This is a genomic window from Pseudonocardia sp. 73-21, from assembly GCF_001899645.1.
In the GTDB taxonomy this organism is placed as follows: domain Bacteria; phylum Actinomycetota; class Actinomycetes; order Mycobacteriales; family Pseudonocardiaceae; genus Pseudonocardia.
This window is the reverse complement of record NZ_MKVV01000029.1, coordinates 57,043-110,435: the sequence shown is the minus strand read 5'-3', so window position 1 is coordinate 110,435 and position 53,393 is coordinate 57,043. Positions and strand designations below refer to the sequence as shown.

The window sequence follows — 53,393 nt, the reverse complement described above, 5'->3', positions numbered from 1 at the left end:
GCGGCGGCGGGAACAACGGTGGCGGCAACGGCGGCGGCAACAACGGCGGTGGCGGCGGCAACGGTGGGGGCGGCGGCAACGGTGGCGGCGGCAACGCAGGTGGCGGCGGTGGGTACACCGGCGGGGGCACGTCCACGAGCAGCGGTTCGGCCACGACGACCACCGAGGAGCAGGCGGCCACGGGTGGCTCGGGTGGCTCGGGTGGCACCGGCGGAACGGGTGGCGCGGGCAGCTCCGGCGGCTCCGGCGGCTACAGCGGCGTGACGGTCATCCCGCTCGGTCACCCCGAGACCGGTGCGGGCGGCGCGTCGCACGCGGTCGACGAGGGAGCGCTCGGGCTCGGTGTCCTCGCGCTCGCCGCCGCCGCCACGACCGCGGGAGTCGGGTTCCGGCGACGCCGCTCGGCCACCGGCGTCACGCCGACCAGCGAGGACACGGCCGCGTGACGTGGACGGCGCCCGTCCGACGACCCACGTCGGGCCCGCGACGGTGGTGGATCGCCACCGCGGTGCTCCTGCTGGTCGCGGCCGGCCTGGTGGTGATCGGGGTGCGCGGCAACGACAACGCGCTGGTCGACGCGCCGGCGGCCCCGGCCGTGCCGTCGACCGGCGTCGCGAACCCCGGGGCCGCGCCGGTGGCCCCGGTCGCGGTGCGGTCGGCGCCGGTGGAGCTCCGCATCCCGGCGATCGGGCTGACGGTGCCGCTCTCCACCCTGGGTCTCAACGCCGACCGGACGGTGGAGGTCCCCACGGACTTCCAGCGCCCGGGCTGGTTCCGCCTCGGGCCGGCCCCCGGCCAGACAGGATCCGCGGTGATCCTCGGGCACGTCGACAGCTACCAGGGACCGGCGGTGTTCTTCCGCCTGCGCGCCCTGAAGAACGGCGACGCCATCGAGGTGGCGCTGGCCGACGGCGTGGTCACGCACTTCCAGGTCACCGAGGTCGCGACCTACCCCAAGACGGCGTTCCCGGCCCAGCGGGTCTACGGCTCGCACGGCTCCAGCGCCCTGCAGCTGGTCACCTGCGGCGGGGAGTTCGACCGGGTGGCCCGCAGCTACCGCTCCAACGTGGTCGTCTACACCTCCCTCGTCTCCACCACGCCCGCACCCGCCGGCGCGGGGTGACGGCCCCGGTGAACGGCTGGAGAGGCGCACCGAACGTGCGCACCATCGTGCCCCTGCAACGAGACGGGTCGACCCCCATGACCGCATCGCCGATCGCCCGCCCCCTCGCCGCCGCCGGTACCCGGCCGGTGACACCGGACGGCCCGACCACGGAGCTGCGACGGCTGCTCCTGGCGCACCTCGCGCTCGACGTCCGCCCGAGCCAGCTGGCCACCGTCGTCGTCACGCTGTGCGCGGCGATCGGGCCGATGCTCTCCCGGTCGGCCGTGTCGGTCGGGACCCGGGAGCCGCTCTCGGACCGCGAGGTGCAGGTTCTCGTGGGCATGGCCGGCGGGTCGAGCAACGCGCAGATCGGCCGGGCCCTGCACATCAGCGAGGACACGGTCAAGACCTACGCCCGCCGCCTCTACACCAACCTCGGTGTGCGGGACCGCGCCCACGCCGTCTCCCGGGGCTACCAGTGCGGGATCCTCGTCGTCGGCGACACCGGGGTGCACGGCGACGGGCCGCGGCCGCTCCACGACGTGCACGACGGGCTGACCCCGTCGTGATCGCGGTGTGGATCGGCGCGGGACTCGTCGCCTGGGTGGTGCTGGCCGTTCCCGTCGGCGCGCTGGTCGGCGCCTCGATCCGGGTCGCCGACTCCGACCGGGAGCACCGGACGGCGTCGCTCGACCCGGGTCCCGTGGAGCCCGGCCGGGTCAGCGCCCGATCGTCCGCCGCACCGACACCGCCGCCAGCTTGTCGGGATTGCGCATGGCGTAGAAGTTGGTGATCCGGCCGTCGTTGATCTCGACGGTGATGACGCCCTCCAGGTGGTCGTCGTCGTACAGCACCAGGGCCGGGGCGCTGTTGTAGACGGCCGGCTCGAAACGGCCGCGCGTGCCGGCGCCCCGCATCATCCCCGCGATCAGCCGGGCGACCTTCTCCGCACCCAGCACCGGGCGGCGGGCGGCGCTGGCCTTGCCGTTGCTGTCGGCGGTCCACGCCACGTCCGGGGCGAGGGTCGCCATCAGCTTCTCGACGTCGCCGGTGGCCGCGGCGGCGAGGAACTCGCCGGTGATCTGCGCCGACAGCACCTCGTCGACCGGTTCGAAGCGCCGGCGCCGGGCGCGGACGTGTTCGCGGGCCCGGTGGGCGATCTGGCGCACCGTCGGTGCGGGCCGGCCGACGGCGGAGGCGATGTCGTCGTAGTCGAACCCGAACACCTCGCGCAGGACGAACACCGCCCGCTCGTCGGGGCTCAACGTCTCCAGCACCACCAGCATCGCGGTGGACACCGACTCGGCGAGCACGACGTCCGACACCGGGTCGTGCTCGTCGAGCAGCAGGGGCTCGGGCAGCCACGGTCCGATGTAGTCCTCGCGCCGCCGGGCGTTGGCGCGCAGCACGTTCAGCGCCTGCCGGGTGACGACCTTGGCGAGGTAGGACTTCGGCTCGCGCACGGTCTCGAGGTCGACGTCGGCCCAGCGCAGGTAGCTGTCCTGCAGCACGTCGTCGGCCTCGGTCGCCGAGCCGAGGATCTCGTAGGCGATCGTGAACAGCAGCGGCCGCAGCGGCGTGAAGCGTTCGGCGTGGCCGGTCATGGGACCGGAACCGTAGCCGCCGAGAGCCGCTGCTGTCGCCCGCCGCCCTTGAGCCAGAAGTAGGAGCCGGGCTTGCGGGCCTCCTGCGCGAGCTGCCAGACGGTGCCCCGGCAGACGCCCTCCTTGATCGCGGCGGCCGCCCGGCCGCCGACGTAGAGCGGGAGCGCGGTGTCGTCGGTGCGGGCCAGCTGGATGGTGCCCCCGTGACGACCCAGGCTGACGCACTGCCCGACGAACGCCTGGCGGAGCGCCGCGGGCTCGGTGCCCGCGATACGGCTCAGCACCGTGTTGGCGGCCTGGGCACCCAGCGGGATCGCGGCCTGGCAGCTCATCCGGAGCGGCCGGCCCGAGGGCGCCGCGGCATCCCCGGCCGCGACGATGCGCGGGTCGTCGACGCTGGTCAGCGTCTCGTCGGTGAGCAGCCGGCCCATCGCGTCGGTGCGCAGGCCGCTGCGGGTGGCCAGGTCCGGCGTGGCGAAGCCCGCGGTCCAGACGGTGACGGCGCTGGGCAGCTCGCGTCCGTCGGCGAGCACGACCGCGTCCTCCCGGACGGCCGCGACGGCGGTGTGGAGCACGGTGACGCCCAGCGCGGCGAGCCGGCGGGCGACCGAACGGCGGCCCGGCGCGCTGAGGTAGGGCCCGAGGCCGCCGCCGCACACCAGGGTGACCGCGCGGCCCTGCTCGGCGAGCTCGGCGGCCGTCTCGATGCCGGTGGGGCCGCCGCCGACCACCGTCAGCGGCGCGCCGCGGCCCAGCTCACCCACGGCCACGCGCAGGCGCTCGGCGTGCTCGATCTCGCCGACGGTGTGGACGAACTCGGCCGCCCCCGGCACCGTCGGTGCGGCGGTGCGGCTGCCCACCGCGTAGACGAGGTAGTCGTAACCGAGCGCGTCGCCCGAGGCCAGCGCCACCGTGCGGTGCGCCGTGTCGATGGCCGTCACCTCGTCGACGACGAGCCGGACGCCCGCCCCCAGCACCGTCGCGTAGCCGACCACCGCGTCGTCGGATCCGGTGACGAGCTGGTGCAGCCGGATCCGCTCGACGAACGACGGTCGGGGGTTGATCAGCGTGATGTCCACGTCGTCGCGGGTCCGCAGGTGGTTCGCGGCGATCACGCCGGCGTATCCGCCGCCGACGACGACAACCTGGGTGTTCGCGGTCATGTCCGCTCCTCTGCTCGGTCGGTGTCCGGCCTCGGGACACCGACCGGCCCCCGGGGCGTGACAGCGCGACGGCGGGTGTGCGCCACGTCACGTCCTCGGCGGGCCCCCCGCACGGGCAGGATCGCGGCGGCCCCGGTGCCGGCGCGGACCCGGCGACCGCGTACAGCACCGGCCACGGGTCTCCTCCTCCGGCCCGTCGTCGAGGCGCACCCTCCGCGGGCCGGGAGCGGGGGCGGACACGAGCGTCGGCGCGGACTCCGTCCCGGGGTCCAGGGCCGCGCACGGTGGCCTCGGAGGGTTGGCGACCACCCGTGTCACAGGTCGACGGCGTCCACGGAGATCAGGGTGAGGCCCATGTCGCGGACCTTCGCGAGCAGCCCGTGCAGCGCCGCCTGGTCCTGGACGGCGCCGCTGAGGCTCGTGGTGCCGTCGAGGTCCCGGGTCAGGGCGAGGTCGCCGAACCACGCCGACCAGTGGTCGTCGAGGTGCCCGTCGACCCGGAGCCGGTAGGCGCGGGTCACCGGACCCGGACCCGTCGGATCACGTACTCGGCGGCCGCGAGGTTGACGACCCAACCCGCGCCCAGCATGAGGTCGATGCCGAACGCCGCGGTCCCGAGAGCCAGCGTGAACACCTGGGTGCCGGCACCCAGCGCCAGGGCGTAGGCGCGGACCATCCAGGCCCGGTGCCGGGTGACGTCACCGCGGCGGATCGCGCTCACGCCCAGGACGAGGCAGGCCGCCATGCCCGAGCCGAACCCGAGCCGCAGCAGGTACGCGAGCTCGCCGGTGCCGGGCTGGCGCGTGTAGAACAGCGTCATCCACAGCCCCGAGAACGCCACGGCCAGGCCCAGCACCACCACGACGCGCCCGGCCGACCGGTGCCAGGCCGGCCGGCGGCGGCGCAGCGCCGACGAGAACTGGAACGCGCCGAGCACCGCGTAGCCGACCGCGCCGACGATGTGCACCACCACCGGCAGCGGCGACGCGCTGATCCGGGCGTTCGCGGGCATGAGGTGCGGTCCGCCGAACACCTCGACCAGCCGCAGGGACCCGCTGACGGCCGGGACGAGGACGAGGGCGATCAGCGCGAACGGCACCCACCGGCCCGCGCGCGCCCGGACCTGGCTCGTCACGCGACGACGGTCGCGTCGAGCCGCGGGGCGGCCGGGGTGCGCTGCAGGCGCCACAGCGAGTACCCGAGGCCGATGAGGGCGACGCCCGTCGGGACGGCGAACAACCGGAAGTTCAGCTGCGGCAGCAGCGGGATCGCGAGGGAGGCGACGGTGCCGGCGGCGAGCACCACGCAGGCCCACCGGGCCAGGACACGGGCGCGGAACAGGGCGATGCCGAACAGGAGCCCGCCGCCGATGTAGCTGACGCCGGCGACCATGTTGACGGTCTGCAGCAGGCCGATGTCGCCGGTCGCGTGGCCACCGGTGGCCACGGCGAGGACGTCGGCGACGTAGCCGGGCTCGCTGCGGGCGAGCACCGGGAGGACGCCCAGCCCGACGATCTGGATGCTCAGGACGATGAGGAAGTTGACGCCGAACAGGAGGTAGCCCAGCAGGCCGAGGACGCCGGTCTGCTTCACCTGGCTCAGGTACATGCCGGTGGTCCCGGCGAGAGCGAGGGCCGCGAACACCAGCTTCATCGTCTCGCGGACCGCGTACCCGGTGGTGGTGACGAAGGTGGGATCGAGATGGGGGTGGTTGATCTGGACGGCGACGAACAGCAGGCCCGCCACGACCGCGGCCAGGCCGGCCGCGCGGGTGAGGGTGGTGGTCGAGACGGTCATGTCCGGCTCCCGGCGTCGGGGTGTCCGCCGCGGTCGCAGCGGGACGACCCGACGCTAGGGAGCAGAGGAGCGACCGGGCGTCACCACATGATGTGAGGGATCGGGGTAGAGCAGGCCGAGCTCGTGGGCGCGGCGCACCGCCGCCCGGCGGTCGGTGACGGCGAGCTTGGTGAAGATGTGCTTGGTGTGGGTGCGCAGCGTGTTCTGCGTGACGTAGAGCTCGCGCGCGATCTGCGGGCCGCTCCCTTCGCCGGCGAGCAGCCGCAGCACCTGCTGCTCCCGGTCGGTCAGGTCCGGAACCGGCGTCGGTGACCGCCCTTCCCGCGCGAGGGCGAGCAACCTCCGGATCTCGACGGCGCTCCCGGCGCGTCCGGAGCTCTCGGCGGCGTCGAGCAGCCGCTCCAGCAGCGGGACGGCCTGCGCGGCCCGGCGTTGCGCGAGGAGCAGCCGCACCAGGGTGAGATGGTCGTACTCGCGGAGGTGGCGGGCCTCGTCGGCGACGGTCACGCCGCGTTCGCGGGCCCAGTCCGCGGCGTCGGCCAGCCGGCCCTGCGTGATCCGGACCCGCGCCCGCATCGCCGGGACGGGACGCACCTCGGGGAGGTGACCCGGCAGGTGGTGCGCCTCGGCCTCGTCCAGGAGCCGGACGGCCTCGTCGGCCTCGGCGAGCAGGCTGGCGGCCACGAACCACCGGGACCGGCCCGCCGCGGTCCGCACCCGCTCGTCGAGCACCACGGCGGTGTCGAGGTGGCGCCGGGCGCTGTCGTGATCACCGGTCGCGTGGTCGAGCTCGCTCAGGGCGACGTGCAGGTCGGCGGCATCGGACGGCGCCCCGGCCACCGCCCGTTCGAGGAGCCCACGGGCTGTGTCGGGCCGTCCCGCCGCGCGCCACATGTCGGCGAGCAGGACCGTGCCGCTGAGCGCGTCGACCAGGTTGCCGCCCGTGTACAGGCTGGTCACCGACCTCCCGAACGTCTCCAGTGCCGTGGTCACGTCGCCCTCGGCCCACGCGGCGAGGCCGAGGAAGCCGTACCCACCGCCCCGGGCGAGGTGGTCGTCCGGCCCGGCCAGGGCGAGTGCGCGCCGGGCGTGCTCCGCCGTGCCGGCCAGGTCGCCCCGGGCCTGCGCGATCGATGCCCGGTAGACCGCGATCGTCGCCGGCAACCGGCGGAGCTCCGCGGAGTCCGCCGCCGGGGGAGCGGCCCGTTCCGCGTCGTCGAGCCGGCGCTCGAACGCGTCCAGGTCGCCGGTCAGCATGAACATCCACCCGCGGAAGACGCTCAGCACCGGGCTGCGGCGCACGACGTCGTCGGGCAGCGCACCGAGCCAGCCCAGGAACAGCGTGTCCTGCCGGGTGCGCCGGATCTCCGGCACGGCCAGCTCCATCAGCCGGGCGGCGCGGTCGACGTCGCCGGCGGCCAGGGCATGGCGGACGGCGTCCTCGGGCTGGTCGTGCCGCTCGTGCCACACGCTCGCGCGCCCGTGCAGCAACGGGGCCTGCCCGCCGGGCAACCGGGCGCGCAGGACGTCGGCGAAGAGGTGGTGGTAGCGGTACCACTCGCGGTGGTCGTCCAGCGGGACGAGGAACAGGTTGGCGCGCTCCAGCTCCACGAGCATCCGGGTGCCGTCGTCGCGGCCGGTGACGGCGTCGCACAGCGGGCCCGTGAGCCGGTCGAGCACCGCGGTCCGCAGCAGGAAGTCCCGCACCGCGTCGGGCTGGTGGGCCAGCACCTCCTCCACCAGGTAGTCGACGACGTAGCGGTCGGTTCCGGCGAACCGGGCGACGACGCCGCTGATGTCGGATCGGCCCCGCAGCGACAGCGCGGCGAGCTGGAGCGCGGCGATCCAGCCCTCCGTCCGTTCCTCCAGCGCCGCGACGTCGGCCGGGGCGAGGTCCGGTCCCACCGCGTCGCCGAGGTACGCGGCGGCCTCGTCGGGCGTGAAGCGCAGGTCGGCGGCGCGGATCTCGACGAGCTCGCCGCTCGCCCGCATCCGGGCGAGCGGGAACGGCGGGTCCGCGCGGCCGGCGATCACCACGTGGGCCCGCGGGGGGAGGTGCTCCAGCAGGAAGGCCATCCCGTCGTGGATCTCGGTGGCGTCGATGACGTGGTAGTCGTCGAGCACGAGTACGACGTCGGTGGTGCGGACGGCCAGGTCGTTGAGCAGGGCGGTGAGGGAGGACTCCGGCGGCCGGGACAGCGCCGTGGCCACGTAGGTCCAGAACCGCGCGGGATCGTTGTCGTCGCGGTCGAGCGAGAGCCAGGCCACGGGCCGCCCGGCCGCCGCCAGCGCGTCGGCCAGCAGCGTCGTCTTGCCGAACCCGGCGGGTGCCGAGACGAGCGTCAGGGTCACCGTCGTGCCGTCGCCCAGGAGTGCCGCCAGCCGTGGCCGCGGCACCAGTGGGCCCCGGTTCACGGGCATGTGGAGCTTGGACTCGAGCGTGACCGTCATCGGCACCAGCATGGACCTGCGGGGGCCCGCTCGTCACCCGCCGGAGCGGCCCAGGCCCGCGTGCAGGTCCGGAACGGAGTCCGCGTGAACGGACGCCACATCCCTGATGTGACGGGCCGTGTCCCTCTTTGCCAGGATCCTCGTCGTGGCCGATGCCGAGGACGTCCGGCGGATCGCCCTCTCGCTCGACGGCGTCCGGGAGATCGAGAGCGACGGCTTCGATTTCCGCGTCGGCGGCCAGGGGTTCGTCTGGTCCTACCCCGAGCGGGAGCCGGGCCGGCGACGGGTGATCCGCACGGACATCGCCGTGCTGTACGTCGGGGACGAGGCGGAGAAGCAGGCGCTGGTGCTCGGCGAGCCGGAGCTGTTCTTCAGCACGCCTTCCTACGACAGCTTCCCGCTCGTGATGGTGCGGCTGGAGCGGGTCACCGTGGAGCGGCTCGAGGAGCTCGTCACCGACGCCTGGCGGATGCGCTGCGAACGGTGAGGCGTCCGACCTGATGTCCGTAACGTCCGTGTTGCCTTCAGCCCCCGTACGACGGCGGCATGGGTGCCACGGGCCCGCCGCGACGCGCTCCTGGCCGTTGCCGACCATCTGCCCGTCCTGCGCCCCGGTGACCTGGACACGGTCACTGCGGAGTTCGCGGCCGTGGCACGGGCGTTCTCGAGGCGGAACGTGCGGTGGGGTCGGATCGCCGTCGCGTCCGCGGCAGGTCTGGCGCTCGGTGTGGCGACGATGGGCGTGGCGGCGCCCTTGATCGGCGCCGCAGTCGGCAGCGCATTGGGCCTCAGCGGCGCGGCCGCGACGTCGGCGGGATTGGCCGCGTTGGGCGGCGGATCCATGGCCGCCGGTGGTTTCGGGATGGCCGGAGGTACGGCACTGCTGACGGGACTCGGCGCGATCGGCGGTGCAGGTGCCGCCGCTGCCGGATCCCGCGTGTCAGGGTGGAGCGTCGCGCAGGTGGTCGCGCGAGCGGCCCGCAGTCGACGAGCTGCGCGCCACCCGTGCGCGGAAATCAGCGCCGGAGCACTGATATCCGCGCACGACCTTCGCGATACTGCCCGCGTGACGTACGACGCCGACATGGCCGACCGCCTGCGCGAGATCCTCGCCGTCGAGCCCGACGTGCGGGAGAAGGCGATGTTCGGCGGCCTGGCGTTCATGGTGGCCGGGCACATGGCCGTCAGCGCGAGCGGTCGGGGCGGGTTGCTGCTGCGCGTCGACCCGGCCGAGACCGACGCGCTGATCACCGATCCCCGCGCGAGCCGGTTCGTCATGCGCGGGCGGGAGATGGACGGCTGGCTGCACGTCGACATCGAGGCGGACGCGACCGACGAGGAGCTGCGCAGGTGGGTCAGGCTCGGCGTCGCCCACGTCCGGTCGCTGCCGCCGAAGTAGTGGCCGACGCCCGGCGGCGCCGCAGCTCGGCCCGGTCGTGGACGGTGAGCGCCCGCGGGTCGGTCTGACCGACGGCGTGGGCCTCGCACACGAACAGGCGCACGGTCTTCGGGCGTGGGTGCTCGAGGCGCTGCACGACCGTCAGCACCGGCTGGGCCAGGCACAGGCCGGGGGTGCCGCCGACGCGGTGCCGGACCCCGGCGCAGCCCGCGTTGTCGGGGAAGGCCAGGTCACCCGACAGCGCTTGTTCCGACATGACCTCACCGTGCAACGACGGCGCCCGGGACGCAACGTGGTTGCGTCCCGGGCGCCGTCGGCTATCCGGTCACTGCGTGAGGCGGACGTAGTCCACGAGCATCGTCTGGGGCAACGTGCTGCTCTTGATGGTGCCGCCGCCCCTGCCGCCCAGGGCGGTGTTGATGATCATGAACATCGGCGTGGTCGGCACGGCCTTCGTCTGCGTGCAGGTCGTCACGCCGTCCACCTTCCACACGAGCGACCCGGGCTTCCGGACGAGCTGGTAGACGTGCCAGTTGGTGTTGGCGTTGGACACCGTCGGCTTGCAGGTCCGAAAGTCGCTGTTGCCCGAGATGACGTTCTGCCAGTCGACGGTGGTGCTGCCCTTGAACTCGCTGACGTCGATCTCGTCGGAGCCGACCTGCGGCCGGTTTCAGCCGCCCGTGTCCTCGGCCGTGGTCTTGAACGCGGCCTGGCAGTTGGCCCCGAGCAGCCACTGCGCGGGCCAGGTGCCCGTGCCGACCGGCTGCTTGGCCCGGTACTCGAGCGTGCCGTAGGTGGAGGAGCGGTGGGGCTCGTGGGTGCGGTGGTGTCGGCCACCACGAGCGATGCCTGGTTCGACGACGCGCTCACGTTGCCCGCGGCGTCCCGCGCCTTGACGACGTCATGGTAGGTGCCCAGCGAGCCCGGTGTCGGTGCCCGGTGGCGGTGTCGGTGTCGGTGTAGGTGGTGACGGCGCCGAGGCTCTTCACGAGGGTGGCCGTCGACGGGGTGAAGGCCGCCGTCGTCGAGCGGTAGACGTCGTAGGCGGTGACACCGACGGTGTCGGTGGCCGCGGTCCAGCTCAGCGCCTGACCGGCGCCGGGGCTGCTCGCCGACAGGCCGGACGGCGCGGTGGGCGCGGTGGTGTCGGTGTTCACGGGCAGGATCTCGACGGTACCGAGGTTCCAGCGGTCGGCGGTGGCGCCGTGTCGTTGATCGTCACCGGCGTGCCGGGCGCGGCCGTGCCGGGGCTGTTCTGCCGCTGCACCCAGAACATGCCACCTGCGGTCGCGAGGTACTCGTCCACATGAGACAACTGCCGTGCCTGCTGGCCGGCGTTCGCTCACTGCGACGGTCTGTTACGAAACGTCATCACTATTGAGGAAGAACCTGGCGAACCGCTCCACGAACGGGGCGGCGGCGCCCATGATCGCGTTGTGGTCGGCCTTCGGGACGACGACGTGCCTGGCCCGCGGGAGCACCCGCGCGATCGCCGCCGAGGCCGGGGCGAAGTAGGCGGGACTGCGCCCACCGGTGGCCAGCAGGACGTCGGTGGTGACGCCGGCGTAGGCGTTCGCCGGAGCGTCGTGGGCCCGCACCTCGCGCGCCTCGGCCACCGCGCTCGGGATCATGAGCCGCCACGCGCGTCCCATCGCGGTGGCGGCGAATCCGTGGGCCAGCACCGTCAGCACGGGGACGGGCAGCCGCGACAGCGCCCCCACGGACCCGAGGCCGTGGCCCAGCACCGCCATCGCCCGTGGGAAGTCGTCGGCCGCGGCGGCGCGGGCGAACGGTTCGACGTAGGCCGACGGGAACCCGCCGTCGATCGACACCGCGGCGTCGTAGACGGCCATCCGGTCGATCGGCAGCGTCGGCGCGCCGGTCAGGGCGACCAGGCCGCCGTAGCTGTGGGCGAGCACCGTGCGGGCACCGGTGTGCCGCAGCACCGCCCGCAGGTCCTCGACGTCGGACGCGACGCCGTGCGTGGGCTCGACGGGGCCGCGGGAGCCCCGCCCGCGCCGGTCGTAGAGGTGCACGGTGAACCGGGGGGCCAGCGCGTCGGCGAGCCGGCGGTAGTCCGCCGCCGACACCGCGCTGCCGTGCACGACGACGACCCCGGGCCCGTCGCCGACGGAGTGCAGATCCATGTGACGGCCGTCGGCCGCGGCTACCTGGTCCGGGACCACGGGAGAAGTCTGCGCCCCCCGCGACGCCACCGCGACACCGCGACACCGCGACACCGCGACACCGCGACACCGCGACACCGCGACACCGCGACACCGCGCGGGAGGGTGGGCCGATGACCGGTCTCCGCGTCGACGACCACCTGCACCTCGCGCTGCCGCTGGACCGGCACGCCGAACCCCTGTCCGCGCCGGTTCGGGCGGCGGCTACGTCGACGAGGTCATGTTCGCGATGCCGGCGACCGGGTGGCCTGCGCGATGAGCTCCGCCGCGTTCCGGCCGCCGGGTGCCTCGCCCGCGCGGGCCATCTCCTCCACCACCGCGAGCAGGAGGGCGTTCACGGGCGTGGCGACGCCGTGGCGGCGGCCCAGCGCGACGATCTCGCCGTTGAGGTGGGCGGCCTCCACCGAGCCCGTGCCGCGCTGCAGGCTCTGCCAGGTGGAGCCGCCGTGGCGCACGTGCGGACCGACGGCCCGCCGCACGACGAAGCCGGCGCGGCGCTGCTTCTCCTCCGGCGCCGGGACGACGTCGATGCCGGCGGCGGCGAGGCACTCCCGGCCCTCGGCCCGCGCCGCCGCGGAGAGCTCGCGCAGGTCGGGATCGTCCGGGCCGCAGGCCGCCTCGGCGGCGTTGCCGAGGTTGACCAGCAGCTTGCCGTACTTCCACCGCATGATGGCCGGATCCGCCCGCGAGCTGAAACCGGCGGCGGTCAGGTCGGCAGCGATCGCGGTGGCCAGCTCGTCGGGTCCTCCCGGGTAGCGCCCGATGTCGAGCACGCCGGGGACCGGCCCCGAGAACGTGACGACGAGGCCGGGCTCCAGGTGCTCGCAGGGGATGATCACGCAGATCCCGAGGACGTGGGCGAACCGGGCCGCGGCCATCCGCTCGTTGGCGACGCCGTTCTGGGCGCACACGACCGGCACGTCGGGCGCCGCGTCGGCCACGGCGTCGAGCAGGTCGGCGCTGGCCTGGGTCTTGGTCGCCATGACCACGACGTCGTCGGGGCTCCAGTCGACCTCGCCCGGCGTAGCGGTGGCCGGGATGCGCAGCACGCGGGACCGCCCGGGCTCGTCGAGCTGCAGCCCCCGTGTGCGCAGAGCCTGCAGATGGGCGCCCCGCGCGACGAGCACGACGTCCCGCCCCGCCTCGTGCAGCCGTCCCCCGATGGTGCCGCCCACGGCACCTGCCCCGATCATCACGTAGCGCACGGGCCCAGCATCACCGCGCGGTCCAGCCGCCGTCCATCGAGAGTGACGCACCCGTGATCGACGCCCCCGCGGGCCCGTAGAGCACCGCCGCCAGCTCCGCGACCTCCGACGGTTCGACGAGCCGTTTCACGGCCTGCTGCACCAGCAGCACCTGCTCCAGCACCGCGTCGCGGGAGATGCCGTGGGCGCGGGCCTGGTCGTCGATCTGCTTCTCCACCAGCGGCGTGCGGACGTAGCCGGGGGAGAGGCAGTTGCTGGTGACGCCGTGCGCGGCGCCCTCCAGCGCCACGACCTTGGACATCCCCTCCAGCCCGTGCTTCGCGCTGACGTAGGCCACCTTGAACGGGCTGGCGCGGTGCCCGTGCGCGCTGGACACGTTGACCACCCGGCCCCAGCCCCGCTCGTACATGTGCGGCAGCACGCGGCGGACCAGGCGGAACGGCGTTTCCAGCATGAGGCGCAGGATCAGCGCGAACCGGTCGGGGTCGAAGTCCTGGATCGGGGCCACGTGCTGGATCCCCGCGTTGTTCACCAGCACGTCGACCTCGGCGGGCAGGGCGTCCACGGCGGCGGGGTCCGACAGGTCGCAGACGATCTGCTCGATGCCGGGCACCGTGTCCGCGAGGGCCTTGAGACCGGCCTCGTCGCGGTCGACGGCGAGCACGGTGGCCCCGTCGGCGGACAGTCGCGCGACGATCGCCGCGCCGATCCCCGACGCGGCTCCGGTGACGAGGGCGGTGCGGTCGTTCAGAAGGGGCATCACCCCACGTTAGGCGAACGGGGCCGTTCCCGGCACGAGCGTGACGGTCCCGAGACCGCCGTCGGCGTCGGCGTAGGCCAGGGCCAGGGCCAGGTCGGCCACGCCGTTGCTGTGGTTGCGGTCGAGGAACTCGGTGCTCAGCACGCCGACCGCGCGGCCGTCGGCGTCGAGGAAGCCGCTGCCGGAGTCGCCGGGCACGCCGGGCGGGGTGATCACGACCTGGTGGGAGCGGCCGCTCCCGTCGTCCGCGACGCTGCGCCCGGTCTTGACGCCGCTGCCACCGTTGTTGGGCTGGAAGCTGTAGACGGTCTCACCGGGCGTCAGGCCGTCGGTGTCCAGTCCGGTGGGCCCGCCGAGCAGCGGCACGCTCGGGTCGACGAGCCCCGCGTCGGCCGGGTCCACGGCCACCAGGGCGAAGTCGTTGTAGCGGCACAGGGCGGGGTCGTCCTCGCCGCGCTCCTGCATCGTCACCCACGAGCTGTAGGCGAGCCGGCCGGTGCTCTCCGGCCCGCCGCGGCCGCTGATCGTCACCTCGGTGCCCAGCGGCAGCGTCGGCGCGGTGCAGCCGCTCGGGTCCTCGGACCGGCCCGTCCCGGCGCAGTGGGCCGACATGCCGATGTAGAGCGCGTTCGGCCCGCGGAACACGAAGTCGGCCGTGCACAGCGACGCCGTCCTCGCGTCGATCTGCGTGCTCATCACGGCACCCGGGCCGATACCGAAGGAGGACGGTGCACGGAGCGTGACACCGGCGGCCGAGGCCGACGGCGCGAGTACCCCGCCGATCACGACCCCGACGGCCGCGACCGCCGCGATGGTGACGGCACGTGAGCTTCTCTCCACGAACGACCTCCCGACGAGTGGGTGTCGACCGTAAGGTGGTGGCCGCGGCCCGGCGGGGGATCCCACCCGACGGGGTCGCGCACGGCATCCGATCGGGCGGTCGTAACGCCTCCGGGAGGGCGGCCGAGGCCGCCTGTAGGTTCTGTTGCCGGACGACCGAGAGGACCGCCGTGCCGGACCTGCTGTCCTTCTGCGAGGCCGTCCTGCACAGCGTCTGGCTGCTCCCGTCGCTCACCGTCATGATCGGTGCCGACGGCCCGTTCCCGGTGCTGCCGAGCGAGACGCTGCTGATGTCGGCGTCGGCGTCGGCGTTCGGGCGTCACGACGGGCTCGCCGTCGTCGGGCTGTTCCTGGCCGCGCTCGTCGGCTCGGTGCTCGGTGACCTGCTCGTGTTCGGCCTCGGGCGGTCGTCGCACGGGCTGCTCGCCCGCACCGTCGACGCCGAGTGCGGGCTGTCGCTGTGGGTGCGTCGCCACCTCGTGCTGCGGCCCGGGGTCGCGCTCGTCGGGGCACGTTTCGTGCCCGGTGGGAGGCTGCTGAGCACCGCCGCGGCCGGCCGGTTCGGTCTCAGTCTGAGACGGTTCCTGCCCTGGTCGATCGTGAGCTCGGCCGCGTGGAGCGGCTACATGCTGGCCGTCGGCATGGCGCTCGGGCCGTTGACCGGCGGGAATCCGCTGCTCAGCCTGCTCGCCGGCGTCGTCATGGCGGTGGTCACGGCCGGCGCGTTCGCGATCGTGGCCCGCACCCGGCGTCGCCGGACGCCGTGGTCGGTGCACGTTCGCGCCCCGGAGCCCTTGCTCGTGGGCTGATACTGCCGGGATGGCTGAGCACCGGTGGATAGCAGATGTCGGCGAGGACAACGCGGTCTTCCTGGCCACGGAGAGCCGCACCGCGCGGCTCGCCCGGGAGTACCGCCCCGTGAACCTCGGTGACGGGAAGATCGAGTTCAACAGGCTCGCGCTGGGGGCGACGCGCGAGATGGGCGAGGAGGAGGACGGCTACGTCACCGAGGACGGTGACGGCCTGCGGATCTGGATCGGCGACGACGCGTTCGAGTTGGAGCTGCACGAGAACTGAGATGCCCAGAATCGAGAGCACTGCTCTTGACTCCGTCCATCCGGTAGGTGTTCACTGTTCTCAGACGAGAGCACTGCTCTCACCCAGTCGAGGAGAATCCCGTGACCACCCCCCGCTACATCCGCCCGGACCGCAGCACCGCGATCTTCAACTCCGTCGTCGCCGGGCTGACCCGCCTCGGCGTCAGCGTCTGGGGCAGCCGCGTGCTGGCCGTCCGCGGGCGCACCAGCGGGGAGTGGCGCACCACGCCGGTCAACCTGCTCACCGTCGACGGCGAGCGCTACCTCGTCGCTCCGCGGGGCGTCACGCAGTGGGTGCGCAACGTGCGCGCCGCCGGCGGTGGCGAGCTCCGGGTGGGGCGGCGGACGGAGGCGTTCACCGTCGTCGAGCTGGCCGACGACGAGAAGCCCGCGATCCTGCGGCCGTACCTCGAGCGCTGGAAGTTCGAGGTCGGCGTGTTCTTCGACGGCGTCGACGCGTCGGCGTCGGATGCCACGCTGCGCGAGATCGCACCCGGGTACCCGGTCTTCCGCCTGGTCTGACGAGCGGGGGTTCAACCGAAGCCGGCGGAGGCTCCCCTGTTCCGCCGGCCCCGGTCACTCCCTCAACGCGCCGGGGTTCGGTGGGTTTCGGCCGATTTCGGCCCTCCGTCGAACGGGCGGACACGGGCGGTGGCCGGTAGGGAGTCCGTTGCACGGTCAACGGTCACCATCGAGCGACCGGCGGCGACCAACCGGCGCCATGGGCGAGTCGCCCGCTCGGCGTGTCACGCGTCGAGACGGCCCGCGAAGTCGAGGATCGCCTGGTTGACCTCGGCGGGCCGTTCCTGCTGGGTCCAGTGCCCGCAGCCGGGCAGCGACACCGCCGTCCGCAGGTCGGTGACGCTGCGCCGCAGCGTCGACACCAGCCCGTCGAACGACACTCCCGCCACCACCACGTCCTGGTCGCCCGCCATGTAGAGCGCCGACGGGGTGATCGCGGCGCCGCTCCAGGCCGCCGTCAGGGCCCAGTTGCGGTCGAGGTTGCGGTACCAGTTCAGGCCGCCGGTGAAGCCGTGGCGCGCGTACTCGGCCTCGTAGGCGTCGAGGTCGGCCTCGGTGAGCCAGTCCGGCAGGCGCTCGGGCTCGGGCAGCGTGTCGAGGAACCCGCCGCCGTCCTCCACCGCGAGCGCGGGCGGGCGGTCGCCGCCCGAGGTGGCCGAGAGCAGCCGGCGGTGCGTGGCCCGCGGATCGGCCGCGAGCTCGGCGTCGGCGACGCCCGGCGTCTGGAAGTAGAGCTGGTAGTAGCCGGGCCCGAACCGCTTCTCCAGGCCGGCGGTCGGGCGTACGGCCGACCGGGGCAGGAACGGCACCGACAGCCCGACGACGCCGCGCACCCGGTCCGGTCGCAGCAGCGCGGTGTGCCAGGCCACCGGCGCACCCCAGTCGTGCCCGACCACCACGGCGCGCTGCGCCCCGACCGCGTCGAGCACGCCGACCGCGTCGCCCACCAGGTGCAGGATCGTGTAGTCGTCGACGGCGGCCGGCGCGTCGCTGCGGCCGTATCCGCGCTGGTCGGGGGCCACGACGTGGAAGCCCGCCCCGCCGAGCGCGGCGAGCTGGTGGCGCCAGGAGTACCAGCACTCGGGGAAGCCGTGCAGCAGCAGCACGACCGGCCCGTCGGCGGGACCGGACTCGGCGAGGTGCAGCGTGAGGCCGTTGACGTCGGCGGTGCGGTGCGAGATCACAGTTCGGACCGTAACCTCCACCCGTGACAGACGAGAGCGGACAGGGGGAGAGCACCCTCACCGTGCTCGTCGCGCTGGGGGCCAACGCGCTCGTCGGGGTGCTGAAGCTGGTGGCCGGGATCATCACCGGGTCGGCCGCGATGCTGGCCGAGGCCGCGCACTCCGTGGCCGACACCGCCACCGAGGGGCTGCTGCTCACGGCGTTGCGTCGTTCGGAGAAGCCGGCCGACCGCCGCCATCCGTTCGGCTACGGCAAGGAGCGGTTCTTCTGGGCGCTCATCGCCGCGGTCAGTATCTTCGTCTCCGGTGCGGTGTTCGCGATCTACGAGGGCATCTCGACGATGCTCGGCGCGTCCGAGGAGCAGACCCTGATCTGGGTCGCCTACGCCGTGCTCGGCGGGTCGTTCGTGCTCGAGGGCATCTCGTGGCTGCAGGCGTTCAAACAGGCGCGCCGGGAGGCCGCCGCCCACCACCAGACGTTCGCGGCGTTCCTGCGCACCACCGACGACCCCACCGTCAAGACGGTGTTCTTCGAAGACAGCGCCGCGCTGATCGGGCTCGTGCTGGCGCTGGCGGGCGTCGGGCTGCACCAGCTCACCGGGGCCAGCTTCTGGGACGGGCTCGCGTCGCTGCTGATCGGCCTGCTGCTCTCGGGCGTGGCCTACATCCTCGGGCGCACCAACAAGGGCCTGCTGATCGGACGCCAGGCCGACGCGCGGCTGGTGTTCGCGGTGCGCGACCGGCTCGCCGAGCGGCCCGAGGTGGAGAAGGTGGTGGACCTGCTGACGATGATGCTGGGCACCGACCGCGTCCTCGTGTGCGCCCGCCTCGACTTCGACGACGCGCTCGGCGCCGCGGACGTCGAACGGGCGTGCGTCGCCATCGACACGGTCCTGCGCGAGGAGTTCCCGGACCTCGACGAGATCTTCATGGAGCCCGTGCCGCGCACGGACGAGGGCATGCGGGCGCGGGTGCTGGAGCGCTACGGGTCCAATGCATCGACATCTAACGAATAGACGTCTACTCTTCAGGCATGACCCGTCCCTTCCGCTTCGGTGTCGTCGCCACGCCCGACGGCGACTGGACCACCACCGCCCGCCGCGTCGAGGAGCTGGGGTACTCGTCGCTGCTCGTGCCCGACGGCATCCACCTGCTGGCCCCGTTCCCGTCGCTGGCGACGGCCGCGGCCGTCACCACCACGCTGCGCGTCGGCACGTTCGTGCTGGCCTCGCCGCTGCGGACGCCCCGCGCCGCGGCCTGGGAGGCGCACAGCCTCTCGGTGCTGTCGGGCGGGCGCTTCGACCTGGGCATCGGCACCGGCCACGGCGGCGTCCCGCACGCCGCCGCGGAGCTCGGCATGCCCTACGGCTCCGCCGCCGAACGCCGCCGGCAGGTGGCCGAGACGATCGCCCACGTGCGTGCGCTCGATTCCTCGATCCCGGTCCTGGTCGCGGCGTCCGGACCGAAGATGCTCGCGCTCGCCGCCGAACTGGCCGACGTCGTCACGCTCGCGACCGACCCGCTCGCCACCCGCGACGAGGTGGCCGCGCTGGCCGCCGGCCTGCCGGACCGCGTCGAGATCGCGATGAACCTCTTCGTCGTCGGTGACGAGGTGCCGGAGTGGACGCGCGGGTTCATCGGCGCCGACGCCGCCACCCTCGTCGCCCACGACTCGCTGGTGATGCTGCGCGGCTCCGTCGCCGAGATGGCCGACGAGCTGCAGCGCCGCCGCGACGCCATCGGCGCGTCCGCGATCACGGTCAACGGGCGGTTCCTGGAGCAGTTCGCGCCCGTCGTCGAGCGGCTCGACGGGGAGTAGCCGCGGCCGAACCCCACTCGGGTCGGCGGCCGGCAGGGTCCGCAGGGGCATCGAGGGCAGGCCGGCGGTCACGATCGTCGGGGCGCGCTTCCGGCCCGGCGGACGCCGGGTGAGCGCGGTGGCGGCCGGCCGCTCCGGGCTCACCCGGGCTCGTGTCCTGGTCGCTGGTGAGCTCGGCGTCTGCACGTTCGCGCTCGTCCGATGCCTCCACCGCCCTGATCACCACCGCCCGCACGCTGCTGCCCCGGCCGGGGCGGCGGAACCGTGCGACGCACAACGATCATGACCCGCGGCCGCGGACGATGATCGCGTTCGGTCGCACGGTTGCGCCCTCCGGAGGGCGGCGAGGTGCGGTGGAGCGCGATCATGCCGCGCTGGGCCGGCGGATCGGACCGGGATCCGTCCGTGGTCCCGGGGGGGACGGGGCTGAGATGCGGTGGAGCGCGATCATGGGGAGTCCGTCGTGGGCGCAGGCCGTGATCGCGGCCGGCCGCACACTGGTGTCCCGCGGAGGGCGCTGAGGTGCGGTGGGCCGCGATCTCCGAAGCGGGTGGAACCTGGCGGGGGCGGGATCCGTCTGGTACGGGCGTGAACCTTCGCCGACCCTTCCGGGGTACCGAGGCCGTGGCGCGTGGGGTGCTGGAGGCGGTGGTGACGGTCGACGCGCTCGCGTTCCGGTTCCGGGTTCGCACCCCACGATGTGGTGCGGTTCGGCTACCGGTGTCTCGGCGCGGCCGGGAGCGCGCGGTTGCGGGAGGTGGCGGGGCTCGCGAATACCTGACCCAGGAACGGGCCACGCGCGACCTCGACCGGCAGGCCCACATCACCGCAGCGGGGTGGACGAAGATCCTCCGCCTCGGCAGGGGCCCGGTGCTGCACCGGCCGTGGGAGGTGGCGGCCGGTGTCCGCAGGGAGCTGACGGCCCGCGGTCTCCTCCGATGATCGCGACGAACCGCACCGGATCGCCCGGCCGGGGACCTCGGTGTGCGGCGCGCCGCAGTCATGACCGAGCAGGTACGGGAGCAGCGGCACCGGTCGCGTGCAACCCCGGCCGCCCGTGCGGAACCCACACAGCGATCAGAGAGCCGAACGGCCTTGTGATCGCCGCCCGCCGAACCTCACCGCCCCCGACCAGGGCGCTGTCGTCCGGCGGACGGCGATCATCGACGCTGCGTCACTCAGACCAGGGGGCGGTCCGTGGGGTTGATCGGGCGGGGGAGGACGTCGCGGCCGGTGAGGAACGCGTCCACCCCGGCCGCCGCGGCCCGACCCTCGGCGATGGCCCACACGATCAGGCTCTGGCCGCGGCCCATGTCGCCGGCCGAGAACACGCCCTCGACACTGGTCATGAAGCTCTGGTCGCGCGCGACGTTGCCGCGCTCGTCCAGCTCCACGCCCAGGTCGTCGAGCAGCTTGCCCTTCTCCGGCCCGACGAAGCCCATGGCCAGCAGCACGAGCTGGGCCGGGAGCGTCCGCTCGGTGCCCTCGACCGGGTCGAAGCCCTTCTCGCCGCGCCTGACCTCGACGATCTTGATGCCGGCGAGCTTGCCGTCGGCGTCGCCCACGAACTCGGTGGTGTTCACCGAGAACAGGCGGTCGCCGCCCTCCTCGTGTGCGGAGGAGACCCGGTAGACCATCGGGTAGGTCGGCCACGGCATGCCCTCGGTGCGCTTCTCCGGGGGCGTCGGCATGATCTCCAGCTGGGTGACCGAGCGGGCACCCTGCCGGTGCGACGTGCCGAGGCAGTCGGCGCCGGTGTCACCACCACCGATGATGATGACGTCCTTGCCCTCGGCGCTGATCTTCGGGGCGTCGATGTCGCCCTGCTGCACGTGGTTGGCCCACGGCAGGAACTCCATCGCCTGGTACACGCCCTCGAGCTCGCGGCCCTGGGCAGGCAGATCGCGCCACGCGGTGGCCCCGCCCGCGAGCACCACGGCGTCGAAGTCGGCGCGCAGCTGGTCGACGGTGACGTCGGTGCCGACGTCGACCGAGGCCCGGAACAGCGTGCCCTCGGCCTTCATCTGCTCCAGACGCCGGTCGAGGCGGGCCTTCTCCATCTTGAACTCGGGGATGCCGTAGCGCAGCAGCCCGCCGATGCGGTCGGCCCGCTCGAACACCACCACGTCGTGCCCCACGCGCGTGAGCTGCTGCGCGGCGGCCAGCCCGGCCGGGCCGGAGCCGACGACGGCCACCTTCTTGCCGGACTTCACGGTGGGCAGCTGCGGCCGGATCCAGCCCTCGTCCCAGGCGCGGTCGACGATCTCGATCTCGACCTGTTTGATCGTGACGGCGTCGGAGTTGATGGCCAGCACGCACGCCGCCTCGCACGGGGCGGGGCACAGCGTCCCGGTGAACTCCGGGAAGTTGTTGGTGGCGTGCAGCCGCTCGGTGGCCTCGCGCCAGTCGTGGCGGTAGACCAGGTCGTTCCACTCCGGGATGAGGTTGCCCAGCGGACAGCCCTGGTGGCAGAACGGGATGCCGCAGTTCATGCAGCGCCCGGCCTGCTTCTCCAGGTTGGCCCGTGGGAAGTCCTCGTAGACCTCGCGCCAGTCCATCAGGCGCAGGTCCACCGGACGGCGCTTCGGGGCCTCACGCGGGGTGGTGAGGAAACCCTTCGGGTCACCCATGTGCCGCCTCCCCCTGTGTCATCGTCGCCGCGTTCACGTCCGCCCTCATCCGTGCGCCGCTTCCATGATCGCCTCGTTCACGTCACGCCCCTCACGTTCTGCCGCCTCGCGGGCCTGCAGCACCCGCTTGAAGTCCTTCGGCATGACCTTGCCGAAGCGGCCGACCTGCTCCTCCCAGTCGGTGAGGAGCGCCTTGGCCACGGCGGAGTCGGTCTCGCCGTAGTGCTGCTCGACGGCCGCGCGCAGGATCGTGCGGTCGTCGTCGTCGAGCGGGTCGATGTCGACCATCTCGGGGTTGACGCGGTGGTGCGGCAGGTCGAGCACGTACGCCACACCGCCGGACATGCCCGCGGCGAAGTTGCGCCCGATCCGGCCGAGGATGACGACGGCGCCACCGGTCATGTACTCGCAGGCGTGGTCGCCCACCCCCTCGACGACGGCCAGCGCCCCGGAGTTCCGGACGCAGAACCGCTCGCCGACGATGCCGCGGACGAAGATCTCGCCCGACGTGGCGCCGTAGAGGATGACGTTGCCGGCGATGATGTTGTCCTCGGCCCTGAACGGCGCCGACGGGTCGGGCCGCAGCGTCAGCCGACCGCCCGACAGGCCCTTGCCGAAGAAGTCGTTCGTGTCGCCGATCAGCCGCAGCGTGATGCCCTTGGGCACGAACGCGCCGAAGCTCTGGCCGGCCGAACCGGTGAGCGTGACGTCGATCGTGTTGTCGGGCAGACCCTCGCCGCCCCACTGCTTGGTGAGCTCGTAGCCGAGCATCGTGCCGACGGTGCGGTTGACGTTGCGCACCGGCACCTCCAGCGACACCTTGTCGCCGTAGCGCAGCGCGCCCTCGCACAGCTCGATCAGCGTGTTGTCGAGCGCCTTCTCGAGCCCGTGCTCCTGCTGCTTCGTGTTGTGCAGGGTGGCGCCCTCCGGGGGGGCGGTGAAGATCGGCGAGAGGTCGAGGCCCCGGGTCTTCCAGTGCCGCACCGCCTCGTCGGTCTCCAGCAGCTCCGCGTGGCCCACCGCCTCCTCGACGGAGCGGAAGCCCAGCTGCGCCAGGTACTCCCGCACCTCCTCGGCGATGAACATCATGAAGTTGACGACGTACTCCGGACGCCCGTCGAACCGCTCGCGCAGCACCGGGTTCTGGGTGGCGACGCCGACCGGACACGTGTCGAGGTGACAGACCCGCATCATGATGCAGCCGCTCACCACCAGCGGTGCCGTGGCGAAGCCGAACTCCTCGGCCCCGAGCAGCGCCGCGATGACGACGTCGCGGCCGGTCTTGAGCTGCCCGTCGGCCTGCACGACGATGCGGTCGCGCAGGTTGTTGCGCAGCAGCGTCTGCTGGGTCTCGGCCAGGCCGAGCTCCCACGGGCCGCCCGCGTGCTTGATCGAGGACAGCGGCGACGCGCCGGTGCCGCCGTCGTGGCCCGAGATGAGCACGACGTCGGAGTAGGCCTTCGCCACGCCCGCCGCGACCGTGCCGACGCCGACCTGGCTGACCAGCTTCACGTGGACGCGGGCCGTCGGGTTGGCGTTCTTCAGGTCGTGGATGAGCTGCTTGATGTCCTCGATGGAGTAGATGTCGTGGTGCGGTGGCGGCGAGATGAGCCCGACGCCCGGCGTGGAGTGGCGGGTCTCGGCGATCCAGGGGTAGACCTTGCTGCCCGGCAGCTGACCGCCCTCGCCGGGCTTGGCGCCCTGCGCGATCTTGATCTGGATGTCGTCGGCGTTGACCAGGTACTCGCTCGTGACGCCGAACCGCCCGGACGCCACCTGTTTGACGCGGCTGCGCCGGGAATCGCCGTTCGCGTCGGGGGTCCAGCGGTCGGCGTCCTCGCCACCCTCACCGGTGTTGGAGCGGCCACCGATGCGGTTCATCGCGATGGCGAGCGTCTCGTGCATCTCCTGGGAGATGGAGCCGTAGGAGATGGCGCCGGTGCCGAACCGCTTCACGATCTCGGTGGCCGGCTCGACCTCGTCGATCGGTACCGGCGGGCGCTCGCCTTCCTTGAACGTGAACAGCCCGCGCAGCGTGGCCAGCCGGTGGGACTGCTGGTCGACGAGCTTCGTGTAGTCCTTGAAGATGTCGTAGCGGCCCTGGCGGGTGGAGTGCTGCAGCTTGAAGACCGTCTGCGGGTTGAACAGGTGGACCTCGCCGTCGCGGCGCCACTGGTACTCGCCGCCGTCCTGCAGGGCGCGGTGCGCGGCGCGCACGTCGTCGGACGGGAACGCGCGGCGGTGCGACTTGAGCACCTCCTCGGCCAGCACGTCGAAGCCGACGCCGCCGATCCGGGACGTGGTGCCCGTGAAGCAGGTGTCGATGACGTTCTTCCCGAGCCCGACGGCCTCGAAGATCTGCGCGCCGGTGTAGGAGGCCACCGTGGAGACGCCGATCTTCGACATCGTCTTGCGGACGCCCTTGCCGAGCGCCTTGACCAGGTTCTTCGCCGCGGTGGCGGGGTCGACGCCGGGGATGTCGCCGCGCTCGGCGAGGTCCTCGACGGTGGCCATCGCCAGGTACGGGTTGACCGCGGCCGCGCCGTAGCCGATGAGCAGCGCGATGTGGTGCACCTCGCGGGCGTCACCCGACTCGACGACGAGCCCCACCCTCGTGCGCGTCTTCTCCCGCACGAGGTGGTGGTGCACCGCGCCGGTGAGCAGCAGCGACGGGATCGGTGCGTGGTCCTTGTCGACACCGCGGTTGCTCAGCACGATCAGCCGGGCGCCGTCCTCGATGGCCTCCGACACCTCGCGGCAGATCTCCTCGATCCGCCGCGACATGCCGTCGCCGCCCTCGGCGACCTTGAACACGCCCTTGGCCGTGACCGAGACGAAGCCGGGGTACTCGCCGTCGTCGTTGATGTGGACGATCTTGGCGAGGTCGTCGTTGCCGAGCACCGGGAACGGCAGCACGATCGTGCGGCAGTTGGCCGGGGTGGCGTCGAGCAGGTTCTGCTCCGGCCCGAGCTGGCTCTGCAGCGAGGTGACGAGCTCCTCGCGGATGGCGTCCAGCGGCGGGTTGGTGACCTGTGCGAACAGCTGCGAGAAGTAGTCGTAGAGCTGGCGCGGGCGCTCCGAGATGGCCGCGATCGGCGCGTCGTTGCCCATCGAGCCGATCGGCTCCGCGCCGGTCTTCGCCATCGGCTTGAGGAGGATGTTGAGCTCCTCCTCGGTGTAGCCGAACGACTGCTGGCGCAGCGTCAGCGCCGAGTGGCTGGGCAGCTCGCGCTCGCGTGCGGGGAGCTCGCCCAGCCGGATCAGGCCGGCGTGCAGCCAGTCGGCGTAGGGGTGCTCGGCCGCGAGCGCGCCCTTGACCTCGGCGTCGTCGACCAGCCGGCCGCGCTCGGTGTCCACGAGGAACATACGGCCCGGCTCCAGGCGACCCTTGCGCACCACGCGGTCGGGCTCGACGTCGAGCACGCCCACCTCGGACGCGAGCACGACGGTGCCGTCGTCGGTGACCCAGTAGCGGGCGGGGCGCAGGCCGTTGCGGTCCAGGACCGCGCCGATCAGCGTTCCGTCGGTGAACGTGACGAGCGCGGGACCGTCCCAGGGCTCCATCAGCGTGGAGTGGAACTCGTAGAACGCGCGCAGCGAGGGGTCCATCTCGGCGTGGTTCTCCCACGCCTCCGGGATCATCATCAGCACCGCGTGCGGCAGGCTGCGCCCGCCCAGGTGCAGCAGTTCCAGAACCTCGTCGAACGTGGCGGAGTCGCTCGCGTCCGGGGTGACGATGGGGGACAGGCGCGTGAGGTCACCGGGGATCACGTCGGACTGCAGCAGCGCCTCGCGCGCGGCCATCCAGTTGCGGTTGCCACGCAGCGTGTTGATCTCGCCGTTGTGCGCGACGTAGCGGTACGGGTGCGCGAGCGGCCACGCCGGGAACGTGTTGGTGGAGAAGCGCGAGTGCACCACGGCGAGCGCGCTGACCACGCGCTCGTCGGACAGGTCGGGGTAGAACGCCTCGACCTGGGGCTCGGCCAGCATCCCCTTGTAGACGATGGTGCGCGGCGACAGGCTCGGGAAGTAGGTGCTCCCGGTGTCGGCACTGTGCTCGGTGCGCTTGCGCAGGCAGAACGTGAGGCGCTCCAGCTCGATGCCGCTCTCACCGTTCCGCCCGGTGACGAACAGCTGGCGGAACGACGGCATCGCCGCGCGGGCCGACGGGCCGATGTCGGCCTTGTCGGGATCGATGGGCAGCTCGCGCCAGCCCAGGACCGTGAGGCCCTCCTCGGCGGCGAGCGCGTCGATCGCGGCCACGGCCGCGTCGGCCTCGGCCCGTTCGACAGGGAGGAACGCGGTGCCGACGGCGTACGCGCCCGCCGCGGGGAGCTCGAAGTCGACCGTCTCGCGGAAGAACGCGTCCGGGACCTGGATGAGGATGCCCGCGCCGTCACCGGTGTTGGCCTCGGCGCCGCGCGCCCCGCGGTGCTCCAGACGCAGCAGGGCGGTGATCGCCTTGCGGACGATGTCGTGGGTGCGACGCCCCTGGAGATCGGCCACCATGGCGACGCCGCAGGCGTCGTGCTCGAAGTCCGGGGCGTAGAGCCCCTCCGAGGTACCTGCTGGGTTGACGCTCAACAGTGCCTCCTTGTCGTCTCGGTGCACCCCGACAGCTGGCATCGGGACGACGTGTTGATGTGGTGTCAAGAATATGCGGATGGCCCGCCCGGACGCCGGTTCTGGTCCGAACGGGTGCATGACGTAGCGCCGGAACCCGTGGATGGTGGCCAGGGTGCCGGCTGCGACGGCCACCCACCGTGGTGTGGTGCCGACCGTCGTTCGCGCAGGTGCGAGCGGTGCACGCATCATCGGGTGCGGTTCGCGCTGCACAATGTCGCACGCGGTAGTGACAATTCGCCAGTGATACCGGAGTGATGCAGGTGACCAGCCACACCCCGTCACTCCGGATCACGTAGTCGCTTGACCTGCACGGGCCCGGCCGCGGCGTCGCGCCGCTGGGCGGACCGGAACCGCTGCTGATAGGCGCTCGGTGACACCCCGAGGCGGGCCACGAACGCCCGGCGCAGCGTCTCGGGGCTCCCGTAGCCGACCCGCTCAGCGACCTCGGTGACCGTGTGGCCCGACTCCAGTGCCGACTTGGCCGCGTCGAACCGCACCGACTCGACGTACCGGGCCGGGGTCGTGCCGAGCTCGTCGCGGAACAGCCGGGTGAGGTGGCGCGGGCTCAGCGCGGCCCGCGCCGCGAGTCTCGGTGTGGAGTGGTCGTCCGCAGGGTCCGCGGCCACCGCGTCGAACACCGACCGCAGTGCCGGCGTGCGCGGACGGGGGCCGCTCAACGTCGGTGAGAACTGCGACTGCCCGCCGGGACGCTGCAGGAACACCACCAGCGACTGCGCCACCTGCCGGGCGAGCTGCTCGCCGTGGTCGTCCTCGAGCAGGGCCAGCGCCAGGTCGATCCCCGCTGTCACACCGGCCGAGCTGAACGTGCCGCCGTCGCGGACGAAGATCGCGTCGGGCTCGACGGTGATCTTCGGGTACCCCCTGCTCAACACGCCGGTGTGGCGCCAGTGCGTGGTGGCTCTGCGGCCGTCGAGCAACCCGGCCGCGGCGAGGATGAACGCCCCGGTGCAGACCGAGCAGACCCGGCCGGACCGCGCCGCCACGTCCCGGACGGCGTCGCGCAGCGGTGGGTCGACGGGACGGCCCGGGAACACGTCGCCGCCCATCACCAGCAGTGTGTCGAAGCGCAACCCGGGATCGGTGGCGTCGGCGTCGACCGGGATCGTCATGCCGGTCGACGCCGAGACCGCGCCGCCGCCCACCGCGCACAGCGTCAGCCCGTAGTCGGCGCCCATCCGGTTCGCCTCGCTGAACACCTCGCTGGGCCCGGCGACGTCGAGCAGCTTCACCCCGTCGAACACCACGATGCCGATGCGGTGCACGAGGCCCTCCTGCGGTTGTCCGTCACGTGGGAAGTCCGGAATCGTGGGAAGTATGGCCGTCGGCGCGGGGCCGGACGCGGGCGGCGGGAGCACGCTCGGCGACATGACAGAGACGATCGCCGGGATCGACATCCCCGATACCGACATGGCCCGCGAGGCCACCGAGCTGGTCCGGAAGGCCGGCACGACACTGCTGTTCGACCACTCCCGCCGCGTGTTCCTCTTCGCCAGCCTGAAGGGACGCCGTCGCTCGATCCAGGCCGACCCCGAGCTGCTCTACGTCGGCGCGATGTTCCACGACCTCGGCCTCACCGAGGCCCACCGTCGCACCGACCAGCGCTTCGAGGTCGACGGCGCCGATCTGGCCCGGGACTTCCTGCTCGACCACGGCCGCAGCGCCGCCGACGCCCGTGCGGTCTGGCTGGGCATCGCGCTGCACACGACCCCGGGCATCCCGAACCACCTCGAACCGGAGACGGCGCTGGTCAGCCTCGGTGTCGAGACCGACGTGCTGGGCATGGACCTCGACGAGATCACCGCCGAGGAGGCAGCGGCCGTCGTGGCGGCGCACCCGCGTCCGGACTTCAAGAACGGGATCCTGCGGGCGTTCCACGACGGGATGAAGGACCGCCCGGACACCACGTTCGGCACCATGAACGACGACGTGCTCGCCCACTTCTCACCCGGCTTCACGCGGGTGGACTTCGTCGACGTCATCATCGGATCGGCGTGGTCCCAGTGACCTCCACCGTGACGGCCACCGTGACCGGCTCCAGCCTGCACCCCGCCGCCACGGACGGCCGCACCCGCGAGTTCGCCGAGGACATCACGGGGTTCGATCCCGTCGCGTCCGGCTGAGCGGGCCGACGTGGAGACTGGGTCCGTGGATGTGTGCAGAGCCCTGGCGGACGTCGCCTCGTTCGGGGCGTTCTTCGCCGTCTCCACCGACCCGGCCGAGGGCGTCGATCCCACCTGGCGGCCGCTGCGCGGCCTCTACACCGACCCGCAGCCCCTGCGGGACCGCATCGCGCACGTCGGCCGGGTGCTCGGGGCGGGGGAGCGGGTCGCCGCGTCGATCACGTTCCAGGGGCTCGCGGCGCGGGTGCTGTCGGCGCCGTTCGCGACGGTCGCGGTGCACGGGGTGCTGCCCGATCTCACCGCCGCCGCACTGCACTGGCGTCCCTCGGCCACCGGGCCCTGGCCGCTGTGGTGCGCCGACCCGGGCTCCCGTGACCCCGACGAGCTGGCCGCCCTGCTCATCGACGATCACCTCGCCCCGCTGGTCGACGCCGTGCGCGCGCAGGTCTCGATCTCCGAGCGGGTGCTGTGGGGGAGCGTGGCGTCGTCGGTGGCGAGCGGGAAACGGCTGGTCGGCACCCCGCGCGCCACCGCGGTGGCCGAACAGCTGCTCGCCACCGGGCCGCTGGCCGGGACGGGGGAACTGCGCCCGCCGGCCGGCCCCGACCGGGACTGGACGTTCCGCCGCCGCTCGTGCTGTCTGTACTACCGGGTGCCCGGAGGCGGTCTCTGCGGCGACTGCGTCCTCGCTGCGCGGCCGTAGGGCCCGGGGTCCTCAGCCCAGCAGGACGTCGACGATCGTGACCCGGACGGTCACGGCGAGGCCGGTCTGGGCGGCCACCTCGGCCGCCACCTCCTGCTGCACGGTCCGGCACAGGTCGCGGCAGTTGTGGCCCAGCCGGGTGGCGATGGTGATCGAGACCTCGGCCTCCTGGCCGCGCACCACCGCGTTGACGCCGTCGGTGGGCAGCCGGGAGCGGTCCTGGCCGAGCACGCTGCCCGCCACCCCGACCAGGGTCTGGGCCAGGTCGGCGCGCAGCGCCACCACCCCGGGGACCCGGGCCGCGCGCCGGGCGGCGATGCGGGCCACCGCGCTGTCGCCCACGTTCAGGCGGACGTCCGTCACGGTTCCCCCCAGATGTCCACCACCGAGATGTCGACGCGCCGCACCGGCACCCCGAGGGTCTGCTCGCCGGCGGCCAGCACCATCTGCCGCACCCGGGCGGTGACCGAGGCCAGGTCGACCCCGAACCGTGCGGTGACGGTGATGGTGACGTCGGCGTCGAAGCGGTCGGGCACCTGCTCGATGCGGCAGCTGCGGGCGCGCAGCCCGTCCATCCGGTCGACGACGCCGCGCAGCACGCCCGCCGCGGCCGGCCGGCCCAGCCGGTTGGCGCCGTGCGGCGACTCCAGCTGCAGGACGTCGTGCGGGCGCAGCTCGCTCATCACCGCGCCCATGACGCGCTCCATGACCGACGGCGGCGGGTCGATGTCCTCGGCCGCCATCCGGTGCACGAGCGAGCTGAGCCCGGCGGCGTCGGCCCGCACGGCGGTGCAGTGCGGGCAGTCGCGCTCGTGCGCGTCGGGCGGGGTGCCGGCCTCGGCACGGTCCCAGACGACGGCGGCGTCGCGGCCGCAGGCGAGGGGCTCGAGGGCGACCTCGTCGATGGAGGTGCCACCGTCCAGAATCGGGTCTACCGCCATGCGCGCATCACCTCCGCCAGCCTCGTGCGGGCCCGGTGGATCCGGCCGCGCACGGCATCCTCGCTGGCGCCGGTGATCTCGGCTATCTCGGTGTACCCGAGACCCTCCATCTCGCGCAGCACCCAGCAGATCCGCAGGTCGTCGCCCAGTCCCTGCAGGGCCGTACCGAGCGCGGCCATGCTCGCGTCGGCCTCGGCGCTGCGCTCGGGCGAGTCGGGCGCCGGGGTGCCGTCCTCGACGTCCTCGACGGGCAACGGCCTGCGCTTGCGCAGCATCGCCAGGCACCGGTTGGTGACGACCCGGTACATCCAGGTGGAGAACGCCGAGTCGCCGCGGAAGCGGTCGATGCGCCGCCACGCGTCGAGCAGGGCCTCCTGCAGGGCGTCCTCGGCCTCGGCGTGGTCGCCCATCACGCGCGAGGCCAGCCGGTAGAGCGCGGCCTGGTGCCGTCGCGCCAGCGCCTCGAACGCGCGGACGTCGCCCTCCTGGGCGCGGACGACCAGGGTCAGGTCGTCCAGGTGGGGGCCGGGTGGGACCTCGACGCTCACCGGCGCCGGTTCCGCGAAGCCCTGCACGGGACCACGGTAGCCGCACCCGCTCCCGGCTGCGCCCGACGGTCCCGAGCCGGAAGGAGTCCCGGGATGACCCGGTCGAGGACGCCGCATCGGGCGTCGCCGACGCGTTCACGAGCTGATCGGGCACCGCACCGCCACGGGCGGTCCTCCCGGCGATGGGTTCGCGGGGACCGCTCGCCGGCGTGCCGGGAACCAGCTGATCGGGGGCGCTAACCTCGCCCCCGTGCCCGATCCCGAACCCCTCACCGACGCGGCGAAGGTCGCCGAGGCGGTGCTCGCCCACCCGGCGGTGGCCCGGCTCGACGGCGGCCCGTTCGGCACCGTCGCGTCCCTGCTCCCGGGCCGGCGGCGCATCCTCGGGGTGCGGATCGGCGTCGGCGACGAGCCGGTGGAGATCGCCGTCGTCGCGCGGCTGGGCACCCTCCTCCCCCAGCTGGCCGAGGAGCTCGGTGCGGCCGTCCGCTCGGTGCTCGGACCGGTCCGGGTCGACGTGACGGTCTCCGACGTCACCCCGGCCGTCGCCGTCGTCAGCGGGGTGGGTCGGGTGACGGACAAGGCCGTGCGCAGCGAACGCGGCCCGTTCGCCTAGACTCGCGTGATGCCCGGCGGCCGCCTCGAGCGTGCGCCGGCGTCCGAGGCTGGAGCCAGCCGACTGAGGAAGATCCACAGATCTAGGAGTACCCACACCGTGAAGAGCACCGTCGAGCGGCTGAGCCCGACGCGGGTCCGGATCAACGTCGAGGTGCCTTTCGACGAGCTGAAGCCGGACTTCGACCGCGCGTACAAGAAGATCGCCCAGCAGGTCAAGGTGCCCGGCTTCCGTCCGGGGAAGGTGCCCGCCCGCATCATCGAGGCCCGCCTGGGCCGCGGCGTGGTGCTGGAGGAGGTCGTGAACGGCGCGGTCCCGGCCAAGTACTCGGAGGCCGTCACCGCCGCCGAGGACCTCACGCCGATCGGTCGGCCCGACATCGAGGTCACCGAGATCGCCGACAACGACAAGATCTCCTTCACCGCCGAGGTCGACGTCCGCCCGGAGATCACCCTCCCCGACCTCGACTCGCTGACCGTCACCGTCGACGACGTCGAGGTCACCGACGCCGACGTGGACGAGCAGCTCGAGAACCTGCGCGCGCGCTTCGGCACGCTCACCGGTGTCGACCGCCCGGCCGCCAAGGACGACTTCGTCCTCATCGACCTCTCGGCCACCGTCGACGGCAAGGACGTCGAGGAGGCCCAGACCTCGGGCTTCTCCTACCAGGTGGGCCAGGGCGGCCTGATCGACGGGCTCGACGAGGCCGTCCAGGGCCTGTCGGCCGACGAGTCGAGGACCTTCACCTCCACGCTGGTCGCCGGCGAGTACGCCGACAAGGACGCCGAGATCACGGTCAAGGTCACCGCCGTCAAGGAGCGCCAGCTCCCCGACGCCGACGACGAGTTCGCGCAGCTGGCGAGCGAGTTCGACACCCTCGACGAGCTCACGGCCGACCTGCGCGAGCGCATGGGCAACGTCAAGCGCATGGAGCAGGTCAGCGCGGCCCGCGACAAGGTGCTCGACGCCATCACCTCGGCCACCGAGGTACCGCTGCCGGAGAGCGTCGTCGCGGCCGAGGTCGACTCCCGCGTCCACGACGCCATCCACCGCTTCGAGCACGACGAGGACGCCTTCGCGGAGTTCCTCACCACGCAGGGGCAGACCCGCGAGGAGTTCGACACCGAGGCCCGCGAGGAGTCCGAGAAGTCGGTCCGCACGCGCCTGGTGCTCGACGCGCTGGCCGACGCCGAGCAGATCTCGGTCAACGACCAGGAGCTCACCGAGCGCATCGTCTACCAGGCCCGTGAGTACCAGATGCCGCCCGAGGAGTTCGTGCGTCGCATCCAGGAGGCCGGCCAGCTCGGCGCCATCTACGCCGACGTCCGGCGCAGCAAGGCGCTCATCGCGGCGGTCCGCGCGGCCACCGTCACCGACGCGTCGGGCAACGCTCTGGACCTGTCGGACCTGCTGGGCGAGGACGAGGCCGAGGGTGACGGCATCGAGGTCCTGGAGGTCCCGGCCCCCGAGGACACGGACGACGCCCCCGAGGCCGTCGAGGGCGAGACCACCGAGAAGACGGCCACCGCCAGTTCTTGATCGCCCGTTCGGGGCGCCACGCCCAGAGCGAACATCCGGCGCGTACGCGGACGGCCCCCGAGCCGTCCGCGTAGGGTCGGTCCCAGACAACAGACGCGAGCTGACCAGCACAGAAGGCAGGGTGAAGTGAGCCCAACTGACCGTCTCATCGGAGCAGCCATGCGAGGCGGCGCACCGTCCTCGATGACGCTCTCGGACTCGGTGTACGAGCGGCTGTTGCAGCAGCGGATCATCGTGCTCGGCCAGCAGGTCGACGACGACATCGCCAACCGGATCGCCGCGCAGATGCTCCTGCTGGCGGCCGAGGACCCGAACGCGGACATCGCGCTCTACATCAACTCGCCGGGTGGCTCGGTCACCGCGGGGATGGCCATCTTCGACACGATGGAGTTCATCCCCTGCGACGTGTCCACCTACGCGATGGGCCTGGCGGCGTCCATGGGGCAGTTCCTGCTCTCCGCGGGTGCCCCCGGCAAGCGCTACGCGCTGCCGCACTGCCAGATCCTCATGCACCAGCCGTCGGCGGGTGTCGGGGGCACGGAGTCCGACATCTCCATCCAGGCCGAGTTGTTCAAGCGCCACAAGCGCGAGATGGCGGAGCTGATCGCCGGGCACACCGGCCAGTCCGTCGAGAAGATCATCGCCGACTTCGACCGTGACCGTTGGTTCTCCGCGCAGGAGGCCCTCGAGTACGGCTTCGTCGACCACGTGATCTCGCGCGCCGGGCAGCTGCCCGACGCGATCAGCGAGAACGGGAACGGGAGCAAGCAGTGAGCAGGTTCGAGATGCCCCAGTCCCGCTACGTCCTGCCGTCGTTCGTCGAGCGCACCAGCTACGGGGTCAAGGAGTCCAACCCCTACAACAAGCTGTTCGAGGAGCGCATCATCTTCCTCGGCGTGCAGATCGACGACGCGTCGGCCAACGACGTCATGGCGCAGCTGCTGTGCCTGGAGTCGGCCGACCCGGACCGCGAGATCAGCATGTACATCAACTCGCCCGGCGGGTCGTTCACCTCGCTCATGGCGATCTACGACACGATGCAGTTCATCCGCCCCGACATCCAGACGGTCTGCCTCGGGCAGGCCGCGTCGGCCGCGGCCGTGCTGCTCGCCGCCGGCACCCCGGGCCGTCGGCTCGCGGTGCAGAACGCGCGCATCCTGATCCACCAGCCGGCCACCGAGGGCTTCTACGGCCAGGTGTCCGACCTGGAGATCCAGGCAGCCGAGATCTCCCGCATGCGTCGCCTGCTGGAGTCCACGCTGGCCAAGCACAGCGGTCGTGACGAGGCCCTGGTCCGCCAGGACATCGAGCGCGACAAGATCCTCACGGCCACGGAGGCCAAGGAGTACGGGATCGTCGACGAGATCATCCAGAGCCGCAAGCTCTCCGCGGTCAGCTAGCAACCGGTGCCGGGGCCGCTCGTCGGCCCCGGCACCGACCGCCTGCCGAACACTCAGGGAAACCGGGCCGGCTGATGCTCCCCCGATGACCCGTTCGGCAGGTACCGTCACGAGGGCGCACCTACCGGGCCCGCCAGCTGGGACTGCGCTACTACGATATGGGGGTCTGCTCCTATGGCACGCATCGGCGATGGCGGTGATCTACTCAAGTGCTCGTTCTGCGGCAAGAGCCAGAAGCAGGTCAAGAAACTGATCGCCGGTCCTGGCGTCTACATCTGCGACGAGTGCATCGATCTCTGCAACGAGATCATCGAGGAAGAGCTGGCGGAGGCCGGTGAGGTCAAGCTCGACGAGCTGCCCAAGCCCGCCGAGATCCACGACTTCCTCGACCAGTACGTCGTCGGGCAGAGCCGGACGAAACGCACGCTCTCCGTGGCGGTCTACAACCACTACAAGCGCATCCAGGCGGGCGACAAGGGCCGCGGGGCCGATGGCGACGGCGTCGAGCTCGGCAAGTCCAACATCCTCATGCTCGGCCCCACGGGCTGCGGCAAGACCTACCTGGCCCAGACGCTGGCGAAGCTGCTCAACGTGCCGTTCGCGATCGCGGACGCCACGGCGCTCACCGAGGCCGGGTACGTCGGCGAGGACGTCGAGAACATCCTGCTCAAGCTCATCCAGGCGGCGGACTACGACGTCAAGCGGGCCGAGACGGGCATCATCTACATCGACGAGGTCGACAAGATCGCCCGCAAGTCGGAGAACCCGTCGATCACGCGCGACGTCTCCGGCGAGGGCGTGCAGCAGGCGCTGCTGAAGATCCTCGAGGGCACCACCGCGAGCGTCCCGCCGCAGGGCGGCCGCAAGCACCCGCACCAGGAGTTCATCCAGATCGACACGACGAACGTGCTGTTCATCGTGGCGGGGGCCTTCGCGGGTCTCGAGAAGATCATCAGCGACCGGGTGGGCCACCGCGGTCTCGGCTTCGGTGCCGAGATCCGGTCGAAGAGCGAGCTCGACACGTCGCAGAGCTTCGCCGAGACCATGCCCGAGGACCTCATCAAGTTCGGCCTGATCCCCGAGTTCATCGGCCGCCTGCCGGTGGTCGCCTCGGTCACCTCGCTGGACAAGGAGGCCCTGGTCAAGATCCTCACCGAGCCCCGCAACGCGCTGGTGAAGCAGTACCAGAAGCTGTTCGAGATGGACGGCGTCGAGCTGGAGTTCACCGACGACGCCATGGAGGCCGTGGCCGACCAGGCCATCCTCCGCGGCACCGGGGCCCGCGGCCTGCGGGCCATCATGGAGGAGGTCCTCCTCCCGGTCATGTACGACATCCCCAGCCGCGACGACGTCGCCAAGGTGGTCGTCACCGAGCAGACGGTGCGCAGCAATGTCAACCCGACGATCGTGCCGCGCACCCCGCCGCGCCGCGCCCGCCAGGAACGCTCGGCCTGACCGTTTTCGCACCCGACGCCCGGATCCCCATGGGGTCCGGGCGTCTCTTGTTGCGAGCTCACCTTTCTCGACTTAGGTTCACGCCGTCCTGTTCGTTCCCATCGGGGAAGGCGTCTGAATGCCTGCCGGTTTTCTCACTCGTGAGCGCATCGTCGCGCCGCCCGGATGGAGCCGTTGGCTCATCCCGCCGGCGGCCCTCTCGATCCACCTCGCCATAGGCCAGGCTTACGCGTGGACGGCGTTCAAGACCGCGCTGACCGCCACGATGCTCAAGGGCGACCCGAACGCCGGCGTGCTCACCGCGCTGCCCTTCCAGCTGGCCATCGTGATGCTGGGGCTCTCGGCGGCGCTGTTCGGTACGCGGGTCGACGCGCGGGGGCCGCGCTGGGCAATGGTCGTGTCCAGCTCGTGCTTCGTCGCCGGGTTCCTGATCTCCGCGCTCGGTGTCTCGATCGGGGCGTACTGGCTGGTGGTCCTGGGCTACGGCTTCGTGGGCGGCATCGGTCTGGGCATCGGCTACATCTCCCCGGTGTCCACGCTGATCAAGTGGTTCCCGGACCGTCCCGGCCTCTCCACCGGCATCGCGATCATGGGTTTCGGCGGCGGTGCGCTGATCGCCACGCCGCTGACCAACCAGCTGCTGGCCGCGTTCGGCGGCAGCGGGGCGAAGGCGGCCGCCTCCGGCGTCGCGCAGACGTTCCTCGTCATGGGCCTGATCTACGCCGTGTTCATGTCCGTCGGCTGGCTGCTGATCCGTGTGCCCGCCGACGACTGGAAGCCCGCCGGCTGGAATCCCGAGACGCAGACCGCGGGCGCGATGATCAGCACGAACAACGTCTCCGCGGCCAACGCGATCAGGACACCGCAGTTCTGGCTGCTGTGGGTGGTGCTGTGCTTCAACGTCACCGCGGGCATCGGCATCCTGGAGCGGGCGCAGGACATCTACAAGGACTTCTTCGGCGCCGGGGTCTCCCCGGCCGGTATCGCCGCTGCGGCAGGCGGTTTCGCGGCGATGCTGTCGCTGGCCAACTCCCTGGGGCGCATCCTGTGGTCGTCGGCGTCGGACCCGTTGGGGCGCAAGCGGATGTATATGATCTACCTCGGCGTCGGGGCCCTGCTCTACCTGGCGATCACGCTGCTGGGCAACAGCAACAAGGTCGTCTTCCTGATCTGCTCGATCTTCATCCTGTCGTTCTACGGCGCCGGCTTCTCCACCGCGCCCGCGTATCTGCGTGACCTGTTCGGCACCTACCAGGTCGGCGCCATCCACGGTCGGCTGCTGACGGCCTGGTCGGTCGCCGGGGTGCTCGGCCCGCTGATCGTCAACGCCCTGGCCGACGCCAACAAGGGGATCGCCGGTCCCGGCCGGTACACCACCGCGTTCATCATCATGATCGTGCTGCTGGTGATCGGGTTCGTCGCGAACCTGCTGATCCGGCCGGTGAGCGCGAAGTTCCACGAACCGGCGGAGAAGATCATCAGGCCCGAGGGAGCACAGGCATGACCACCCAGGACAAGCCCGCCGTCAACCCGGTACTGGCGGTACTCGCCTGGCTGTGGGTGGTCGTGCCCTTCGGCTACGGGTTGTACGAGCTGCTCATCAAGATCCCGGCCTTGTTCGGCAACTGACGCTGCGGATGCGGGCCGGTCGCATTAACGTGCTCCTGATGACTGAGAGCAGCGATGCGACCGCCCTGTCCGACTGGGTCACCGCCGTGGCCCGGGAACTGGGCCTCGACGAGGCGTTCGACGGGCGCGGCACCGTCGACATGGTGCTGGACCTGACCGCCGACGTCGCCCACGGCGTCAGCCGGCCCGGGGCGCCCGTCACGGCGTTCCTGGTCGGGATCGCGGCCGGCCGCGCCGAGGACCCGGCGGTGGCCGCCCGCGACTACGCCCAGAAGATCAGCAAGCTCGCGGACACCTGGAAGGACTGATCACGCGGTCATGTCCATCTGGGCGATGACCTTCGTCGGACGCAGCCGCACCAGCAGCTCGCCCGGCACGCCGTTGCGCTTCCCGAACTGCTCCGCGAGCTCGTCCCCGACGTAGCGGCGGGCGATCTCCGTGGCCGAGCGCAGCAGCTCGTCGGGGTCCTCCGAGGTCACGGCCTCGCCCTGCACCTGGACGAACCCGTAGGGCGACACCTCGGAGTCGACGCAGACCACCAGCCGCGGGTCACGCGCGATCGCCTTGCCCTTGGCGGTGTCGGCGCCGGTGTTGAAGACCAGGTCGTCCCCGTCGACGACGAACCAGATGGGGGCGACCAGCGGGCGGCCGTCCGCGGCGATCCAACCCAGCTTCCCGGTCCGGGTGGTCTCGGACAGGAACGCGCGGACCTCGGGGGACGCTCCTATGGTTCGTCAAGCCGCGCAGACGGCTGACGTGGGTGGGTTCTCGAGCTGGCGGTAGAGCTGGCGGGCGATGTAGCGCTTGAGGCATCGCTTGATCTCCCGGTCGGTCTTGCCCTTGCTGCGTCGCTTCTCGGCGTAGGCGCGGGTGTCGGGGTCGTACTGGAGCCGGGATAGCACGATGGTGTGCAGGGCGCGGTTGAGCTGGCGGTTACCGGAACGGTTGAGCCGGTAGCGCACGGTCTTGCCGGAGCTGGCGGGGATCGGGGCGGCGCCGGCGAACGCGGCGTCGCTGCGGCAGCGGCCGGTGTGTGACCAGGCGGTGAGCACGATCGCGGCCACGATCGGGCCGACCCCGCACAGCTCGAGCAGGTCCGGGCGCCAGGACCGCACGATGGTCCGGATCGCTCGTTCGTGCTCGTCGGCCTCGGTCTGCAGGGCGCGGATGCGCCGCGCCAGGGTGCGCAGCGTGGACAGCGCGGTGAAGGTCTCGATGTCGGTGGTGGCCGCGCCGGACCGGACCCGACTCGCGATGTCGATCATCTCGCGGGTGGAGTGGCCCCGGAAGCGGGCTCGTACCGGTTCGGGGACGGTGATCACCAGGGCACGTAGCTGACGCTGCGCGGTGGTCGCGGCGTCCACGGCGCTGCGCCGCGCGGTCAACAACGCCTGCAACGCCGCGCGTTCGGGCCCGGTCTTCGGGGCGGCCAGTTTCGTGCGGGCCAGGGCGTCACGGGCGGCGCGTTCGGCGTCGATCACATCGGATTTGGCCCCGGCCCGGCGCGCGGGCCGGACCGGGCGGTCGAGCTCGACGACCAGCTCGGCGGTGTCGGCGAGGTGGCGGGTCAGACCGGCGCCATAGCCGCCGGCGCCCTCGATCGCCCAGGCCCGCAGCCCGCTGCGGGTCTCGGCCAGTTCCAGCAGCTGGGCGTAGCCGTCGGCGTCCGCGGGGACGGTGATGGTGGCGAGTAGCGCGCCGCTGCCGGTGGCGACGAGCGCGGCGGTGTGGGTATCGGCGTGGGTGTCGACCCCGATGATGAGCTCGACCAGTTCTGCCAGCATGGACATCGCGTTCACTCTCCTGACCGTGGGCGGACGTGGGTCCGGTCCGGTGCGGAGCTCGGCAGGACTGGTGACGGGACACGCCAGCTGCTACTGGCGGTCATGCTCCTGATCAGGCCATCAGCTCCGGCCGGGCCGGTGCCGACAACAGCCGGTGGACAAGTCCGGACAAAGGCATCTCGCCAGTCAGATCACGGGTCACACCGACTGCTGTCACCACCAACCCACCACTACCGGGCCGGCCTGCCCACCCTCACAGTCAGTTCAGCCATCCTCGAAGCGTAGGGCGGAATGATCGGGGTCTCCGGCAGGGTTGCCCCAGGGTGACGACCGCAGTCTCCCCACGCACCCGGATCCCCCGCGTGGTGCTGGTCCTGTCCGCGTGCGTCTTCGCGCTCGGTACCAGCGAGTTCATGATCGCCGGGTTGCTGCCGGAGATCGCGTCCGACCTGGCCGTGACGATCCCGCAGGCCGGCTACCTCATCTCGGCGTTCGCGGTGGGCATGATCGTGGGCGCGCCCACGATGGCGGTCCTCACCCTGCACATGCCGCGCCGCACCACGCTGGTCACGGCGCTCGCCGTCGTCGCCGCCGGGCAGGTGGCGGGGGCGCTCGCGCAGGACTACACGCTGATGTTCGTCGCGCGGATCGTCACCGCGGTGGCGATGGGCGCGTTCTGGGCCGTGGCCGCCGTCGTCACCGTGTCGTCGGTGGGGCCGCGCGACCGGGCCCGGGCGCTGTCGGTGCTGCTCGCCGGGCTCACGGTGTCCAACGTGGCCGGCATTCCGCTGGGCACGCTGGTGGGCCAGCAGTTCGGGTGGCGCGCCTCGTTCTGGTCGGTCGGCGCGCTGGCGGCGCTGGGCGTGATCGGGGTGCTCGTGAGCGTCCGCAACCGGCCCGCCGAGGACGCGCCGCCGCGGCTCGCGGCCGAGGTCTCGGCGTTCCGCCGCGGCCGGCTGTGGGTCGCGTTCGGCACCACCGCGCTCTACCAGGCCTCGGTGGTCGGGCTGGTCAGCTACATCGCGCCGCTGCTCACCGACGTCACCGGCCTCGACGCCGTGTGGGTGCCCGTCGTGCAGCTGGGCTTCGGCGTCGGCAGCTTCGTGGGCGTGATCATCGGCGGGCGGGTGGCCGACGCGCACCCGTGGTCCACGCTGTTCGGGGCGCTGGCCGGAGTCGTGGTGCTGCTCGCGCTCGTGGGGCTGTTCGCGCCGGTGCCCGTGGTCATGGTGACGCTCGTGGTGCTGCTCGGCATGGTCGCGTTCGTCATCGCCGCGCCGCTCAACGCCCGGGTGTTCGCGCTGGCCGGGGCCGCGCCCACGCTGGCGAGCGCCGCCAACACCTCCGCGTTCAACGTCGGCAACTCGGTCGGGCCGGCCCTGGGCGGGCTCGTGATCGCCGCGGGCCTCGGCTACGCCGCGCCCGCGTGGGTGGGCGTCGGGCTGGCGCTGGGCGCGGTGGCGCTCGGGCTCGTGTCGTGGTCACTGGACCGGCGAGACGTGTCCGTCTGATCGTTTCGTCGCGTTCACCCGCCAGGTCGTCCGGGTGCTCACCGCCATCCGGCGGCCAGTTGACCGTCACGCTGCGTGGACCGGACGGGGGCGACCTGTGGTCGACCACCCCCACGGCAACGCGGTGAATCCGTAGCGTCGGCGCTCCCGCTGGGGGAGGATCGCCTCCATGCGGACGGTGTGCGGGCTGGCGAGGCGGGCTCAGACGCTGCTCGGACGGCACCGGGCCGGGTCCGCGCCCGTCGCCCCCGTGCGCCCGCTCGCCGGGGGCCGCAGCCCGCTGGTCACCGACCAGCTCGGCGAGCAGCGGCGCGGCGGCGCCCGCCTCGACCAGGTCGACGGCACCACCTGCGGCTCGGCCGTCCTCGTCGCCCTGGCGGCGTGGGCCGACCCGGCCGAGACCGCAGGCCTCGACGGCACCACGGGCGTCGCGGTCGGGGCCGGCATCGGCACGACCGTGGGGTTCGGCGCCCGCTTCGACGCGCGGCAGAAGCAGGTGCACAAGGAGTCCACGCGGTTCTGGCCGCAGGCGATCGGCACGTCGCCGTGGGGGATGGTGGCCTGGCTGCGCCGCCACGCCCCGGGCGCCGGGCCCTACCGGGTGCGGCTGGTCGACGACATGTCCGGGGCCGACGTGGCCGACGCCCTCGCCGAGGCCGGCGCGGCGCTGACCGCGGGCCGTCCGGTGCCGCTGCTCGTCGGGACGTTCGTGCCGAGGCACTACTGCATGGCCCTGGGCCGCGACGGCACGGGCTGGCGCGTCTACGAGCCGAGCAGCGGCCAGGTGCGGGCGCTGGACCTCGACGTGATCCGGAACCGGAAGCCGGCCCCCGTCCTGGGCTTCGACCGCCTCCACGCTCTCCTCCTACCCACCTGAACTAAGCTTGGTCGGGTGACCGACACCCTCCCACCGCGAACTGCCGACCTCCCCGCCCAGTGGAACCCGGGCGAGGTAGAGGCGGGCATGTACGAGCGCTGGGTCGACGCCGGCTACTTCACCGCCGACGCGCAGTCCGAGAAGCCGCCGTTCTGCATCGTCATCCCCCCGCCCAACGTCACGGGCAGCCTGCACATCGGCCACGCGTTCGAGCACACGCTCATCGACATCATGTGCCGCCGCAAGCGCATGGCGGGCTACGAGACGCTGTGGCTGCCGGGTATGGACCACGCGTCCATCGCCGTCCACGCGCTGGTCGAGCGCGCGCTGGCCGCCGAGGGCACCAGCCGCCGCGAGCTGGGCCGGGAGGCGTTCATCGAGCGCACGTGGCAGTGGAAGGAGGAGCACGGCGGCAAGATCCTGGCCCAGATGCGCCGCCTCGGTGACAGCGTCGACTGGACCCGCGAACGCTTCACCATGGACGAGCGGTCCAACCGCGCCGTCCTCACCATCTTCAAGCGCCTCTTCGACGACGGCCTGATCTACCGCGCGGAGCGGATGGTCAACTGGTCGCCCGAGATGCGCAGCGTGCTGTCCGACGTCGAGGTGGAGCACAAGGAGGTCGAGGGCGAGCTCGTCTCCATGCGCTACGGCTCCCTCGACGACGCCGAGCCGCACATCGTCGTCGCCACCACCCGCGTCGAGACGATGCTGGGCGACACCGCGATCGCGGTCCACCCCGACGACGAGCGCTACACGCACCTCGTCGGCACCGAGATCGAGCTGCCGCTGGTCGGCCGCATGATCAGGATCGTGGCCGACGAGCACGTCGACCCGAGCTTCGGCACGGGCGCGGTCAAGGTCACCCCGGCCCACGACCCCAACGACTTCGAGGTCGGGCGGCGCCACGACCTGCCGATGCCGACGATCATGGACGAGACCGGGAAGATCGCGGACACGGGCACCGAGTTCGACGGCATGGACCGGTTCGAAGCCCGCGTGAAGGTCCGGGAGGCCCTCGCGGCCCAGGGTCGGATCGTCGCCGAGAAGCGCCCGTACGTCCACAGCGTCGGGCACGCCTCGCGCGGCAAGTTCGAGCCCATCGAGCCGCGGCTCTCCCTGCAGTGGTTCGTCAAGGTCGCGCCGCTGGCCGAGGCCGCGGGCGACGCCGTCCGCAGCGGCGACGTCATCGTCCACCCCAAGGAGCTCGAGCCGCGCTGGTTCGGCTGGGTCGACAACATGCACGACTGGTGCATCTCGCGCCAGCTGTGGTGGGGCCACCGCATCCCCGTCTGGTACGGGCCGAACGGCGAGGTCGTCTGCCCCGGACCCGACGAGCAGCCGCCCGCCGGCTACACCCAGGACGAGGACGTCCTCGACACCTGGTTCTCCTCGGGCCTGTGGCCGTTCTCCACGCTGGGCTGGCCGGAGAAGACGCCCGACCTGGCCAAGTTCTATCCCACCTCGGTCCTGCACACGGGCTACGACATCCTGTTCTTCTGGGTCGCCCGGATGATGATGTTCGGCCTCTACGCCATGGACGAGAAGCCGTTCGACACCATCTCGCTGCACGGCATGGTCCGCGACCAGCACGGCAAGAAGATGTCGAAGACCGTCGGCAACACGGTCGACCCGAACGTCTGGATGGACGAGTTCGGCACCGACGCGGTCCGGTTCGCGCTGGCGCGGGTCGCCAACCCGGGCACCGACGCGCCGATCGGCGACGACAACGTCCTCGCCGCGCGCAACTTCGGCACCAAGCTGTGGAACGTCACGCGGTTCGCGATGAGCAGCGGAGCGTCGCCCGCGCTGCCGCTGCCGAGCGCGCCCACCGATGCCGACGCCTGGATCCTGGGGCGGCTGCGTGAGGTCCGCGACCAGGTCGACGCGCTGCTGGAGGACTTCCAGTTCGCCAAGGCCACCGAGGCGCTCTACCACTTCACCTGGGACGAGTTCTGCGCCTGGTACGTCGAGCTGGCCAAGCCGCAGCTCGCCGACGAGGCCACCGAGGACGGCACGCGTGCCGTCCTCGGGCACGTCCTCGACGCGCTGCTGCGCCTGCTGCACCCCATCAGCCCGTTCATCACGGAGGCACTGTGGCAGGCGCTGACGGACGGCGAGTCGATCGTCGTGGCGGAGTGGCCGGTGGCCCCGGGCGCTCCGGTCGATCCCGCCGCGGCCCGGCGCGTCACCGACGCCCAGAAGCTGATCACCGAGATCCGTCGCTTCCGCACCGAGCAGCGCGTCCCCGACAGCCGCCGCGTGCCCGCACGCCTCGTCGGGCTGGACGCGGCCGGGCTCGGCGCGCACCGCGCGTCGGTCGTCGCGCTCAACCGGCTGGAGGCGACGGCGCCCGACTTCGCCCCGACCGCCACGCTCGAGGTCGCCCTGGCCACGGGCACGATCCAGGTCGAGCTCGACACCTCCGACGCCATCGACGTCCCCGCCGAGCGTGCCCGGCTGGGCCGTGACCTCGCCGCGGCGCAGAAGGAGCTCGACCAGGCCGACAAGAAGCTGGGCAACCCGAAGTTCGTCGACAAGGCCCCGGCCGACATCGTCGACGGCATCCGGGCCCGGCGGGCGGCGGCCGAGGCCGACATCGAGCGGATCAACGCCCGCCTCGCCGCCCTGCCCCGCTCATGACCGGTCCCGAGGGAGAGGGCGAGATCCCGTCGCCCGAGGACGCGGTGATCTCGCACGTCCTCGACGCCATCCGCGGTGGCGACACCCCCGACGTGGTCCCCCCGACGTCCACGGTGGCGAGCTACGCGGAGTTCCTCGCCGTCGAGGCCGAGCTGGACAAGCGCTGGCCCGAGACGGTGATGGAGCCCTCGCTCGAGCGGATCTCCGCGCTGGTCGACGCGCTGGGCGAGCCGCACCGCGGCTACCCGGTGGTGCACCTGACCGGTACCAACGGGAAGACGTCCACGGCCCGGATGGTCGACGCGCTGCTCACCGAGATCGGGCTGCGCACCGGCCGCTACACCAGCCCGCACCTGCAGCGGGCCACCGAGCGCATCAACGTCGACAACCGCCCGATCACGCCCGAGCGCTACGTCGAGCTCTACCGCGACGTGCTGCCGTTCGTCGACATCGTGGACGCCGAGCTCGGCGGTCTCTCCAAGTTCGAGGTGCTCACGGCGATGGGCTTCGCCGCGTTCGCCGACGCGCCGGTCGAGGCCGGGGTGATCGAGGTGGGGCTCGGCGGGCGCTGGGACGCCACCAACGTCGCCGACGCCGCCGTCGCCGTGATCACGCCGATCGGGCTCGACCACGCCGAGTTCCTCGGCACCGACATCCTCGGCATCGCCCGGGAGAAGGCCGGGATCATCAAGCCCGGCTCGGTCGCGGTGCTGGCGGCCCAGGACAAGGCCGTGGCCGAGGTGCTGCTGGAGCGCTGCGTCGAGGTCGGGGCGCAGGTGGCCCGCGAGGGCGCCGAGTTCGGCGTGGCCGAGCGCGAGATCGCGGTGGGCGGCCAGCGGCTGGCCCTGCGCGGCCTCTCGGGCATGTACGACGACATCTTCCTGCCGCTGCACGGCGAGCACCAGGCGTCCAACGCCGCGATCGCCCTCGCGGCGGCGGAGGCACTGATCGGGGCCGGGCCCAAGCAGCCACTCGACCCGGATGCCGTGCGTGACGCCTTCGCCGGCGTCCGCTCGCCCGGGCGGCTGGAGCGGCTCGCCGCCGGCCAGGGCGTGCCCACCGTGCTCGCCGACGCCGCCCACAACCCGCACGGCGCCCGCGCGCTGGCCGCCGCGCTCACCACGGAGTTCCGGTTCACCCGGCTCGTCGGCGTCGTCGGGGTGATGCGGGAGAAGGACGCCCGCGGCATCCTCGCGGAGCTGGAGCCGGTGCTGCAGGAGATCGTGGTCACGGCCAACTCCTCGCCCCGCGCGATGGACCCCGACGAGCTCGGGGCGCTGGCCACCGACGTGTTCGGGGCCGACCGCGTGAGCGTCGAGCCGTCGCTCTCGCGCGCCGTCGAGCAGGCGGGGGAGCTGGCCGAGGAGGGGGGCGAGTCCGGGGTGGGCGTCGTGATCACCGGGTCCGTCGTCACCGTCGGCGAGGCCCGCACGCTGTTCGGGCTGGAGCCCGCGTGATGACGCCGGCCACGTCACCGGTCGAGGAGCGCCCGGCATGACCGAGCCCGTGCGCCCGCCCGCGACCGACCCGATGAAGGGCATCCGCGGCGTCTTCGCGGCCACCCTGATCCTCGAGGCCATCGTCGTGCTGCTGGCGCTGCTCGTGCTGTCCAAGTTCGGCGACGGCGCCACGCCGCTGAGCACCAGCCTGGTCGTCGGCGTCGCGGTGCTGATGATCGTGGGCTCCGGTCTGCAGCGTCGCTCCTGGGGCCTGACGTTCGCGCTGGTGATGCAGGCCGTCACGATCGTCGTCGGGTTCGTGTTCGTGCCGGTGCTCGGCGTGATGGGCGTCGTGTTCGCGCTGGTGTTCGGCGCGCTGATGCTCATGCGGCGCGACGTGGCCCGGAAGATGGCGCGCGGCGAGCTGCCCAGCCAGCAGGGCTGAGGCGTACTCCAGCCCGTCGGTCTGGCGCAGCCACTCCGCGAACAGGGCGCCGTCGATCCGCCCTCTCGTAGGGCGGGGAGCAGTCGCCGATACCCTGGGCGACGTGACTGAACGCACTCTCGTCCTCGTCAAGCCCGACGGCGTCGGGCGCAAGCTCGTCGGCGAGGTCCTGGCCCGCATCGAGCGCAAGGGCCTCGACATCGTCGCCCTCGACCTGCGCACCGTCGACCGCGACACCGCTGAGCAGCACTACGCCGAGCACGACGGCAAGCCGTTCTTCGAGTCCCTCCTGGAGTTCATCACCTCCGGCCCGGTCCTCGCGGCCGTCGTCGAGGGCCCGCGCGCGATCGCGGCCTGGCGCCAGCTCGCCGGCGGCACCGACCCCGTCGAGAAGGCCACGCCCGGCACCATCCGCGGCGACTTCGGGCTCGAGACCCAGTTCAACCTCGTGCACGGCTCCGACTCCCCCGAGAGCGCCGCCCGGGAGATCAAGCTCTGGTTCCCGAACCTGTGACACCCACCCTGGTGGAGCACGTGCACCAGGGGCTCGAAGAAGCACTGGTGCACCCCGACGCCCAGAGGCGCGGACGGGGCGCAGCGCTGCTCGACGCCGTCGCGGCCGATGCCCGCGGGCTGGGCCTGGAGCACCTGCTGCGCTCGGTCCGCGGCGGCACGACCCTGCCGGAGTTCTACCGCCGTCAGGGCTGGACCGAGGTCGGCCGCTTCCCGGGCGCCCTGCGCCTGGGCCCGGGCGACGTGCGCGACGGGCACTGGTTCCAGGTGCGCCTCCTTCCCTGACCGGTTCCGTCGGTGATCCCGGTTACCGTCTCCGACATGGGGGACGGACTGGTCCAGGCCCGGGGACTGCGCAAGCGCTTCGGGGAGTTCGAGGCGGTGCGGGGCGTGGACGTCGACGTCGCGCGCGGTGAGGTGTTCGGGTTCCTCGGGCCCAACGGCGCGGGCAAGTCGTCCACGATGCGGATGATCGGCTGCGTGTCGCCGCGCACCGGCGGGTCATTGCAGGTCCTGGGCCTCGACCCGGCCGCCGACGGCCCGCGCATCCGGGCCCGCATCGGCGTGGTGCCGCAGCTCGACAACCTCGACGCCGAGCTCACCGTCCGGCAGAACCTGCAGATCTACGGCCGGTACTTCGGGCTGTCGAAGGCGCACGTGCGGGAGAAGGCCACCGAGCTGATGGAGTTCGCGCGGCTCACCGACCGCGCCGACGATCCCGTCGAGCCCTTGTCGGGCGGTATGAAGCGGCGCCTCACCATCGCCCGCGCCCTGGTCAACGACCCCGAGCTGCTGCTGCTCGACGAGCCCACCACGGGGCTCGACCCGCAGGCCCGCCACCTGCTGTGGGAGCGCCTCTACCGGCTCAAGCGCGAGGGCGTCACGCAGATCATCACCACCCACTACATGGACGAGGCCGAGCAGCTGTGCGACCGGCTGGTCGTCATGGACGGCGGGGTGATCGTCGCGGAGGGCTCGCCCTCGGAGCTGATCGCCCGGCACTCCACCCGCGAGGTGCTGGAGCTGCGGTTCGATCCCGAGCTGCGCCCGGCGGCGGCCGAGCTGGAGCCGCTGGCCGAGCGGGTGGAGGAGCTGCCCGACCGGATGCTGCTCTACACGGCCGACGGCGAGCACACCCAGGGCGAGGTCCATCGCGCCGGGCACCGGCCGCAGTCGTCGCTGGTGCGTCGCTCGTCGCTGGAGGACGTGTTCCTGCGGCTCACGGGCCGGACGCTGGTGGACTGATGACCTCCTCGTTGGCCCCACCCGGTTACGGCCGCGGCGTGCTGATCGTCGTCGAGCACTTCTGGACGTGGTACCGGCGCAACTGGCGAGCGACGGCCGTGTCGTCGGTGCTGCAGCCGCTGCTGTTCCTGCTGGCGTTCGGCGTCGGCTTCGGTTCGTTGGTCGACCGCGGGGGCGGCGCGGCCGCGGCCACCGGCGGGGTGTCGTACCTGGTCTACCTCGCTCCGGCGCTGCTGGCGGTGTCGGCGGTGCAGAGCGCGGCGTTCGAGTCCACCTACCCGGTGCTGTCGGGCTTCAAGTGGCAGCGGATCTACCACGCGATGACGGCCGGGCCGATCACCCCGGGCCAGGTCGCGCTCGGCCACCTCGCCTGGGTGGCGGCCAAGATGGCCGGGTCCGGCGCGATCTACATCGTGGTCATCGCGCTGGTCGGCGGCGTCACCGGGCCGGGCATCGTGGTGTCGCTGCTGGCGGCCGTGCTCACCGGCGCCGCGGTGGCGTCGCTGGTCACGGCGTTCGCCGCCACCGTCGAGACCGAGGGCGGCGCGTTCAACGTCATCTTCCGGTTCGTGGTCATCCCGATGACGCTGTTCTCCGGCACGTTCTTCCCGGTCGACCGGCTGCCGGCGGTGGTCCGGCCACTGGCCTGGGTGTCGCCGCTGTGGCACGGCACCGAGCTGGCCCGCATGGCCGCGCTGGGGCGCTGGACGCTCTTCCCGGCCCTCGGCCACCTCGCCTACCTGTCGGCGTTGCTGGCGGTGGGCGTCGTGCTGGCCACGCGGCTGTTCACGAGGAGGCTGGCCCGGTGACGCCGTTGATCTGGCGGTTCCTGCCGGCGGGCGGTTACGCCGGGCGACCCGGTGCGCTGATCCTGCGCTCGACCACCGCGTCACGCCGGGCCTGGCTCGCGTTCCTGTCCGGGTTCTTCGAGCCGGTGTTCTACCTCGTCGCGATGGGGCAGGGGCTCGGGTCGCTCGTCGGCGCCCTGCCCGGCCCGGACGGGCGGCCGATCAGCTACGCCGCGTTCATCGCGCCCGGGCTGCTCGCCGCGTCGGCGATGAACGGGGCGGTGTTCGACTCCACCTACAACGTGTTCTTCAAGCTCAAGTACGCGCGGCTCTACGACGCGATGCTGGCCACGCCGCTCGGGCCCGTCGACGTCGCGCTGGGGGAGATCGGCTGGGCCCTGATCCGCGGGGGGCTGTATGCGCTGGGCTTCCTGTCGGTGATGGCCGGGTTCGGGCTGCTGGCCTCGCCGTGGGCGCTGCTGGCCCTGCCGGCGGCGCTGGTGGTGGCGTTCGCGTTCGCCGCGGTGGGCATGGCGGCCACGTCGTTCATGCGGTCGTGGCAGGACTTCGACCTGGTCACGCTCGCGATCCTGCCGATGTTCCTGTTCTCCACCACCTTCTACCCGCTGTCGGTGTACCCGCGGTGGCTGCAGATCGTGGTGGAGTGCCTGCCGCTGTTCCACGCGGTGGAGCTGATGCGGGGGCTCACCACCGGGGTGGTCGGCCTCGGGCTGCTCGGGCACCTGGCGTACTTCGTCGTCATGATCGGCGGCGGGGTGGCGGTGGCCTCGCGGCGCCTCGACGCGCTGCTGCTGCGATGACGCGCCGGGCTTCGACGACGCGTGGGGAATCTCGGTTGAACCTGTCAGGCGACTCGGGTAGCCCCGTTGCCCGGCCGGGTCGATGATGTGGTCATGACGGTCATCTCTCCCCGCTCCGCCCGTGTCGATCTCGTGCGGAGCTCCGTGGTGGCGGTGCTCGCCGTCGTCCAGATCGTGGTGGGTGGGCTCGGGGGGAGCGGCGCCTTCGGCGAGTCGATGGGTGTGGTGGCCAACGACTACCGCACGCCGCTGCTCGCGGCGGGCTGGGCGTTCTCGATCTGGGGGCTGATCTACCTCGGGTTCCTCGCGTACGCGGTCTACCAGCTCCTCCCGGCGCAGCGCAGCCGCGAGGTCCACCGCCGCACCGGCTGGTGGATGGCGGCGTCGGCGGTGTTCAACCCGCTGTGGATCCTCGCCTTCGGCGGGCGGGCCGTCCTCCTCGCCGAGCTGGTCATCATCGCGCTCCTGGTGACGCTGGCCGTCGTGTTCGGGCGGCTGAGCCACGAGCCCGCGGCCGACGTCCGCGAGCGGGTGCTGTTCCGCGGCCCGGTGGCGCTCTACACCGGCTGGGTCTCGCTGGCCACCGTGCTCGGCACCGCCGCCACCGGGGTGTGGGCCGGGCTGCCCGGCGACAACGCGCTCGCCGCCATCGCCGCCGTGGTCGTGCTGCTCGCCGCCGCCGCGATCGTCGCGTGGGTCGTGCTCTCGGGCACCGCGGTCGCGGCCTACGCGGCGGCCACCGTGTGGGCGCTGGCCGGGATCGCGCTCAACGACCCGCCTCCCGCCGTCGTCGTCACCGGGGCCATCGCCGTCGTGATCGTGCTGGCCGCCACGGCCCGCCGCATCACCACCGCGGGCAACCGGGTGCGCGCCGCCTGGGGCTGAGCCTCAGGGCAGGTCCACCCGCTGCAGCGTCCCCTCGTCGAACCGGACGAGCCCGCCCTCCACCGTGAACAGCGTGTCGAGGCGCGGATCCTGCGCCACCACCGTGACCGCACCGTCGGTGGTGACCGCGAGCGCCACCCCGTCGGAGACGACCACCGCGCGCCCGGACGCGTCGAGGACGATGTGGGCGCGGGGGAGCCCGAGCCGGTTCGCGGCCACGCCCTTCGCCAGCTGCACCACCACGGGCCCCGCGTCGTCGCGCCCGGTTCCCGCGTCGATCACGGGACCGAGCACCCGGTCGCCGTCCAGGGCCAGCAGGCGGCCGTCGGCGAGCACCCAGCCGCGCCCGTCGGGGCGCACGACGCCGCCGTCGATCCGCCCCGCCACCACGCGCTGCGCGATGCCTCCGTCGATCCGGAACGCGCCCCCGGCGGTGCCGACCAGCGGGGGCCGGCCGCCGAGGTCGCTGAGCAGGGCCGGCCGGTCCGGCAGGTCCACGGCGGGGAAGCGCTGCTCGGGCATCCCGGGCCGGCCGTGCACCAGCGCCGCGCGCCCATCGGTGGTCTCCAGCCACCACACGCCGCCCGTCCCGTCCGGGACGACGGGGCCGAGCTCGCCGTCCAGCCGTCGGCCGAGCGGGGTGCTCCCGCCGTCGGGGGAGAGCGCGACGATCGCACCGGTGCCGAGCCGGCCGCTCGCCCAGCGACCGGCCACGTCCAGCGGCACCCCCAACGGATCGCCCGCGGTGTTCGCGACGGGCGTGAACCGCGCCGGCGGCCCGACGGCCGGGGGAGCGGCCGCGCAACCGGCTGGCGTCACGGGCAGTGGGACCAGGGCCGCGACCGCGTCGGGCAGCCGCCACACCGAGGTCCCCGTGGCCAGCACGAGCGCGCCGTCGGGGGTGGCGACGAGGTCCGACACCGGGCCGGGCACCGGTGCCGCCACGGCCCGCAGGAGCCCGTCGGGCCCGAGGCGGACCAGCCGGTCACCGGAGGCGAACCACACCCCGCCCTGTGCGTCCGGAGCCGGCGGGGTCGCCGTGGGCAGGAAGGCGGTGCGGGGGTCGGCGGTGAGGCCGCACGTGGGGTCGAGGCCGCCGACCAGCGTGGCGACCTCGAGCGCGTTCGGCCTCGGGGTGACGCGGTCGATCCGGACGCCGCTCGTGGACGCCGTGGCGCCGATGGCGCCGCCGCGGACCGGGCGCAACGTCGTGACGTCGAGCCGTTCGCCGCTCGTGGGAGCGTCGATCGTGACCACCGGCAGGTAGGTGGCCGCGAGGTTCTGCGGCCCGTCGTAGGAGGCGAGGACGAGCCGGCGCACCGTGTCCGGCGGGTCGCCGACGGCCCGCAGCCACACCGAGCCGTCGTCGCCGACGCGCCCGGCCGCGGCCACGTCGCGGATGCGCACGGCCACCGGGTCGCCGGCGCTCAGCCCGGTGACCATGACGGCGCCGGGGGCGACCCAGCGCGCGACGCGGTTCCCGGCCACGCCGAGGACGCCCAGGGGATGGCCGCGGTCGCCGTCGGGGACGCGGGCCAGGAGCGGGGAGGGTTCGGCGGCACCGGTCAGCCCGTCGACGTCCACGACCGCCGCGGCCCCGTCCAGCACCGTCAGGGTGGCGGGGCGGTCGAGGCCGCGCAGCCTGACGAACGGGCCGTCGGCGACCACGGCGGCCTGCGGCGGCCCGGCCACCACGGTCGTCGCAGCGGCGCCGAGCACAACGGCGGCCGCGGCGACACCCCACCGCCGGATCGACGTCGCGGGTACGGCCACACCGGCTACGGCGCACACCGCCGCCCCGGTCCCGACCAGCACCGTGATCCAGGGCCCCGTGACCCAGGGCCCCGTGATCGAGAGCCCCGCGATCCCGAGGTCCGGCATCCCGGTGCCGCCCAACAGCCCCGTGACACCGGCCGCCACGGCCGAGCCTCCGGCGGCGGCCACCGCGGCCCGGGCGAACGGCCACGCCGCGACGGTCGCCACGACGGCGAGCAGGGCCGTTCCCACGACCACCCCGACCCCGGTCGGCCCGACGACCTGCCAGCCCGCCGTCGTCCCCCCGTCGAGCGCGACGGTGGGGCCCGGCACGAGCAGCACCGGCGCCCCGGCCGGGCGCCGCCACGGCAGCACCAGCGCGGCGGCGGCCAGAGCGGCGAGTCCGGCGCCCGCGAGCAGCACGGGAGTTCGGTGACGCACGGCTCCTCCTCCCACCCGGTGGGTCGACGGTAGCGGGGATCCGGCCGCTCCCGCGTACCGTTACGGCGGGGCCGCGCGGCCCGGAGCGGAGGCCACACAGTCATGATCACCGGCAGCATCGTCGCCCTGGTCACCCCGATGCGTGAGGACGGCTCGGTCGACCACGAGGCGCTGGCCAAGGTGGTCGACCGGCAGATCGAGGCCGGCACGTCCGCGATCGTGTCGGTCGGTACCACCGGGGAGTCGGCCACGCTCGCGGTCCCCGAGCACACCGAGGTCATCCGCCGCACGATCGACGTCGCCGCGGGTCGCGTGCCGATCATCGCGGGCACCGGCGCCAACAGCACGAGCGAGGCCATCCACCTGACGGAGGCCGCGAGGGCCGCCGGGGCCGACGCCGCGCTGCTCGTCACGCCGTACTACAACAAGCCCCCGCAGGAGGGCCTCTACCGGCACTTCAAGGCCGTCGCCGAGGCCGTCGACATCCCGCAGATCCTCTACAACGTGCCCGGCCGCACGGCCGTCGACATGCTGCCGTCCACCGTGGCGCGGCTGGCCGGGGTGCCGAACATCGTCGGGATCAAGGAGGCGCTGGGCGATCTCGACCGTGTCCGCGACCTCGTCGCGCTGGAACTGCCGGACTTCGCCCTCTACTCCGGTGACGACGCCACGGCCCGGGCGAGCATCCTGGCCGGCTTCCACGGCGACATCTCGGTGACGGCCAACGTCGCGCCCGCGGCCATGGCCCGCATGTGTGCCGCGGCGCTGGCCGGTGACGCCGAGCTGGCCGCCACGATCGACGCCGACATCGCGGGCCTGCACCGGTCGCTGTTCGTCGAGCCCAACCCGATCCCGGTCAAGTGGGCACTCGCGGAGATCGGGCTGA

Annotated in this window: 54 protein-coding genes and 2 pseudogenes (1 of these 56 running past the window's edge); 33 read left to right on the top strand and 23 right to left on the bottom strand. The window is 72.8% G+C overall.

Translation table 11 applies throughout. The annotated features are described in order from the left end of the window. From BGP03_RS08650 to BGP03_RS08640, 3 genes and pseudogenes are all read left to right on the top strand, one after another. Positions 1 to 446: pseudogene (locus tag BGP03_RS08650) on the top strand (hypothetical protein); the annotation flags it as partial. Beyond that, the gene (locus BGP03_RS08645; protein ID WP_296370938.1) at positions 443 to 1,123 is read left to right on the top strand and encodes a class F sortase; all 681 of its coding nucleotides are present in this window, start codon (positions 443 to 445) and stop codon (positions 1,121 to 1,123) included. The pseudogene BGP03_RS08650 and the gene BGP03_RS08645, both read left to right, overlap by 4 nt. A gap of 290 nt (positions 1,124 to 1,413) precedes the next feature. After that, positions 1,414 to 1,596 (top strand): annotated as a pseudogene (locus tag BGP03_RS08640) (helix-turn-helix transcriptional regulator); the annotation flags it as partial. A gap of 228 nt (positions 1,597 to 1,824) precedes the next feature. Here the strand turns inward: BGP03_RS08640 and BGP03_RS08635 are convergent. The 6 genes from BGP03_RS08635 to BGP03_RS08610 form a co-directional block, all read right to left on the bottom strand. Next, positions 1,825 to 2,709 carry an RNA polymerase sigma-70 factor gene (locus BGP03_RS08635; RefSeq protein WP_296370937.1) on the bottom strand — a complete coding sequence of 295 codons (885 nt, stop codon included), beginning with the start codon at positions 2,707 to 2,709 and terminating at the stop codon, positions 1,825 to 1,827. Continuing rightward, entirely contained in the window at positions 2,706 to 3,872 is a 1,167-nt protein-coding gene (locus BGP03_RS08630; RefSeq protein ID WP_296370936.1) for an FAD-dependent oxidoreductase, read from the bottom strand. Before BGP03_RS08630 ends, BGP03_RS08635 begins: the two co-directional genes overlap by 4 nt. A gap of 314 nt (positions 3,873 to 4,186) precedes the next feature. Further along, positions 4,187 to 4,393, bottom strand: a complete 207-nt coding sequence (locus tag BGP03_RS08625) for a hypothetical protein (protein ID WP_296370935.1) — start codon at positions 4,391 to 4,393, stop codon at positions 4,187 to 4,189. After that, positions 4,390 to 5,007: a DUF2306 domain-containing protein gene (locus tag BGP03_RS08620; protein ID WP_298796014.1), complete on the bottom strand. Its 618-nt coding sequence runs from the start codon at positions 5,005 to 5,007 to the stop codon at positions 4,390 to 4,392. Before BGP03_RS08620 ends, BGP03_RS08625 begins: the two co-directional genes overlap by 4 nt. Next, a complete protein-coding gene (locus BGP03_RS08615) occupies positions 5,004 to 5,669 on the bottom strand; it encodes a hypothetical protein (RefSeq protein WP_298796016.1) in 666 nt (221 codons plus the stop codon). Before BGP03_RS08615 ends, BGP03_RS08620 begins: the two co-directional genes overlap by 4 nt. A 54-nt stretch (positions 5,670 to 5,723) precedes the next feature. Further along, positions 5,724 to 8,120 (bottom strand): LuxR C-terminal-related transcriptional regulator, encoded by a 2,397-nt coding sequence (locus tag BGP03_RS08610; protein WP_298796017.1) that lies wholly within the window; start codon positions 8,118 to 8,120, stop codon positions 5,724 to 5,726. Positions 8,121 to 8,265: 145 nt separating this feature from the next. Between BGP03_RS08610 and BGP03_RS08605 the strand changes: the two genes are divergently transcribed. Next, a complete protein-coding gene (locus tag BGP03_RS08605; RefSeq protein WP_296370931.1) occupies positions 8,266 to 8,607 on the top strand; it encodes an MmcQ/YjbR family DNA-binding protein in 342 nt (113 codons plus the stop codon). Between the two features lie 579 nt (positions 8,608 to 9,186). After that, positions 9,187 to 9,519, top strand: coding sequence for a TfoX/Sxy family protein (locus tag BGP03_RS08600; RefSeq protein WP_298796018.1), 333 nt, complete (start codon positions 9,187 to 9,189; stop codon positions 9,517 to 9,519). Here BGP03_RS08600 and BGP03_RS08595 read toward each other — a convergent pair. Continuing rightward, the gene (locus BGP03_RS08595; RefSeq protein WP_296370929.1) at positions 9,476 to 9,775 is read right to left on the bottom strand and encodes a hypothetical protein; all 300 of its coding nucleotides are present in this window, start codon (positions 9,773 to 9,775) and stop codon (positions 9,476 to 9,478) included. The two genes, BGP03_RS08600 and BGP03_RS08595, sit on opposite strands and share 44 nt — an antisense overlap. A gap of 69 nt (positions 9,776 to 9,844) precedes the next feature. Beyond that, positions 9,845 to 10,111 carry a hypothetical protein gene (locus BGP03_RS08590; protein ID WP_363093409.1) on the bottom strand — a complete coding sequence of 89 codons (267 nt, stop codon included), beginning with the start codon at positions 10,109 to 10,111 and terminating at the stop codon, positions 9,845 to 9,847. On the opposite strand from BGP03_RS08590, the gene BGP03_RS08585 reads away from it, so the two are divergent. Beyond that, on the top strand, positions 10,065 to 10,313 hold the full coding sequence (locus BGP03_RS08585) for a hypothetical protein (protein ID WP_298796019.1): 249 nt from the start codon (positions 10,065 to 10,067) through the stop codon (positions 10,311 to 10,313). The two genes, BGP03_RS08590 and BGP03_RS08585, sit on opposite strands and share 47 nt — an antisense overlap. 72 nt (positions 10,314 to 10,385) lie before the next feature. On the opposite strand, the gene BGP03_RS08580 is transcribed toward BGP03_RS08585, so the two are convergent. From BGP03_RS08580 to BGP03_RS08560, 5 genes are all read right to left on the bottom strand, one after another. After that, positions 10,386 to 10,676, bottom strand: coding sequence for a hypothetical protein (locus BGP03_RS08580; RefSeq protein WP_298796021.1), 291 nt, complete (start codon positions 10,674 to 10,676; stop codon positions 10,386 to 10,388). Positions 10,677 to 10,877: 201 nt separating this feature from the next. Further along, on the bottom strand, positions 10,878 to 11,666 hold the full coding sequence (locus tag BGP03_RS08575) for an alpha/beta fold hydrolase (protein ID WP_296370927.1): 789 nt from the start codon (positions 11,664 to 11,666) through the stop codon (positions 10,878 to 10,880). Positions 11,667 to 11,923: 257 nt separating this feature from the next. Next, complete coding sequence (locus BGP03_RS08570; RefSeq protein WP_298798522.1) at positions 11,924 to 12,910, bottom strand: 2-dehydropantoate 2-reductase; 987 nt, start codon at positions 12,908 to 12,910, stop codon at positions 11,924 to 11,926. A 10-nt stretch (positions 12,911 to 12,920) separates the two neighbouring features. Further along, a complete protein-coding gene (locus BGP03_RS08565) occupies positions 12,921 to 13,670 on the bottom strand; it encodes a 3-hydroxybutyrate dehydrogenase (protein WP_296370925.1) in 750 nt (249 codons plus the stop codon). 9 nt (positions 13,671 to 13,679) lie between these two features. After that, positions 13,680 to 14,510, bottom strand: coding sequence for a serine protease (locus BGP03_RS08560; protein WP_298798524.1), 831 nt, complete (start codon positions 14,508 to 14,510; stop codon positions 13,680 to 13,682). Positions 14,511 to 14,680: 170 nt separating this feature from the next. Between BGP03_RS08560 and BGP03_RS08555 the strand changes: the two genes are divergently transcribed. The 3 genes from BGP03_RS08555 to BGP03_RS08545 all read left to right on the top strand — a co-directional run bounded on the left by BGP03_RS08555 (position 14,681) and on the right by BGP03_RS08545 (position 16,129). Continuing rightward, entirely contained in the window at positions 14,681 to 15,319 is a 639-nt protein-coding gene (locus BGP03_RS08555; protein ID WP_298798526.1) for a VTT domain-containing protein, read from the top strand. A gap of 10 nt (positions 15,320 to 15,329) precedes the next feature. Continuing rightward, the gene (locus BGP03_RS08550) at positions 15,330 to 15,587 is read left to right on the top strand and encodes a hypothetical protein (RefSeq protein WP_296370922.1); all 258 of its coding nucleotides are present in this window, start codon (positions 15,330 to 15,332) and stop codon (positions 15,585 to 15,587) included. Positions 15,588 to 15,688: 101 nt separating this feature from the next. Continuing rightward, positions 15,689 to 16,129 carry a nitroreductase family deazaflavin-dependent oxidoreductase gene (locus tag BGP03_RS08545; RefSeq protein ID WP_296370921.1) on the top strand — a complete coding sequence of 147 codons (441 nt, stop codon included), beginning with the start codon at positions 15,689 to 15,691 and terminating at the stop codon, positions 16,127 to 16,129. Between the two features lie 224 nt (positions 16,130 to 16,353). On the opposite strand, the gene BGP03_RS08540 is transcribed toward BGP03_RS08545, so the two are convergent. Then, positions 16,354 to 17,313, bottom strand: coding sequence for an alpha/beta hydrolase (locus BGP03_RS08540; RefSeq protein ID WP_298798528.1), 960 nt, complete (start codon positions 17,311 to 17,313; stop codon positions 16,354 to 16,356). Positions 17,314 to 17,336: 23 nt separating this feature from the next. On the opposite strand from BGP03_RS08540, the gene BGP03_RS08535 reads away from it, so the two are divergent. Next, positions 17,337 to 18,329, top strand: coding sequence for a cation diffusion facilitator family transporter (locus BGP03_RS08535; RefSeq protein ID WP_296370919.1), 993 nt, complete (start codon positions 17,337 to 17,339; stop codon positions 18,327 to 18,329). A 17-nt stretch (positions 18,330 to 18,346) separates the two neighbouring features. Then, positions 18,347 to 19,132 carry an LLM class flavin-dependent oxidoreductase gene (locus BGP03_RS08530; RefSeq protein WP_298798530.1) on the top strand — a complete coding sequence of 262 codons (786 nt, stop codon included), beginning with the start codon at positions 18,347 to 18,349 and terminating at the stop codon, positions 19,130 to 19,132. 1,178 nt (positions 19,133 to 20,310) lie between these two features. On the opposite strand, the gene BGP03_RS08525 is transcribed toward BGP03_RS08530, so the two are convergent. The 3 genes from BGP03_RS08525 to BGP03_RS08515 form a co-directional block, all read right to left on the bottom strand. Then, positions 20,311 to 21,762 carry a glutamate synthase subunit beta gene (locus BGP03_RS08525; RefSeq protein WP_298798535.1) on the bottom strand — a complete coding sequence of 484 codons (1,452 nt, stop codon included), beginning with the start codon at positions 21,760 to 21,762 and terminating at the stop codon, positions 20,311 to 20,313. A 45-nt stretch (positions 21,763 to 21,807) separates the two neighbouring features. Continuing rightward, on the bottom strand, positions 21,808 to 26,346 hold the full coding sequence (gltB, locus tag BGP03_RS08520) for a glutamate synthase large subunit (RefSeq protein WP_296370916.1): 4,539 nt from the start codon (positions 26,344 to 26,346) through the stop codon (positions 21,808 to 21,810). A 320-nt stretch (positions 26,347 to 26,666) separates the two neighbouring features. Continuing rightward, positions 26,667 to 27,671 carry a GlxA family transcriptional regulator gene (locus tag BGP03_RS08515; RefSeq protein WP_298798537.1) on the bottom strand — a complete coding sequence of 335 codons (1,005 nt, stop codon included), beginning with the start codon at positions 27,669 to 27,671 and terminating at the stop codon, positions 26,667 to 26,669. Between the two features lie 103 nt (positions 27,672 to 27,774). On the opposite strand from BGP03_RS08515, the gene BGP03_RS08510 reads away from it, so the two are divergent. After that, a complete protein-coding gene (locus BGP03_RS08510) occupies positions 27,775 to 28,413 on the top strand; it encodes an HD domain-containing protein (RefSeq protein ID WP_298798540.1) in 639 nt (212 codons plus the stop codon). 141 nt (positions 28,414 to 28,554) lie between these two features. Further along, positions 28,555 to 29,232: a (2Fe-2S)-binding protein gene (locus tag BGP03_RS08505; protein ID WP_298798542.1), complete on the top strand. Its 678-nt coding sequence runs from the start codon at positions 28,555 to 28,557 to the stop codon at positions 29,230 to 29,232. A gap of 12 nt (positions 29,233 to 29,244) precedes the next feature. Here the strand turns inward: BGP03_RS08505 and BGP03_RS08500 are convergent, their stop codons facing one another. Genes BGP03_RS08500 through BGP03_RS08490 form a run of 3 tightly spaced genes read right to left on the bottom strand, consistent with a single transcriptional unit; the run spans position 29,245 to position 30,748 of the window. After that, entirely contained in the window at positions 29,245 to 29,595 is a 351-nt protein-coding gene (locus BGP03_RS08500) for an Asp23/Gls24 family envelope stress response protein (protein ID WP_296370912.1), read from the bottom strand. Beyond that, on the bottom strand, positions 29,592 to 30,173 hold the full coding sequence (locus tag BGP03_RS08495) for an Asp23/Gls24 family envelope stress response protein (RefSeq protein WP_298798545.1): 582 nt from the start codon (positions 30,171 to 30,173) through the stop codon (positions 29,592 to 29,594). The genes BGP03_RS08500 and BGP03_RS08495 overlap by 4 nt, the downstream gene beginning before the upstream one ends. Then, on the bottom strand, positions 30,164 to 30,748 hold the full coding sequence (locus BGP03_RS08490; RefSeq protein WP_298798547.1) for a sigma-70 family RNA polymerase sigma factor: 585 nt from the start codon (positions 30,746 to 30,748) through the stop codon (positions 30,164 to 30,166). The genes BGP03_RS08495 and BGP03_RS08490 overlap by 10 nt, the downstream gene beginning before the upstream one ends. Before the next feature lie 223 nt (positions 30,749 to 30,971). Between BGP03_RS08490 and BGP03_RS08485 the strand changes: the two genes are divergently transcribed. The 8 genes from BGP03_RS08485 (at position 30,972) to BGP03_RS08450 (ending at position 37,668) form a co-directional block, all read left to right on the top strand. Then, positions 30,972 to 31,337 carry a hypothetical protein gene (locus BGP03_RS08485; RefSeq protein ID WP_296370909.1) on the top strand — a complete coding sequence of 122 codons (366 nt, stop codon included), beginning with the start codon at positions 30,972 to 30,974 and terminating at the stop codon, positions 31,335 to 31,337. Between the two features lie 99 nt (positions 31,338 to 31,436). Beyond that, positions 31,437 to 32,876 (top strand): trigger factor, encoded by a 1,440-nt coding sequence (gene tig / locus BGP03_RS08480; protein WP_298798550.1) that lies wholly within the window; start codon positions 31,437 to 31,439, stop codon positions 32,874 to 32,876. 159 nt (positions 32,877 to 33,035) lie between these two features. After that, complete coding sequence (locus tag BGP03_RS08475; RefSeq protein ID WP_296370907.1) at positions 33,036 to 33,650, top strand: ATP-dependent Clp protease proteolytic subunit; 615 nt, start codon at positions 33,036 to 33,038, stop codon at positions 33,648 to 33,650. Further along, on the top strand, positions 33,647 to 34,276 hold the full coding sequence (locus BGP03_RS08470; RefSeq protein ID WP_296370906.1) for an ATP-dependent Clp protease proteolytic subunit: 630 nt from the start codon (positions 33,647 to 33,649) through the stop codon (positions 34,274 to 34,276). Before BGP03_RS08475 ends, BGP03_RS08470 begins: the two co-directional genes overlap by 4 nt. 174 nt (positions 34,277 to 34,450) lie before the next feature. Further along, complete coding sequence (gene clpX, locus BGP03_RS08465; RefSeq protein ID WP_296370905.1) at positions 34,451 to 35,731, top strand: ATP-dependent Clp protease ATP-binding subunit ClpX; 1,281 nt, start codon at positions 34,451 to 34,453, stop codon at positions 35,729 to 35,731. A gap of 118 nt (positions 35,732 to 35,849) precedes the next feature. Then, on the top strand, positions 35,850 to 37,235 hold the full coding sequence (locus BGP03_RS08460; protein WP_298798553.1) for an OFA family MFS transporter: 1,386 nt from the start codon (positions 35,850 to 35,852) through the stop codon (positions 37,233 to 37,235). Then, positions 37,232 to 37,360 (top strand): hypothetical protein, encoded by a 129-nt coding sequence (locus BGP03_RS08455; protein WP_296370903.1) that lies wholly within the window; start codon positions 37,232 to 37,234, stop codon positions 37,358 to 37,360. The genes BGP03_RS08460 and BGP03_RS08455 overlap by 4 nt, the downstream gene beginning before the upstream one ends. Positions 37,361 to 37,398: 38 nt before the next feature. Beyond that, positions 37,399 to 37,668, top strand: coding sequence for a DUF6457 domain-containing protein (locus BGP03_RS08450; protein ID WP_296370902.1), 270 nt, complete (start codon positions 37,399 to 37,401; stop codon positions 37,666 to 37,668). Here the strand turns inward: BGP03_RS08450 and BGP03_RS08445 are convergent, their stop codons facing one another. Both BGP03_RS08445 and BGP03_RS08440 read right to left on the bottom strand, forming a co-directional pair. Continuing rightward, positions 37,669 to 38,088, bottom strand: coding sequence for a PPOX class F420-dependent oxidoreductase (locus BGP03_RS08445; RefSeq protein ID WP_298798608.1), 420 nt, complete (start codon positions 38,086 to 38,088; stop codon positions 37,669 to 37,671). A gap of 6 nt (positions 38,089 to 38,094) precedes the next feature. Beyond that, complete coding sequence (locus BGP03_RS08440; RefSeq protein WP_298798611.1) at positions 38,095 to 39,144, bottom strand: IS110 family transposase; 1,050 nt, start codon at positions 39,142 to 39,144, stop codon at positions 38,095 to 38,097. Between the two features lie 323 nt (positions 39,145 to 39,467). Here BGP03_RS08440 and BGP03_RS08435 point away from each other — a divergent pair, with 323 nt between their 5' ends. From BGP03_RS08435 to BGP03_RS08385, 11 genes are all read left to right on the top strand, one after another. Further along, on the top strand, positions 39,468 to 40,655 hold the full coding sequence (locus BGP03_RS08435; RefSeq protein WP_296370900.1) for a Cmx/CmrA family chloramphenicol efflux MFS transporter: 1,188 nt from the start codon (positions 39,468 to 39,470) through the stop codon (positions 40,653 to 40,655). Positions 40,656 to 40,824: 169 nt separating this feature from the next. Beyond that, complete coding sequence (locus BGP03_RS08430) at positions 40,825 to 41,532, top strand: hypothetical protein (RefSeq protein ID WP_296370899.1); 708 nt, start codon at positions 40,825 to 40,827, stop codon at positions 41,530 to 41,532. 15 nt (positions 41,533 to 41,547) lie between these two features. Further along, positions 41,548 to 44,175 (top strand): valine--tRNA ligase, encoded by a 2,628-nt coding sequence (locus BGP03_RS08425; RefSeq protein ID WP_298798556.1) that lies wholly within the window; start codon positions 41,548 to 41,550, stop codon positions 44,173 to 44,175. Beyond that, on the top strand, positions 44,172 to 45,632 hold the full coding sequence (locus BGP03_RS08420; RefSeq protein ID WP_296370897.1) for a folylpolyglutamate synthase/dihydrofolate synthase family protein: 1,461 nt from the start codon (positions 44,172 to 44,174) through the stop codon (positions 45,630 to 45,632). The genes BGP03_RS08425 and BGP03_RS08420 overlap by 4 nt, the downstream gene beginning before the upstream one ends. Before the next feature lie 37 nt (positions 45,633 to 45,669). Continuing rightward, positions 45,670 to 46,059 carry a DUF4233 domain-containing protein gene (locus BGP03_RS08415; RefSeq protein WP_296370896.1) on the top strand — a complete coding sequence of 130 codons (390 nt, stop codon included), beginning with the start codon at positions 45,670 to 45,672 and terminating at the stop codon, positions 46,057 to 46,059. 103 nt (positions 46,060 to 46,162) lie between these two features. Continuing rightward, on the top strand, positions 46,163 to 46,573 hold the full coding sequence (ndk, locus tag BGP03_RS08410; RefSeq protein WP_296370895.1) for a nucleoside-diphosphate kinase: 411 nt from the start codon (positions 46,163 to 46,165) through the stop codon (positions 46,571 to 46,573). Continuing rightward, positions 46,570 to 46,857, top strand: a complete 288-nt coding sequence (locus BGP03_RS08405) for a GNAT family N-acetyltransferase (protein ID WP_296370894.1) — start codon at positions 46,570 to 46,572, stop codon at positions 46,855 to 46,857. Before ndk ends, BGP03_RS08405 begins: the two co-directional genes overlap by 4 nt. Before the next feature lie 36 nt (positions 46,858 to 46,893). Further along, the gene (locus tag BGP03_RS08400; RefSeq protein ID WP_298798559.1) at positions 46,894 to 47,817 is read left to right on the top strand and encodes an ATP-binding cassette domain-containing protein; all 924 of its coding nucleotides are present in this window, start codon (positions 46,894 to 46,896) and stop codon (positions 47,815 to 47,817) included. Continuing rightward, positions 47,817 to 48,626, top strand: coding sequence for an ABC transporter permease (locus BGP03_RS08395; RefSeq protein WP_298798561.1), 810 nt, complete (start codon positions 47,817 to 47,819; stop codon positions 48,624 to 48,626). The genes BGP03_RS08400 and BGP03_RS08395 overlap by 1 nt, the downstream gene beginning before the upstream one ends. Beyond that, positions 48,623 to 49,426 (top strand): ABC transporter permease, encoded by an 804-nt coding sequence (locus BGP03_RS08390; protein ID WP_298798564.1) that lies wholly within the window; start codon positions 48,623 to 48,625, stop codon positions 49,424 to 49,426. Before BGP03_RS08395 ends, BGP03_RS08390 begins: the two co-directional genes overlap by 4 nt. A 93-nt stretch (positions 49,427 to 49,519) precedes the next feature. After that, positions 49,520 to 50,311 (top strand): TspO/MBR family protein, encoded by a 792-nt coding sequence (locus BGP03_RS08385; protein WP_298798566.1) that lies wholly within the window; start codon positions 49,520 to 49,522, stop codon positions 50,309 to 50,311. Positions 50,312 to 50,314: 3 nt separating this feature from the next. Here the strand turns inward: BGP03_RS08385 and BGP03_RS08380 are convergent, their stop codons facing one another. Next, on the bottom strand, positions 50,315 to 52,507 hold the full coding sequence (locus tag BGP03_RS08380) for a hypothetical protein (RefSeq protein WP_298798567.1): 2,193 nt from the start codon (positions 52,505 to 52,507) through the stop codon (positions 50,315 to 50,317). Positions 52,508 to 52,609: 102 nt separating this feature from the next. Between BGP03_RS08380 and dapA the strand changes: the two genes are divergently transcribed. Further along, positions 52,610 to 53,393, top strand: the 5' portion of a protein-coding gene (dapA, locus tag BGP03_RS08375; protein WP_296370888.1) for a 4-hydroxy-tetrahydrodipicolinate synthase. Its footprint extends 92 nt past the window's final position; 784 of the gene's 876 nt are visible here — the first part of the coding sequence; the start codon lies at positions 52,610 to 52,612; its stop codon lies off the right edge, out of view.

What these genes read in the sequence shown, in the direction of transcription:
- BGP03_RS08430 (WP_296370899.1), top strand. Translation starts at nt 40,825, where the DNA reads ATGCGGACGGTGTGCGGGCTGGCGAGGCGGGCTCAGACGCTGCTCGGA.
- BGP03_RS08630 (WP_296370936.1), bottom strand. Translation starts at nt 3,872, where the DNA reads ATGACCGCGAACACCCAGGTTGTCGTCGTCGGCGGCGGATACGCCGGC.
- BGP03_RS08595 (WP_296370929.1), bottom strand. Translation starts at nt 9,775, where the DNA reads ATGTCGGAACAAGCGCTGTCGGGTGACCTGGCCTTCCCCGACAACGCG.
- BGP03_RS08615 (WP_298796016.1), bottom strand. Translation starts at nt 5,669, where the DNA reads ATGACCGTCTCGACCACCACCCTCACCCGCGCGGCCGGCCTGGCCGCG.
- BGP03_RS08550 (WP_296370922.1), top strand. Translation starts at nt 15,330, where the DNA reads ATGGCTGAGCACCGGTGGATAGCAGATGTCGGCGAGGACAACGCGGTC.
- BGP03_RS08420 (WP_296370897.1), top strand. Translation starts at nt 44,172, where the DNA reads ATGACCGGTCCCGAGGGAGAGGGCGAGATCCCGTCGCCCGAGGACGCG.
- BGP03_RS08575 (WP_296370927.1), bottom strand. Translation starts at nt 11,666, where the DNA reads ATGGATCTGCACTCCGTCGGCGACGGGCCCGGGGTCGTCGTCGTGCAC.
- BGP03_RS08530 (WP_298798530.1), top strand. Translation starts at nt 18,347, where the DNA reads ATGACCCGTCCCTTCCGCTTCGGTGTCGTCGCCACGCCCGACGGCGAC.
- BGP03_RS08510 (WP_298798540.1), top strand. Translation starts at nt 27,775, where the DNA reads ATGACAGAGACGATCGCCGGGATCGACATCCCCGATACCGACATGGCC.
- BGP03_RS08475 (WP_296370907.1), top strand. Translation starts at nt 33,036, where the DNA reads ATGCGAGGCGGCGCACCGTCCTCGATGACGCTCTCGGACTCGGTGTAC.
- BGP03_RS08565 (WP_296370925.1), bottom strand. Translation starts at nt 13,670, where the DNA reads ATGCCCCTTCTGAACGACCGCACCGCCCTCGTCACCGGAGCCGCGTCG.
- BGP03_RS08415 (WP_296370896.1), top strand. Translation starts at nt 45,670, where the DNA reads ATGACCGAGCCCGTGCGCCCGCCCGCGACCGACCCGATGAAGGGCATC.
- BGP03_RS08440 (WP_298798611.1), bottom strand. Translation starts at nt 39,144, where the DNA reads ATGCTGGCAGAACTGGTCGAGCTCATCATCGGGGTCGACACCCACGCC.
- BGP03_RS08455 (WP_296370903.1), top strand. Translation starts at nt 37,232, where the DNA reads ATGACCACCCAGGACAAGCCCGCCGTCAACCCGGTACTGGCGGTACTC.
- BGP03_RS08635 (WP_296370937.1), bottom strand. Translation starts at nt 2,709, where the DNA reads ATGACCGGCCACGCCGAACGCTTCACGCCGCTGCGGCCGCTGCTGTTC.
- BGP03_RS08525 (WP_298798535.1), bottom strand. Translation starts at nt 21,762, where the DNA reads ATGGGTGACCCGAAGGGTTTCCTCACCACCCCGCGTGAGGCCCCGAAG.
- BGP03_RS08495 (WP_298798545.1), bottom strand. Translation starts at nt 30,173, where the DNA reads ATGGCGGTAGACCCGATTCTGGACGGTGGCACCTCCATCGACGAGGTC.
- clpX (WP_296370905.1), top strand. Translation starts at nt 34,451, where the DNA reads ATGGCACGCATCGGCGATGGCGGTGATCTACTCAAGTGCTCGTTCTGC.
- BGP03_RS08400 (WP_298798559.1), top strand. Translation starts at nt 46,894, where the DNA reads ATGGGGGACGGACTGGTCCAGGCCCGGGGACTGCGCAAGCGCTTCGGG.
- BGP03_RS08610 (WP_298796017.1), bottom strand. Translation starts at nt 8,120, where the DNA reads ATGACGGTCACGCTCGAGTCCAAGCTCCACATGCCCGTGAACCGGGGC.
- BGP03_RS08460 (WP_298798553.1), top strand. Translation starts at nt 35,850, where the DNA reads ATGCCTGCCGGTTTTCTCACTCGTGAGCGCATCGTCGCGCCGCCCGGA.
- BGP03_RS08385 (WP_298798566.1), top strand. Translation starts at nt 49,520, where the DNA reads ATGACGGTCATCTCTCCCCGCTCCGCCCGTGTCGATCTCGTGCGGAGC.
- BGP03_RS08450 (WP_296370902.1), top strand. Translation starts at nt 37,399, where the DNA reads ATGACTGAGAGCAGCGATGCGACCGCCCTGTCCGACTGGGTCACCGCC.
- BGP03_RS08395 (WP_298798561.1), top strand. Translation starts at nt 47,817, where the DNA reads ATGACCTCCTCGTTGGCCCCACCCGGTTACGGCCGCGGCGTGCTGATC.